Origin of the sequence: Streptomyces sp. NPDC048623 (genome assembly GCF_040650755.1) — a bacterium.
Taxonomy (GTDB): domain Bacteria; phylum Actinomycetota; class Actinomycetes; order Streptomycetales; family Streptomycetaceae; genus Streptomyces.
Genome location: NZ_JBEZHV010000014.1, coordinates 1 through 57671, shown reverse-complemented (window position 1 = coordinate 57671; position 57671 = coordinate 1). Strand labels below are relative to the sequence as shown.

44 protein-coding genes, 1 pseudogene and 1 riboswitch (1 of these 46 running past the window's edge) are annotated in these 57671 nt (G+C 72.1%); of the genes and pseudogenes, 34 read left to right on the top strand and 11 right to left on the bottom strand.

Annotation, left to right across the window (positions count from 1 at the left end; translation table 11 throughout):
* On the top strand, positions 1-580 hold the 3' end of the coding sequence (locus tag AB0C73_RS21025) for a primosomal protein N' (protein ID WP_362532172.1). It extends 1574 nt beyond the left edge of the window; 580 of the gene's 2154 nt are visible here — the last part of the coding sequence; its start codon lies beyond the left edge, outside the window; it ends in the stop codon at positions 578-580.
* Positions 581-737: 157 nt separating this feature from the next.
* On the opposite strand, the gene AB0C73_RS21020 is transcribed toward AB0C73_RS21025, so the two are convergent.
* The gene (locus AB0C73_RS21020) at positions 738-1256 is read right to left on the bottom strand and encodes a hypothetical protein (RefSeq protein WP_362532170.1); all 519 of its coding nucleotides are present in this window, start codon (positions 1254-1256) and stop codon (positions 738-740) included.
* Positions 1257-1533: 277 nt separating this feature from the next.
* Between AB0C73_RS21020 and fmt the strand changes: the two genes are divergently transcribed.
* From fmt to AB0C73_RS20985, 7 genes are all read left to right on the top strand, one after another.
* Positions 1534-2466 (top strand): methionyl-tRNA formyltransferase, encoded by a 933-nt coding sequence (gene fmt, locus AB0C73_RS21015; RefSeq protein ID WP_362532167.1) that lies wholly within the window; start codon positions 1534-1536, stop codon positions 2464-2466.
* A gap of 94 nt (positions 2467-2560) precedes the next feature.
* Positions 2561-4006 (top strand): transcription antitermination factor NusB, encoded by a 1446-nt coding sequence (locus AB0C73_RS21010; RefSeq protein ID WP_362532164.1) that lies wholly within the window; start codon positions 2561-2563, stop codon positions 4004-4006.
* A 129-nt stretch (positions 4007-4135) separates the two neighbouring features.
* On the top strand, positions 4136-4819 hold the full coding sequence (gene rpe / locus AB0C73_RS21005; RefSeq protein WP_362532162.1) for a ribulose-phosphate 3-epimerase: 684 nt from the start codon (positions 4136-4138) through the stop codon (positions 4817-4819).
* Positions 4820-4993: 174 nt separating this feature from the next.
* Entirely contained in the window at positions 4994-6043 is a 1050-nt protein-coding gene (locus AB0C73_RS21000; protein WP_362532160.1) for a sugar-binding domain-containing protein, read from the top strand.
* 110 nt (positions 6044-6153) lie between these two features.
* On the top strand, positions 6154-6609 hold the full coding sequence (locus AB0C73_RS20995) for a ribonuclease domain-containing protein (protein WP_362532157.1): 456 nt from the start codon (positions 6154-6156) through the stop codon (positions 6607-6609).
* A complete protein-coding gene (locus tag AB0C73_RS20990) occupies positions 6606-7010 on the top strand; it encodes a barstar family protein (protein ID WP_362532154.1) in 405 nt (134 codons plus the stop codon). Before AB0C73_RS20995 ends, AB0C73_RS20990 begins: the two co-directional genes overlap by 4 nt.
* A 105-nt stretch (positions 7011-7115) precedes the next feature.
* Positions 7116-8558: a GuaB1 family IMP dehydrogenase-related protein gene (locus AB0C73_RS20985; protein WP_362532151.1), complete on the top strand. Its 1443-nt coding sequence runs from the start codon at positions 7116-7118 to the stop codon at positions 8556-8558.
* A gap of 185 nt (positions 8559-8743) precedes the next feature.
* Here AB0C73_RS20985 and AB0C73_RS20980 read toward each other — a convergent pair whose 3' ends face one another.
* Positions 8744-9736 (bottom strand): GDSL-type esterase/lipase family protein, encoded by a 993-nt coding sequence (locus tag AB0C73_RS20980; RefSeq protein ID WP_362532149.1) that lies wholly within the window; start codon positions 9734-9736, stop codon positions 8744-8746.
* A gap of 332 nt (positions 9737-10068) precedes the next feature.
* Here AB0C73_RS20980 and AB0C73_RS20975 point away from each other — a divergent pair, with 332 nt between their 5' ends.
* Positions 10069-11577 (top strand): amino acid permease, encoded by a 1509-nt coding sequence (locus AB0C73_RS20975; RefSeq protein ID WP_362532147.1) that lies wholly within the window; start codon positions 10069-10071, stop codon positions 11575-11577.
* Between the two features lie 10 nt (positions 11578-11587).
* Positions 11588-12043 (top strand): Lrp/AsnC family transcriptional regulator, encoded by a 456-nt coding sequence (locus tag AB0C73_RS20970; RefSeq protein ID WP_362532144.1) that lies wholly within the window; start codon positions 11588-11590, stop codon positions 12041-12043.
* Between the two features lie 75 nt (positions 12044-12118).
* On the opposite strand, the gene AB0C73_RS20965 is transcribed toward AB0C73_RS20970, so the two are convergent.
* Complete coding sequence (locus AB0C73_RS20965) at positions 12119-12664, bottom strand: Repetin (protein ID WP_362532143.1); 546 nt, start codon at positions 12662-12664, stop codon at positions 12119-12121.
* Between the two features lie 298 nt (positions 12665-12962).
* Here AB0C73_RS20965 and AB0C73_RS20960 point away from each other — a divergent pair, with 298 nt between their 5' ends.
* Together AB0C73_RS20960 and AB0C73_RS20955 are read left to right on the top strand one after the other, a co-directional pair.
* Positions 12963-13778, top strand: coding sequence for a carbon-nitrogen hydrolase family protein (locus AB0C73_RS20960; protein WP_362532140.1), 816 nt, complete (start codon positions 12963-12965; stop codon positions 13776-13778).
* Between the two features lie 73 nt (positions 13779-13851).
* Positions 13852-15552 (top strand): NAD(P)/FAD-dependent oxidoreductase, encoded by a 1701-nt coding sequence (locus AB0C73_RS20955; RefSeq protein WP_362532137.1) that lies wholly within the window; start codon positions 13852-13854, stop codon positions 15550-15552.
* A 12-nt stretch (positions 15553-15564) separates the two neighbouring features.
* On the opposite strand, the gene AB0C73_RS20950 is transcribed toward AB0C73_RS20955, so the two are convergent.
* From AB0C73_RS20950 to AB0C73_RS20940, 3 genes are all read right to left on the bottom strand, one after another.
* The gene (locus AB0C73_RS20950) at positions 15565-16266 is read right to left on the bottom strand and encodes a DUF5995 family protein (protein WP_362532134.1); all 702 of its coding nucleotides are present in this window, start codon (positions 16264-16266) and stop codon (positions 15565-15567) included.
* Positions 16267-16342: 76 nt separating this feature from the next.
* On the bottom strand, positions 16343-17749 hold the full coding sequence (locus AB0C73_RS20945; protein WP_362532489.1) for a solute carrier family 23 protein: 1407 nt from the start codon (positions 17747-17749) through the stop codon (positions 16343-16345).
* Positions 17750-17805: 56 nt separating this feature from the next.
* Positions 17806-19017, bottom strand: a complete 1212-nt coding sequence (locus AB0C73_RS20940) for an MFS transporter (protein WP_362532132.1) — start codon at positions 19015-19017, stop codon at positions 17806-17808.
* Positions 19018-19123: 106 nt separating this feature from the next.
* On the opposite strand from AB0C73_RS20940, the gene AB0C73_RS20935 reads away from it, so the two are divergent.
* Complete coding sequence (locus AB0C73_RS20935; protein ID WP_362532130.1) at positions 19124-20248, top strand: ROK family transcriptional regulator; 1125 nt, start codon at positions 19124-19126, stop codon at positions 20246-20248.
* A gap of 130 nt (positions 20249-20378) precedes the next feature.
* Here the strand turns inward: AB0C73_RS20935 and AB0C73_RS20930 are convergent, their stop codons facing one another.
* Positions 20379-22757 (bottom strand): chitinase C-terminal domain-containing protein, encoded by a 2379-nt coding sequence (locus AB0C73_RS20930; protein ID WP_362532128.1) that lies wholly within the window; start codon positions 22755-22757, stop codon positions 20379-20381.
* 251 nt (positions 22758-23008) lie between these two features.
* A riboswitch (FMN riboswitch) is annotated at positions 23009-23138 on the top strand.
* Between the two features lie 178 nt (positions 23139-23316).
* On the opposite strand from AB0C73_RS20930, the gene ribD reads away from it, so the two are divergent.
* The 10 genes from ribD to AB0C73_RS20880 all read left to right on the top strand — a co-directional run bounded on the left by ribD (position 23317) and on the right by AB0C73_RS20880 (position 31936).
* Positions 23317-24393 (top strand): bifunctional diaminohydroxyphosphoribosylaminopyrimidine deaminase/5-amino-6-(5-phosphoribosylamino)uracil reductase RibD, encoded by a 1077-nt coding sequence (gene ribD / locus AB0C73_RS20925; protein WP_362532125.1) that lies wholly within the window; start codon positions 23317-23319, stop codon positions 24391-24393.
* A gap of 2 nt (positions 24394-24395) precedes the next feature.
* Positions 24396-25028 carry a riboflavin synthase gene (locus AB0C73_RS20920; protein ID WP_362532122.1) on the top strand — a complete coding sequence of 211 codons (633 nt, stop codon included), beginning with the start codon at positions 24396-24398 and terminating at the stop codon, positions 25026-25028.
* On the top strand, positions 25025-25663 hold the full coding sequence (locus AB0C73_RS20915) for a nicotinamide mononucleotide transporter family protein (protein WP_362532120.1): 639 nt from the start codon (positions 25025-25027) through the stop codon (positions 25661-25663). The genes AB0C73_RS20920 and AB0C73_RS20915 overlap by 4 nt, the downstream gene beginning before the upstream one ends.
* On the top strand, positions 25660-26937 hold the full coding sequence (locus AB0C73_RS20910; RefSeq protein ID WP_362532118.1) for a bifunctional 3,4-dihydroxy-2-butanone-4-phosphate synthase/GTP cyclohydrolase II: 1278 nt from the start codon (positions 25660-25662) through the stop codon (positions 26935-26937). The genes AB0C73_RS20915 and AB0C73_RS20910 overlap by 4 nt, the downstream gene beginning before the upstream one ends.
* Positions 26938-26991: 54 nt before the next feature.
* Positions 26992-27477 carry a 6,7-dimethyl-8-ribityllumazine synthase gene (gene ribH, locus AB0C73_RS20905; protein ID WP_356072063.1) on the top strand — a complete coding sequence of 162 codons (486 nt, stop codon included), beginning with the start codon at positions 26992-26994 and terminating at the stop codon, positions 27475-27477.
* A gap of 48 nt (positions 27478-27525) precedes the next feature.
* Positions 27526-27798, top strand: coding sequence for a phosphoribosyl-ATP diphosphatase (locus AB0C73_RS20900; protein ID WP_362532116.1), 273 nt, complete (start codon positions 27526-27528; stop codon positions 27796-27798).
* Between the two features lie 91 nt (positions 27799-27889).
* Positions 27890-28738 (top strand): ATP phosphoribosyltransferase, encoded by an 849-nt coding sequence (gene hisG, locus AB0C73_RS20895; protein WP_362532113.1) that lies wholly within the window; start codon positions 27890-27892, stop codon positions 28736-28738.
* A gap of 23 nt (positions 28739-28761) precedes the next feature.
* A complete protein-coding gene (locus tag AB0C73_RS20890; protein ID WP_362532110.1) occupies positions 28762-29214 on the top strand; it encodes a PH domain-containing protein in 453 nt (150 codons plus the stop codon).
* Positions 29215-29492: 278 nt separating this feature from the next.
* Positions 29493-30833, top strand: coding sequence for a hemolysin family protein (locus AB0C73_RS20885; protein WP_362532107.1), 1341 nt, complete (start codon positions 29493-29495; stop codon positions 30831-30833).
* Positions 30830-31936 carry a hemolysin family protein gene (locus AB0C73_RS20880; protein WP_362532104.1) on the top strand — a complete coding sequence of 369 codons (1107 nt, stop codon included), beginning with the start codon at positions 30830-30832 and terminating at the stop codon, positions 31934-31936. The genes AB0C73_RS20885 and AB0C73_RS20880 overlap by 4 nt, the downstream gene beginning before the upstream one ends.
* 36 nt (positions 31937-31972) lie before the next feature.
* Here AB0C73_RS20880 and AB0C73_RS20875 read toward each other — a convergent pair whose 3' ends face one another.
* Positions 31973-33862, bottom strand: coding sequence for an AAA family ATPase (locus tag AB0C73_RS20875; protein ID WP_362532101.1), 1890 nt, complete (start codon positions 33860-33862; stop codon positions 31973-31975).
* A gap of 306 nt (positions 33863-34168) precedes the next feature.
* Complete coding sequence (locus AB0C73_RS20870; protein ID WP_362532099.1) at positions 34169-34819, bottom strand: hypothetical protein; 651 nt, start codon at positions 34817-34819, stop codon at positions 34169-34171.
* A 168-nt stretch (positions 34820-34987) separates the two neighbouring features.
* Here AB0C73_RS20870 and AB0C73_RS20865 point away from each other — a divergent pair, with 168 nt between their 5' ends.
* From AB0C73_RS20865 to AB0C73_RS20855, 3 genes and pseudogenes are all read left to right on the top strand, one after another.
* Complete coding sequence (locus AB0C73_RS20865) at positions 34988-36337, top strand: peptidase C39 family protein (RefSeq protein ID WP_362532097.1); 1350 nt, start codon at positions 34988-34990, stop codon at positions 36335-36337.
* Positions 36338-36565: 228 nt separating this feature from the next.
* Entirely contained in the window at positions 36566-45361 is an 8796-nt protein-coding gene (locus tag AB0C73_RS20860; RefSeq protein WP_362532094.1) for a SpvB/TcaC N-terminal domain-containing protein, read from the top strand.
* A gap of 885 nt (positions 45362-46246) precedes the next feature.
* Positions 46247-46381: pseudogene (locus tag AB0C73_RS20855) on the top strand (peptidase C39 family protein); the annotation flags it as partial.
* 19 nt (positions 46382-46400) lie between these two features.
* Here AB0C73_RS20855 and AB0C73_RS20850 read toward each other — a convergent pair.
* Positions 46401-47630: an erythromycin esterase family protein gene (locus tag AB0C73_RS20850; protein WP_362532091.1), complete on the bottom strand. Its 1230-nt coding sequence runs from the start codon at positions 47628-47630 to the stop codon at positions 46401-46403.
* Between the two features lie 69 nt (positions 47631-47699).
* On the opposite strand from AB0C73_RS20850, the gene AB0C73_RS20845 reads away from it, so the two are divergent.
* From AB0C73_RS20845 to AB0C73_RS20830, 4 genes are all read left to right on the top strand, one after another.
* Entirely contained in the window at positions 47700-48434 is a 735-nt protein-coding gene (locus AB0C73_RS20845) for a TioE family transcriptional regulator (protein ID WP_362532088.1), read from the top strand.
* A gap of 178 nt (positions 48435-48612) precedes the next feature.
* Entirely contained in the window at positions 48613-49767 is a 1155-nt protein-coding gene (locus AB0C73_RS20840) for an acyl-CoA dehydrogenase family protein (protein ID WP_362532085.1), read from the top strand.
* A gap of 599 nt (positions 49768-50366) precedes the next feature.
* On the top strand, positions 50367-51488 hold the full coding sequence (locus AB0C73_RS20835) for a hypothetical protein (RefSeq protein WP_362532082.1): 1122 nt from the start codon (positions 50367-50369) through the stop codon (positions 51486-51488).
* 11 nt (positions 51489-51499) lie between these two features.
* Positions 51500-52603: a phosphotransferase family protein gene (locus AB0C73_RS20830; protein ID WP_362532079.1), complete on the top strand. Its 1104-nt coding sequence runs from the start codon at positions 51500-51502 to the stop codon at positions 52601-52603.
* Positions 52604-52679: 76 nt separating this feature from the next.
* On the opposite strand, the gene AB0C73_RS20825 is transcribed toward AB0C73_RS20830, so the two are convergent.
* On the bottom strand, positions 52680-53048 hold the full coding sequence (locus tag AB0C73_RS20825) for a hypothetical protein (RefSeq protein ID WP_362532077.1): 369 nt from the start codon (positions 53046-53048) through the stop codon (positions 52680-52682).
* Between the two features lie 245 nt (positions 53049-53293).
* Between AB0C73_RS20825 and AB0C73_RS20820 the strand changes: the two genes are divergently transcribed.
* The 4 genes from AB0C73_RS20820 to fxsA all read left to right on the top strand — a co-directional run bounded on the left by AB0C73_RS20820 (position 53294) and on the right by fxsA (position 57529).
* Positions 53294-53734 (top strand): Lrp/AsnC family transcriptional regulator, encoded by a 441-nt coding sequence (locus AB0C73_RS20820; RefSeq protein ID WP_189976755.1) that lies wholly within the window; start codon positions 53294-53296, stop codon positions 53732-53734.
* Positions 53735-53804: 70 nt separating this feature from the next.
* Complete coding sequence (locus AB0C73_RS20815) at positions 53805-55472, top strand: amidohydrolase (protein WP_362532075.1); 1668 nt, start codon at positions 53805-53807, stop codon at positions 55470-55472.
* Positions 55473-55873: 401 nt separating this feature from the next.
* Positions 55874-56650 (top strand): polyprenol monophosphomannose synthase, encoded by a 777-nt coding sequence (locus tag AB0C73_RS20810; protein ID WP_362532073.1) that lies wholly within the window; start codon positions 55874-55876, stop codon positions 56648-56650.
* 285 nt (positions 56651-56935) lie between these two features.
* Positions 56936-57529, top strand: a complete 594-nt coding sequence (gene fxsA / locus AB0C73_RS20805) for an FxsA family membrane protein (RefSeq protein WP_362532071.1) — start codon at positions 56936-56938, stop codon at positions 57527-57529.
* Positions 57530-57671: the final 142 nt, after the last annotated feature.

The window sequence follows — 57671 nt, the reverse complement described above, 5'->3', positions numbered from 1 at the left end:
CACCCCCGGCGCCGAACCCGTCGCCGACGGCGGCTACGCGGCCGCGCTGCTTCTCGACGGCTGGGCCATGCTCGGCCGCCCCGACCTGCGGGCCGGCGAGGAGGCGCTGCGCCGCTGGATCGACGCGGCCTCGCTGGTGCGCGGCCAGGGCGACGGCGGTACCGTCGTGGTCGTCGCCGAGCCCACTCTGCGGCCGGTCCAGGCGCTGGTCCGCTGGGACCCCGTCGGCCACGCCCAGCGCGAGCTCGCCGAGCGGGCCGAGCTCGGCTTCCCGCCGGTCTCCCGGATGGCCGCCGTGTCCGGCCCGCCGGACGCCCTCGCCGCCTTCCTGCACGGTGCCGAACTGCCCCCCGACGCCGAGATCCTGGGCCCCGTCCCGCTGCCGGTCACCCGCCCCGGCGGCCCGCGCCGCCCCGGCGACACCCCGCCCGGCGAGCAGTGGGAGCGCGCGCTGATCCGGGTACCGCCCGGCAGCGGGGCCGCGCTCGCCACCGCCCTGAAACGGGCCCAGGCCGCGCGGCTCGCGCGCGGGGGCGGCGAGCCCGTACGGGTCCGGGTGGACCCGCCCGACATCGGCTGACGCCCGGTGTGTTCCCGGCGCGGGCCCGGGCCGGGCGCACGCGAAGGGCCGCCCGCGGCACTGCGGGCGGCCCTTTCGCCGTGACGGTGGCGGGACGGCGACGCGACCGTGATGCGGCGGCGACGCGGCGGCGACGCGACGGTGATGCCGCGGCGCGTCAGCCGTTGCGCGGGGCCGGGAAGACCGGCGGGCGCTGCTCCTCGCGCAGCGCCTGGCTGCCCGAGGTCGGCTGCGGCGGCATCGGGCGGGCCGACGGCACCACCGGCATGGTGCGGGTCGCGCCCGGCTCGGCGGCCCGCTCCTGCTCCAGGGCGCCGCCCGGCTGCGGGGCGCGGCGGGACCCGTAACGGCGGTGGACCGCCTGCTTGGTGACTCCGAGCGCGGAGCCCACCGCGTCCCACGAGAACCCGAGCGAGCGGTCGAAGTCCACCGCGGCGGTCACCAGGGTCTCGACGCTGTCGCGCAGTTCCTGGGCGAGGCGGACGGTGGGGGCGGGGGCGCGTCCGTAGACGACGAAGCCCGTCGAAGGGGCGGAGCGGCGCGGGCGGTAGACATTGCCCAGCTGGGCCGTGAGCGTGCGCAGTGCGTCCACCTGCCGCCGGACCCGCTCGATGTCCCGCACGAGCAGGTGCAGACTTGCCCGGGCCTGGGCGTCGTGGGTTGCGTGGTCGGCCATGGATGAGCCTCTCGAACCGGCGTGAAAAGGGGCGGGTCGCTGGGGGAGGGCGACCCGATTTCGGTCAATCTCTCTTGACCAACGCGCCACTTGGGGTTGGGTCACGCTGCGGGGGCGTATCCGCATATGCGCAGGGCGCCCGCCCGCCCGTACGCCCCCACCGGGCCCACGGGAAGCGCCCGGCCGCCCCGGGCCCGCCCACGGGGAGCCCCCCGCGCTGACGGCCCGTAGACTGGTGCGCCGCCTGACACCGCCCCGAGATGCGAGGTTTTCCCGCGTGAAGCTCGTCTTCGCCGGCACCCCCGAGGTCGCCGTACCCGCCCTGGACGCCCTGCTCGCCTCCGGGCGGCACGAGGTGGCCGCCGTCGTCACCCGGCCCGACGCGCCCGCCGGACGCGGGCGCCGGCTCGTCGCGAGCCCCGTCGCCGAGCGGGCCGAGGAGGCCGGGATCGAGGTGCTCAAGCCGGAGCGGCCGCGCGACGAGGCCTTCCTCGCCCGGCTGCGGGAGATCGCGCCCGACTGCTGCCCCGTCGTGGCGTACGGCGCGCTGCTGCCGCGCGTGGCGCTCGACATCCCCGCCAACGGCTGGGTCAACCTGCACTTCTCGCTGCTGCCCGCGTGGCGCGGCGCGGCGCCGGTGCAGCACGCGGTGATGGCCGGCGACGAGGTGACCGGCGCGACGACCTTCCAGATCGAGGAGGGGCTCGACGCGGGGCCGGTGTACGGCGTCGTCACCGAGGACGTGCGGCCCACCGACACCAGCGGCGACCTGCTCACCCGGCTCGCGTTCGCGGGCGCCGGGCTGCTCGCCGCGACCATGGACGGCATCGAGGACGGCACCCTGAAGGCCGTGCCGCAGCCGCTCGACGGCATCACCCTCGCGCCGAAGATCCAGGTCGAGGACGCGCACGTCGACTTCTCCGCCCCGGCCCTGCGCGTCGACCGCGTCATCCGGGCCTGCACCCCGGCCCCCGGCGCCTGGACCCTCTTCCGCGGCGAGCGCCTGAAGCTGATCCAGGCCGCCCTCCTCCCCGACCGCGCGGACCTCGCCCCCGGCGAGCTCGCCGCCGCCAAGAACAACGTCTACGTCGGCACCGGCTCCCACGCGGTCGAGCTCCTCTGGGTCCAGCCGCAGGGCAAGAAGCCGATGAAGGCGGCGGACTGGGCCCGCGGCGTGCGCATCGCCCCGGGGGAGCGGGTCGGGGCCTGACGGGCCCCGGCCCTCGCGGCCCGTTTTCCCCGGTGCGGGCCCGCGGACGTAGGCTGAGGAGGTTCGACCTCTTCTTTCGTCACGCGGAGCACCTTTGAGCGAGCAGGCACGTCGCCGCACCCCCACGTCCCCCAAGGGCACGTCCCCCAAGGCCCCCCGGCCGCACCGGCGGCCCAAGAAGGACCCGGTCCGGATCCTGGCCTTCGAGGTGCTGCGGGCGGTGGACGAGCGGGACGCGTACGCGAACCTGGTGCTGCCGGCGCTCCTCAAGAAGGCACGGGAGAAGAACGAGGGCTTCGACGGGCGGGACGCGGCGCTCGCGACCGAGCTCGTGTACGGGACGCTGCGCCGGCAGGGCACGTACGACGCGATCATCGCCGCCTGTGTCGACCGGCCGCTGCGCGAGGTCGACCCGCCCGTGCTCGACGTGCTCGCCCTCGGCGCGCACCAGCTGCTCGGCACCCGGATCCCCAGCCACGCCGCCGTGTCGGCCACCGTCGAGCTCGCCCGCGTGGTGCTCGGCGACGGGCGGGCCAAGTTCGTGAACGCCGTGCTCCGCAAGATCGCGCGGGACGACTTCGACACCTGGGTCGCGCGGGTCGCGCCGCCGTACGAGGAGGACGCCGAGGACCACCTCGCCGTCGTCCACTCGCATCCCCGCTGGGTGGTCTCCGCGCTCTGGGACGCGCTCGGCGGCGGCCGGGCGGGCATCGAGGAGCTGCTCGCGGCCGACAACGAGCGGCCCGAGGTCACCCTGGTCGCCCGGCCGGGCCGCGCCACCACCGCCGAGCTCACCGGCGAGGACACCGAGCCCGGCCGCTGGTCGCCGTACGCCGTGCGGCTCGCCGAGGGCGGCGAGCCCGGCGCCATCGAGGCCGTACGGGAGGGCCGGGCCGGCGTGCAGGACGAGGGCAGCCAGCTGGTCGCCATCGCCCTGGCGAACGCGCCGCTCGACGGCCCCGACACCCGCTGGCTCGACGGCTGCGCGGGACCCGGCGGCAAGGCGGCCCTCCTCGGCGCCCTCGCCGCCGAGCGCGGCGCCGCGCTGCTCGCCTCCGAGAAGCAGCCGCACCGCGCCCGCCTGGTCGAGCGCGCGCTCGCCGGCAACCCCGGCCCGTACCAGGTCATCGCCGCCGACGGCACCCGCCCGCCGTGGCGCGAGGGCTCCTTCGACCGGGTCCTGATGGACGTGCCCTGCTCGGGCCTCGGCGCGCTGCGCCGCCGGCCCGAGGCCCGCTGGCGCCGCCGCCCCGGCGACCTCGACGGCTTCGCCCCGCTCCAGCGCGGACTGCTCACCGAGGCGCTGCGGGCGGTCCGGGTCGGCGGCGTGGTCGGTTACGCGACCTGCTCGCCGCACCTGGCCGAGACCCGGGTGGTCGTGGACGACGTCCTCAAGAAGACCCCCGGCGCCGAGCTGATCGACGCCCGCCCGCTGCTGCCCGGAGTCCCGGCGCTCGGCGACGGCCCCGACGTACAGCTGTGGCCGCATCTGCACGGCACCGACGCGATGTATCTGGCCCTCGTCCGCCGCACGGCCTGAGGCCGGGGACACCCCGGCCCGGCGGAATCGACTGGTCTGTACCATTACGTCCCCGGCGTGAGCCGACCCCCGCACAATCCGCACCGCTTCGCGGCAAAGAAGTCCTCAAGAACATGGCAGGCTTGGCACATGGCGCAGATCAATCCCAGCATCCTGTCCGCGGACTTCGCCCGGCTCGCCGATGAGGCGAAGGCGGTCGACGGGGCCGACTGGCTGCACGTCGACGTGATGGACAACCACTTCGTGCCCAATCTGACGCTGGGCGTGCCGATCGTCGAGTCGCTGAGCCGGGCCACCGGCACCCCGCTCGACTGTCACCTGATGATCGAGGACCCCGACCGCTGGGCCCCGCAGTACGTGGAGGCCGGCGCCGGTTCCGTCACCTTCCACGTGGAGGCGGCGGCCGCGCCGGTGCGGCTCGCCCGGGAGATCCGCGCCAAGGGCGCCCGGGCCTCCATGGCGCTCAAGCCGGCCACCCCGATCGAGCCGTTCGAGGACCTGCTGCCGGAGCTCGACATGCTCCTGATCATGACCGTCGAGCCCGGCTTCGGCGGCCAGGCCTTCCTCGACATCATGCTGCCGAAGATCCGCCGCACCCGTGAGCTGATCTCCAAGCACGGTCTGGAGCTGTGGCTCCAGGTCGACGGCGGCGTCTCCGAATCCACCATCGAGCGGTGCGCCGAGGCCGGCGCCGACGTCTTCGTGGCCGGCTCCGCCGTCTACGGGGCGGCCGACCCGGCCGAGGCCGTCCGCTCGCTCCGTGCCAAGGCCGCGTCCGCGACCGCCTCGGCGGCGTGGGCGTGTGGCCACTGAGCCTCCGCTGACCCACCGGTACGTGAACGCGGCCCGTCGGGCCGCCGACACGGCCGTTCAGTACTCGCCGGATCTGACAGGATGAACGGTGAGTCAGAGTGTGAACAGAAACACCTTGAAAAAGCCGCGGCGGCGCCCCGAACCGGCGCCCCGGCGGCACGTGAGCAGCCGTACGTGAACAGCAGTGAGGAGATCGCGGTGGCGGGTATGTCGGCGGGACGGTCAGCCCTGCGGATGGGCCCCGCGGAGCTCGTGCAGGCGGCGGCCATGGCCCGCCGCTTCTACCTCGAGGGCAAGTCCAAGATCCAGATCGCCGAGGAGTTCGGCGTCAGCCGCTTCAAGGTGGCGCGGGTCCTGGAGACCGCCCTGGAGCGCGACCTCGTGCGTATCGAGATCCGTGTGCCGGCCGAGCTGGACGCCGAGCGCTCCGACGCGTTGCGCGCCCGTTACGGGCTGCGCCACGCCGTGGTCGTCGAGTCCCCGGCGGAGGGCGAGGACGAGTCGCCCGACCCCGAGAACCTCGGCGAGGTCGCGGCCGACCTGCTCGGCGAGCTGGTCACCGAGGGCGACGTGCTGGGCCTGGCCTGGGGTCGGTCCACCATTCACATGGCGGCCGCCCTCGACCGGCTGCCGCCCTGCACGGTCGTCCAGCTCACCGGGGTGTACGACGCGGGCACGGCCGAGCGCGGCTCGGTCGAGGCGGTACGCCGGGCCGCCCAGGTCTCCGGCGGCGAGGCGCACCCCATCTACGCGCCGATGCTGCTGCCCGACCCGGCCACCGCCGCCGCGCTGCGCAGCCAGACCGGTATCGCCCGGGCCTTCGAGTACTTCGACAAGGTCACGGTCGCCTGTGTCTCCATCGGCTCCTGGGAGCCGGGCATCTCCACCGTCCACGACATGCTGTCCGAGGAGGAGCGCGCCCACTACGCCTCGCTCGGCGTCGCCGCCGAGATGTCCGCGCACCTCTTCGACGCCGAGGGCCGCCGGGTCGGCCGGGACCTCGGCGAGCGCTGCATCACCGTCGAGGCGGACCGGCTGCGCCGGATCCCCGAGGTGGTCGCCATCGCCGGCGGCCAGCGCAAGGCGGCGGCGATCGGCGCGGTGCTCCGCTCCGGCCTGGTCACCAGCCTGGTGACCGACCGCTCGGCCGCCGACTTCCTGCTCACCGAGTTCACCCCCGGCCCGCGCCCGGCCCTCGACCGCGCCGACCCGGACACCCTCTAGGACCTGGCCGGGGCCCCTCCGGGCCCGCCCAGGGCCGACCTGCCCCATGCCGACACGCCGCCCCGTCCCGCGCACCCCGCGCCGGGGCGGGGCGGTGGCAGCATCGGGGCATGTTCACGCGCTGCACCCGGCTCGGCCTGGCCCTCTTCGCCGGGCTCACGCTGCTGCTCCTCACCGGCTGCTCCGGCGGCACCGGTACCGCGACCGGCACCGCGACCGGTACCGGCGGCACCGCGAGCGCCGCGGCGGCCCCGTCCCGTACCCCCGGCGCCACCGCCGTCTCCGGCCTGCCCACCGTCCGCGAGTCCGCGCTGCCGCCCGAGGCCCGTACGACCCTCGCCCTCATCCGCAGCGGCGGGCCCTTCCCGTACGCCAAGGACGGCGCCGTGTTCTCGAACTTCGAGAAGGTGCTGCCGCAGCGCAAGCGCGGCTACTACCACGAGTACACCGTGAAGACCCCCGGCGAGCGGGACCGCGGCGCCCGGCGCATCGTCACCGGCCGGGACGGGGAGATCTACTACACCGACGACCATTACGAGAGCTTCAGGGAAGTGGTCCCCGAATGAGACGTGACGATCCAGGCGACACCGAGAGCACCGACGGCACCGACGACACCGACGGCACCGACGGCACCGACGGCACCGAAGGCGTCGTCGTCCTCGATCTGTACGGGGTCACCGACAAGGCCGCCTTCATGGACCGCTGCGCCGCCGCGCTCGCCCTGCCCGACTGGTTCGGGCGCAACTGGGACGCGCTCGCCGACTGCCTGACCGATCTGCCCGAGCCGGTCGCCCTGGTCGTCACCGGCTGGCAGGCCTACGCGCGGACGCACCCGCGCGAGTGGCAGGTGGCCCAGGACGTCTTCGCCACGGCGGTCGAGGAGCGTCCCACCCGCATCACCGTGCTCCTCTCCCTGGGCGAGGTCTTCGGAGGATCCGACGAAAGGCCCTCCGCAAGGCTCGGATGATTCGCCCTGGACTGGTATTCGTACCCCCGTGGGACAATGAACTACGTGCTTTTTCCCCTGGCTGAAATGCCTAGGGGCCGATCCGAACGACTGGGATGTCAGCACGTGCGTTTCCTCAACGACGTCAAGCCGCCGTACGATCTCACCTACGACGATGTGTTCATGGTGCCGAGCCGTTCGGCCGTCGGCTCCCGCCAGGCCGTGGACCTCTCCGCCCCCGACGGCTCCGGCACGACGATCCCGCTGGTCGTGGCCAACATGACCGCCATCGCCGGCCGCCGGATGGCCGAGACCGTCGCCCGCCGCGGCGGCCTGGTCGTCATCCCGCAGGACATCCCGATCGAGGTCGTCACCGACGTCATCGGCTGGGTGAAGTCCCGCCACCTCGTGCTCGACACCCCGATCGTCCTGGAGCCGCACCAGACCGTCGCCGACGCGCTCGCCCTGCTGCCCAAGCGGGCGCACGACGCCGGGGTCGTCGTGGACGAGGAGCGCCGCCCGATCGGTGTCGTCACCGACGCCGACCTGGCCGGTGTGGACCGCTTCACCCAGCTGTCCGAGGTCATGTCCAAGGACCTGCTGCTGCTCGACGCGGCCATCGAGCCGCGCGAGGCCTTCACCGTCCTCGACAACGCCAACCGGCGCTACGCCCCGGCCGTCGACGGGAACGGCAAGCTCGTCGGCATCCTCACCCGCAAGGGCGCGCTGCGCGCGACCCTCTACAGCCCGGCCGTCGACAAGAACGGCGCGCTGCGCATCGCGGCCGCCGTCGGCATCAACGGCGACGTGGCGGGCAAGGCCAAGCAGCTGCTCGACGCGGGCGTGGACACGCTCGTCATCGACACCGCGCACGGCCACCAGGAGTCGATGATCAGCGCGATCAGGACCGTCCGGGCGCTCGACCCGCAGGTCCCGATCGTGGCCGGGAACATCGTCGCCGCCGAGGGCGTCAAGGACCTCATCGAGGCCGGCGCGGACATCATCAAGGTCGGTGTGGGCCCCGGCGCCATGTGCACCACCCGGATGATGACCGGCGTGGGCCGCCCGCAGTTCTCCGCCGTCCTGGAGTGCGCCGCCGAGGCGCGGAAGTACGGCAAGCACGTCTGGGCCGACGGTGGCGTCCGGCACCCGCGCGACGTCGCCATGGCGCTGGCCGCCGGTGCGTCCAACGTGATGATCGGCTCCTGGTTCGCCGGGACCCACGAGTCCCCGGGCGACCTCCAGCACGACGCCCAGGGCCGCGCCTACAAGGAGTCCTTCGGCATGGCCTCCGCCCGTGCCGTCAAGAACCGGACCTCCGACGAGTCCTCGTACGACCGGGCCCGCAAGGCGCTGTTCGAGGAGGGCATCTCCACCTCGCGCATGTTCCTCGACCCGCAGCGTCCGGGCGTCGAGGACCTGATCGACTCGATCATCGCCGGTGTCCGCTCCTCCTGCACCTACGCGGGCGCGAGCAACCTCGCCGAGTTCGAGGAGCGGGCCGTCGTCGGCATCCAGTCCGCCGCCGGTTACGCGGAGGGCAAGCCGCTGCACGCCAGCTGGAGCTGACGCTCCTCTTTCCGGTGCGAAGCCCGTGCGAACGCCGGCGGGGCCGAGTCCTTCGGCCCCGCCGGCGTTCGGCGTGTCCGGGACCCGGTTGACGCCCGCCGCCGGTGGCGTTCTGGACCGGCTTCGCGCTGCCCTGGGGCTTCGTCCTGGCCGCCGCGCGTCGCTCACGGGACTGGCCCACGGGCCTACGGGACGAAGCGCGCCCCGCGCAGCGCCCCCGCCACCGCCGCCGCGATCCGCGCATGACCCAGGTCGTTCGGGTGGAGGCCGTCCGCGAGGTGCTCGGGGGCGAGCAGCGGGCCGCCGGGCAGCAGGGCGAGGCGCCCGTCGCCGGCCGCCATCAGACCGCGTACCGCCTCCTCCATCGCCGTGCGCAGTTCGGCGAGCGTGGCGCCCAGGGCGTTGCCGGTGTGCTCGGCCGCCGGGCGCAGGACGGGGGAGAGGAGCAGCAGCGGGGTGTCCGGGTGGCCGCGGCGCAGCAGGGTGACGAACGCCCGGGTGGTCTCGTGCAGCAGCGGCGCCGAACAGGGCACGGCGGCCCAGCAGTTGGTGCCGAAGGCGAGGGTGATCAGCTCGCCGGGGAGCCGGGCGAGCTGCTCGGCGAGCGGGAGTTCGCCGCGTGCGCCGCCCGCGTAACCGAGGTTGACCGGGTCGAGGCCGAGCAGCCGGCCGGCCGCGGCGGGCCAGGAGCGGGCCGGGCGGGTCGCCCACCAGCCCTCGGTGATGGAGTCGCCGTGGACCAGCCAGCGCGGGCGGCGCGGGGCGGGCGCCAGGGTGCCGCCGACGGCCCGCAGGCCCCGTACGACGGGTGCCTGGCCCTCCGGCAGATGGATGGTGAACTCGCCGCCGCCGGGCGGGAGTTCGATCCGCACCGTGCCCTCCTCCGCGGGCTCCGCGAACACCTCCGCCAGACACCGGGAGCCCTGCCAGAGCGCGAAGCCGTGCCGCAGCGCCCGCAGTGTGTCGCCGGCCGCCGGGAGCGCCGCCCGGTAGCGCAGCCGTACCGCCCGGGTGCCCGGCGCGGCCGTGAATTCGAGCCGCACCCCGATCGGCAGCGCGGCCCGCTGGGCGATGTCCCAGGGCAGCCGTGCCAGGTCGGCCGGGTCGGCGCGGACCGGACGGTCGCCGTCCCGCCAGGCCGTGCCGCGCAGAAAGGGATCGGGTTCCAGCCAGCTCACCGATGACCTCCGTTCGGGCGGGTGCAGCGTGGGTCAAACGCCCCGAGGAGTCAAGGGACACGGGAGGCCGCGGGATGCCCCCGATATGTCGATTCATGCGGGGGAGCGCAATGTTTCCCCGTCTGCGCGGCAAGCGCGCAATGATCATCCGGCAGTGCGCAACAACCCTGCATTACGAGTGCGAAGCGCTACCCCTTAGGCTCGTGCCCCGTACCAGGAGTGGCGGCGACCGCCTGCTCGGCGGTTCCCCTTCCCCCGTGGGCCTGATTTCGCATGCCCGCGCACCGCCGCGGTCCCGCCTCGCCGACAGGCAGCGATAAGGAGCCCCCGCAGTGCTGGACCACGGCGCAGCCCCACCGGTCGCGGACACGACCGTCCCGACCGCCCGCAAGAGCTCCGGGCTCTCCGCCCTGACCCGTCTCAAGCCGGTAGAAAGCCTGGTCGCCGAGGGTGGCCACGGTGAGGGCGGCACGCTCCGCCGCTCGCTCGGCATGTGGCAGCTCACCATGATCAGCATCGGTGCGACGCTCGGCACCGGCATCTTCGTCGTGCTCGGCGACGCGGTCCCCAAGGCCGGCCCCGCCGTCACGCTGTCCTTCGTGATCGCCGGTCTCACGGCGCTCTTCTCGGCCCTCTCGTACGCCGAGCTGGCCGGCTCCATACCGGTCGCCGGCTCCTCGTACTCGTACGCGTACGCAACGATGGGCGAACTCGTCGCCTGGGTGTGCGGCTGGTGTCTGGTCCTGGAGTACGGCGTCTCCGTGGCCGCGGTGGCGGTCGGCTGGGGCGAGTACCTCAACGAACTGCTCGACGGCACCATCGGCGTCACCATCCCCGACGCGCTGTCCTCCGCCCCGGGCGAGGGCGGCATCATCAACCTGCCCGGCCTCATCGTCGTGCTGCTCGCCATGGTGTTCCTGCTCGGCGGCGCCCGTGAGTCCGCCGTGGCCAACACGATCATGGTCGCGGTGAAGATCGCCGCGCTCGTGCTCTTCTGCGCCATCGGCTTCATGGGCTTCAAGTCCGGCAACTACAAGGACTTCATGCCGCTCGGCATCACGGGAGTCGGCGCCGCCAGCGCCACCCTCTTCTTCTCGTACATCGGCTTCGACGCCGCCTCCACGGCCGGCGAGGAGGCCAAGAACCCCAAGCGCGACCTGCCGCGGGCGATCATGCTCTCGCTGATCATCGTCACGGTGTTCTACGTCCTCGTCGCCGCCGTCGCGGTCGGCGCCTGGAACTGGAAGGACTTCGCGGGCTCCGAGGCCACCCTGGCCGCGATCATGAACGACGTCACCGGCCAGACCTTCTGGGGCACCCTGCTCGCCGCCGGCGCCGTCATCTCCATCGCCAGCGTCGTCCTGACCGTGCTCTACGGCCAGACCCGCATCCTCTTCGCGATGTCCCGCGACGGCCTGGTCCCGAAGGCCTTCGGCAGGGTCAGCGCCAAGACCGGCACCCCGCGCGTCAACACGGTGATCGTCTCCCTGTTCTGCGCCGTCCTCGCCTCGGTCATCCCGCTGGGCAAGCTCGTCGACGCCACCAGCATCGGCACGCTCTTCGCCTTCGGCCTGGTGAACATCGCGGTGATCGTGCTCCGCTTCACCCGCCCCGACATGCCGCGCACCTTCAAGGTGATGTTCGGCCCGGTCTTCCCGGTGCTCGGCTTCCTCTTCTGCGCGTACAACATGTTCAGCCTCGACACCGTGACCTGGGTGGTCTTCGGTTGCTGGATGGCCGCGGGACTCGTGTTCTACTTCCTGTACGGCATGCGCCGCTCCCGACTGGCCACGGCCCCGGCCCTGGCGGGGACCCCCGCAGAGACCCTCGCAGAGAAGTGATCCACCCGTAGTGCGACTCAACGACCTCGACGAACGCATCGTCCACGCCCTCGCGGAGGACGCCCGCCGCAGCTTTGCCGACATCGGCGCGCTGGTCGGACTCTCCGCGCCCGCCGTGAAGCGGCGCGTGGACCGGCTCCGGGCCGAGGGTGCCATCACCGGTTTCACCGTACGGGTGGACCCGGCGGCGCTCGGCTGGGAGACGGAGGGGTTCGTCGAGATCTTCTGCCGCCACAACACCTCGCCGGACGACATCCGGCGCGGGTTGGAGCGGTATCCGGAGGTGGTGTCCGCGTCGACCGTGACCGGTGACGCGGACGCCGTCGTGCAGGTCTTCGCCTCCGACATGCGTCACTTCGAGCGCGTCCTGGAGCGGATCGCGGGCGAGCCCTTCGTGGAGCGCACCAAGTCCGTGCTCGTGCTCTCGCCGCTGCTGCGGCGCTTCTCCTCGGGCTCGCCCGCGTAGCGACACCCGAGCGGCATTCCGGAAGGGCGGACCGCCCACCCCCGTGGGGCGGCCCGCCCTTCCGCGTCCCCGGCCCTACTCGGTCGGGTAGTCGGGCTGCCAGGGCAGCACCTGGAAGTCGCCGGTGCCGGCCTTCACCTTCTCGAACGGGGCGGAGCCCATGCACTTCGGCAGCTTCGCCTCCGTGTCCTCGCCGATCCAGCTGTAGCCCAGCCGGTCGTGCTTCCCGAGGTCGTGCACGGAGATGCCGACGCGCTTGCCCCGGAAGGCGTCCACGTCGGTCTCCGTGACCACGCCCGTCACCACGGCGACCTTGCCGCCGGTGACCAGGCAGTCGACCTTCGCCACCGCGTGGCCGCCCCGGTCGCCCTTGTAGTGGCTGAACCGGAACGTGCCGGTCGCCGCCTCCGGGTCCATGTTGTCCTTCGCCGCCAGATGCACGTCGAAGCTGAACGTGATGTCGTCGCCGGCCGGCCGGTACAGCTTGGCCGTGCCGGTCAGCGCCGCCGCCTCGCGCGGCCCCCTGCCCGCCCAGTCGGTGTCGGCGGTGGCGGCACCGCCCGCGGCCAGGGTGAGCAGCAGCGCGGCGGACACGGCGGCGATCTTCGTACCGCGATTCATGTCGGTCCTTTCGGCAGGTCAACCGGACGCCCACCACTCTTCCGGCCCACGCCCGCCGGGACATCGAGCCCGGGAACGGTCCCCGCTTCCGCCGCGCGGCGGGGGAGGCGTACGACCTGCGGACGATCACGCGCGTGAGGGGTGCGCAACGAATCGCCGCGGAGGCGGGAGAGCACGCAACGGTTCGACGGTCGGTCCGCAACGGTCCAGCCTTGTCCCGGCCGAGCGCGAAACCGTACCGTTTTTGACGTCTTCCCCCTCAACTTCCCCGTCACCTCCGACCTCCGAGGAACCGCACATGCCCGCGCTGCGCACCGCCCTCCTCCAGAGCTCCGGCGAGCTCGGTGACGTGGCCGCCAACCTCAAGGTCCTCGACGAGGCCGCGGGCCGCGCGGCCGCCGCCGGCGCCGCCGTGCTGCTCGCCCCCGAGCTGTTCCTGACCGGCTACGCCATCGGCGACGCCATGGCCCGCCTGGCCGAGCCCGCCGACGGCCCCTCGGCCGAGGCGGTCGCCGCCATCGCCGCCCGCCACGGCCTGGCCGTCGGCTACGGCTACCCGGAGCGCGACCCCGAGCGGCACGGCGTGATCTACAACTCCGCCCAGCTCTTCGGCCCCGACGGCAGCCGGCTCGCCCGCTACCGCAAGACCCACCTCTTCGGCGACTTCGAGCTGAAGTGGTTCACACCCGGCGACGACGCCGTGGTCCAGGCGCGGCTCGGCGGCCTCACCGTCGGCCTGATGATCTGCTACGACGTCGAGTTCCCCGAGAACGTCCGGGCGCACGCCCTGGCCGGCACCGACCTCCTCCTGGTGCCGACCGCGCTGATGCACCCGGCCGAGATCGTCCCGCTGTCCGTCGTCCCCGTGCGCGCCTTCGAGAACCAGCTCTACATCGCGTACGCCAACCGGACCGGCCCCGAGGGCGACTTCGAGTTCGTCGGCCTGTCCACCCTGGCCGGCCCCGACGGCACCGCCCGGGCCCGCGCCGGGCGCGGCGAGGACCTGGTCCTCGGCGACGCCGACCCCGAGTTCCTCGCGGCCTCCCGCGCGGAGAACCCCTATCTCCGCGACCGCCGCCCGGGCCTGTACGGCTCTCTCGTCCACGACGCCTGAGCCCGTCCCCGCCCAGCGAGTCACCCCCGCCCATCCCCTGCGATCACCCGCTTCGCGCAAGGAGTCCGACCTCATGACGTCCACCGTGCCCAACGCCGTCGAGCACGCCGACGAGCAGCAGCCGCCGATCACCATGTTCGGGCCGGACTTCCCGTACGCCTACGACGACTTCCTGGCCCACCCGGCCGGTCTCGGGCAGGTCCCGGCGACCGAGCACGGCACCGAGGTCGCGATCATCGGCGGCGGCCTGTCCGGTCTGGTCTCCGCCTACGAGCTGATGAAGATGGGCCTCAAGCCCGTCGTCTACGAGGCCGACCAGCTCGGCGGCCGGCTGCGCACCGTCGGCTTCGAGGGCACCGGCACCGAGGGGCTGAGCTGCGAGTACGGCGCGATGCGCTTCCCGCCCTCCTCCACGGCCCTGCAGCACTACATCGACCTGGTCGGCCTGACCACCAAGCCGTTCCCCAACCCGCTGGCCGAGGCCACCCCGTCGACCGTCGTCGACCTCAAGGGCGAGTCGCACTACGCCGAGACCATCGACGACCTGCCGCAGGTCTACCGGGACGTCGCCGACGCCTGGAACAAGTGCCTCGACGAGGGCGCCGACTTCTCCGACATGAACCGCGCCATGCGCGAGCGCGACGTCCCGAAGATCCGCGAGATCTGGGCGAAGCTGGTCGAGAAGCTCGACAACCAGACCTTCTACGGCTTCCTCTGCGAGTCGGAGTCCTTCAAGTCCTTCCGGCACCGCGAGATCTTCGGCCAGGTCGGCTTCGGCACCGGCGGCTGGGACACCGACTTCCCGAACTCCATCCTGGAGATCCTGCGGGTCGTCTACACCGAGGCCGACGACCACCACCGCGGCATCGTCGAGGGCTCGCAGGCCCTCCCGCTGCGCCTGTGGGAGCGTGAGCCGGAGAAGATCGTGCACTGGGGGCAGGGCACGTCCCTGAAGTCCCTGCACGCCGAGGGCGAGCCGCGCCCGGCCGTGACCCGGCTGCAGCGCACCGCGGGCAACCGGATCACCGTCACCGACGCGAACGGCGACATCCGCACGTACCGGACGGCGATCTTCACCGCCCAGTCCTGGATGCTGCTCTCCAAGATCGAGTGCGACGAGTCCCTCTTCCCGGCCGACCACTGGACGGCCATCGAGCGCACCCACTACATGGAGTCCTCCAAGCTCTTCGTCCCGGTCGACCGGCCGTTCTGGCTGGACAAGGACGAGGAGACCGGGCGTGACGTCATGTCGATGACGCTGACGGACCGCATGACCCGCGGCACGTACCTGCTCGACAACGGCCCGGACAAGCCGGCCGTGATCTGCCTGTCGTACACGTGGTGCGACGACAGCCTGAAGTGGCTGCCGCTGTCCCCGAACGAGCGCATGGAGGTCATGCTCAAGTCGCTGTCGGAGATCTACCCGAAGGTCGACATCCGCAGCCACATCATCGGCAACCCGTCGACCGTCTCCTGGGAGAACGAGCCCTACTTCATGGGCGCGTTCAAGGCCAACCTGCCCGGCCACTACCGCTACCAGCGGCGCCTGTACACGCACTTCATGCAGGACCGGCTGCCGGAGGACAAGCGGGGTGTCTTCCTCGCCGGTGACGACATCTCCTGGACGGCCGGCTGGGCCGAGGGCGCCGTCACGACCGCGCTCAACGCGGTGTGGGGTGTCATGAACCACCTCGGCGGTGCCACCGACGGCACCAACCCGGGCCCGGGCGACGTGTACGACGAGATCGCCCCGGTCGAGCTGCCGGAGGACTGAGCGTCCCGGTGATCAGGGCCTGGCGAGGGGCGTGAGCAGCATCCGCCCCACCAGGCCCACCGACCGGTCGAGGCGTTCGGTGAACTCCTCGGCCAGGTCGGGCAGCCGCCGCAGCTGCCACAGCGAGCGGGCGGCGAGCCAGGCCCCGTCGCGGGCCCGGTCCAGGCTCCAGCAGCCGAGCAGATGCGTCAGCGGGTCCGCGATCTCCAGGAGGTCCGGGCCCGGCATCAGTTCGTCCCGGATCCGCTCCTCCAGGAGCACGAGGACGTCGCCGACCCGGTCGAACTCGTCCTCCAGGTCCGTGGGCGCGCACTCCAGGGTGCGGCAGGTGTCGACGACGGCGAGGGCCAGGTCGTGCCCGATGTGGGCGTTGATCCCGGCGAGCGCGAACTGCAGCGGGGAGACGCCGGGATGGCGCCGGTAGCGGAAGAGCGGCCGCCAGCAGGCGGGGGCCGGTCCGCCGGCGGCGACCGTGTCGACGACCGCGAGATAGCGCTGGGCGAACCGTACGTCGAGGGTGGCGGCGGCCCGCCGGTCGGTGAAGGTGCCGGCCTCGATGGCCCGGCCGATCTCCTCGGTGACGGTCAGATAGACCCGGTTGAACACCGCGACCCCGTCGGCCGGGTGGGCGGCGGCGCGGATGGCCCGCATCCGGGCCACCACGGGGTCGACGGCCGTGAAGGGCCCGAGCTCGATGTCCTGCGTCTGCGCCATGGGTGCAGGGTGGCAGCCGGAGGACCGGACGGCGTGGTTCCGCCGCCCGGCTTCCCCAGAACGGGCGAACAGCCCGCTACTTCCGCGCGGGCTCCTCGTCGGAGGTGCTGTCGACGCCCTCGTACGAGCTGGTGCCGGAGTCGAGCAGGGGCTCCTGCTGCTTCATGTGGGCCGGGGCGAAGGCGCGGAGCACGTGGTAGCCGGTGATGACCACGATCGTGCCGAGCGCGATGCCGTCGAGCTCGAAGGTGTCGGTGAAGGTGAGCTTCACGCCGCCGACGCCGATGATGATGCCGGCCGCGGCGGGCACCAGGTTGAGCGGGTTGCGCAGGTCGACCTTGGCGTTGATCCAGATCTGGGCGCCGAGCAGACCGATCATGCCGTACAGGATCACGGTGATGCCGCCGAGCACCCCGCCGGGGATGGCGGCGACGATCGCGCCGAACTTGGGGCAGAGACCGAAGAGCAGCGCGAAGCCGGCCGCGGCCCAGTAGGCGGCGGTGGAGTAGACGCGGGTGGCCGCCATGACGCCGATGTTCTCGGAGTACGTGGTGTTCGGCGGGCCGCCCAGGCCGGTGGAGAGCATCGACGCGACGCCGTCGGCGGCGATCGCGGTGCCCAGCCTGTCGTCCAGCGGGTCGCCGGTCATCTCGCCGACCGCCTTGACGTGACCGGCGTTCTCGGCGATCAGGGCGATGACGACGGGCAGCGCGACGAGGAATGCGGACCACTCGAAGCTCGGGCCGTGCAGGGAGGGCAGGCCGATCCAGTCGGCCTTGGAGACGCCGGAGAGGTCGAGCCGCCAGTGGTCGGTGACCTGGCCGCTCGGGGACATCGAGTGGATCTTGCCGAAGACCAGGTCGAAGACCCAGGAGATGCCGTAGCCGAAGATCAGGCCGAGGAAGATCGCGACACGCGACCAGAAGCCGCGCAGACAGACCACGGCCAGCCCGGTGAACAGCATGACCAGGAGCGCGGTCCACTGGTCCTGAGGCCAGTACGTGGCGGCCGTGACCGGCGCCAGGTTGAAGCCGATCAGCATGACCACGGCGCCCGTGACGATCGGCGGCATCGCCGCGTGGATGATCCGCGCGCCGAACTTCCGCACCGCGAGACCGGCGAGGAACAGCACCGCGCCGACCACGAAGACCGCGCCGGTCACGGTGGCGCTGGTGCCGCCGGACGCCCGGATGGCGGCGGCGACGCCGACGAAGGAGAGCGAGCAGCCGAGGTACGAGGGGATCGTGCCGCGGGTCGCGAGCAGGAAGATCACGGTGGCGACACCGGACATCATGATCGCGAGGTTGGGGTCGAGGCCCATGAGGACCGGGGCCACGAACGAGGCGCCGAACATCGCCACCACGTGCTGGGCGCCGAGGCCGACCGTACGGGGCCAGGAGAGGCGCTCGTCCGGCCGGACGACGGCTCCCGGAGCGGGCGTCCTCCCGTCGCCGTGCAGGGTCCAGCGCACGCCGAGGTTCATGTGCTCGCTCCAGTTCTCCGGGGGTAAAGAATCAGCCATATGGTAGGCGGTGCAGGTCAGCCGACCTTTTCCGGTGCCTCCGCCGCGGCCGCCCCGGCCGTCCGGCGCCCGCCCGCCGACCGCAGCACCCCGGCCCCGAGCACCAGCCCGAGGGCGAGCAGGGTCACCAGGCCGAAGGAGAGGACCAGCGAGGTCGCGTCGGCGATGCCGCCGATCGCGGAGGGGGCGATGAGCCCCGAGGTGTACGTGATGGTGGCGACGCCCGCGATGGCCTGGCTCGGGTTCGGGCCGCTGCGCCCGGCCGCCGCGAAGGCGAGCGGGACGACCACGGCGACGCCCAGGCCGATGAGACCGAAACCGGCCATCGCGACGGCCGCCTGCGGGGCGGTCACCACGAGCAGCCCGCCCAGGGTCGCGGCGGCGCCCCCCGCCCGGACCGTACGCACCGCGCCGAAGCGGTCCACCGCACGGTCGCCGAGCAGCCGCGCCACCGCCATGGTGAGCGTGAAGGCGGTGGTGCAGGCGGCGGCGAGCCCGGCCGAGGTGCCCAGCTCCTGCTTCAGATAGACCGCCGACCAGTCCAGGCTGGCGCCCTCGGCGAACACCGCGCAGAACCCGATCGCGCCGATGACCAGGGCGGACTTCGGCGGCAGCGCGAAGCGCGGCGGGGCGTCCTCCTCGGGTGCGCTGCGCAGGTCGAGCACGCCCTGGCAGGCGGCGAGCCCGAGCGCGGTGAGGACGAGCGCGGCGGTCAGATGGTGCAGCCGCGCGTCGCCGCCGAGGTGGGCGGCGACGGTGCCGGCCGCCGAGCCGAGCAGCGCCCCCAGGCTCCACATGCCGTGCAGGCTCGACATGATCGAGCGGCCGAGCCGGTTCTCGGTCTCCACGCCGAGCGCGTTCATGGCGACGTCGGACATGCCGGCGGTGGCGCCGAAGACGAGCAGCGCCGCGCACAGGCCGTAGACGTTCGGCGCGAGCGAGGGCAGGGTCAGCGCCAGCGTCCACAGCACGAGCAGACCGCGCAGCGCGGTGCGGGCGCCGAAGCGATGGCTGATCGCCCCGGCGAGCGGCATCGCGAGCGAGGCGCCGATCGCCGGGAAGGCCAGGGCGAGGCCGAGCTGCCCGGCGCCGACGTCCGCGTGCTCCTGGATCCACGGGATGCGGGTGGCGAAGCTGCCGGTGACCGCGCCGTGCACGCAGAAGACCGCGGCGACCGCGAACCGGGCCCGCCGCAGTCGATCGGTGGTGAAGACGGTTCCGTCCGCCATGGGTCCCTCCCTCGTCCTGGTGTCGTCGCGTAAACTATCAGGAACCCTGCCTGATAAATAGTGGTCCGGCACCGGGACGTCCGTGATCGTCTGAGAGGATCCCAGCATGGCCGCATCCCCGAGTACCGCACGGGCCATCAACGACCGGCTCGCCCTGCGACTGCTCCAGGACGAGGGCCCGTTGACGGCGACCCAGCTGAAGACACTCACCGGACTGTCCCGCCCCACCGTCGCCGACCTCGTCGAACGGCTCAGCGGCTCCGGACTCGTGCATGTCGTCGGCGAGGCCGGCGCCGAGCGCCGCGGCCCCAACGCCAAGCTGTACGGGATCGTCGCCGACCGGGCCCATCTCGCCGCGCTCGACGTGCGCACCCGGTCCGTCTCCGTCGTGGTCTCCGACCTCCTCGGCACCACCCTCGCCGAGACGGCCGCGCCCGTCAGCGAGACCGGCGGCACCGGCGCCGCCGTGGAGCAGGCCGTCACCCTCCTCCAGCAGGCCGTACGGGAGGCCGGCGCCGACCGGCTGCACACCGTCGCCGTCGGCGCGCCCGGCCTCATCGACCCGGCCACCGGCGAACTGCGCGACTCCACCGGACTGCCCGCCTGGCACCGCCGGCTCATCGGCGTCCTCCAGGAACGGCTCCCCGCCCCTGTCCTGGTCGAGAACGAGACCAACCTCGCCGCCGTCGCCGAACTGCGCGAGGGCGCGGCCCGCGACCGGGCCGACTTCGTCCTGCTCTGGCTCGGCCAGGGCATCGGCGCGTCCGTCGTCCTCGACGGGCGCGTGCGCCGCGGGGCCTCCGGCGGCGCCGGCGAGATCGGCTTCCTGCCGGTGCCCGGCACCTCCGGGCCGCCCTCGGCCACCGGCTGCGACGGCGGCTTCCACGAGCTGGCCTGCGGCGCCGCCGTCGAGGCCCTGGCCGTGACCCACGGCCTGGACCCGGCCACGGCGCTCACCTCCGGCCACGGCCCCTTCCTCGACGCCCTCGCCCAGCGCCTCGCGATCGGCGCGGCCGCGGTGGCCGCCGTCCTGGACCCGGGCTGCGTGGTCCTGGCCGGCGAGACCGGCCACCAGGGCGGTCCGGAGCTCGCCGCCCGCGTCGAGACCGCGCTTGCCGGGCTGTCCCCGCTGCGCACCGAGGTGCGGGCCACGGCACTCGGTGACGCGGCGGTGCTGCGGGGCGCCCTGCTGCGGGCCCGCGACGAGGCGCAGGACCAGCTTTTCCCGTAGCACCTGGGGGGAACGCGGCCGCGCCGCGCCCCGGACAGGGGGACGCGGCGCGGTGGGAGGCCCGGCGGCGGCAAGGGCCGTGAGAACCGCCGCCGGGGGTTTCGGGTGGTACGGGCCGGTGTGGAACGGGTCAGCAGGCGCCGAGGTCCTGCCAGACGCCCCATTCACCGGTCGTGCCCGGCTCCTCGTTCTGCGTCCACCACTTGGCCTTCCAGTTGTGGCCCTTGTGGGAGACGGTCTGGCCACCCGTGTAGACCTGGCCGGCGACGTACGCCGGGTTGGTGCAGGTGCCCCCGGTCGGCGTCGGGGTGGGGGTCGGCGAGGTGGTGGTCGGGGTCGGCGTGGGCGAGGTGGTGGTCGGCGTCGGCGTCGGGGTGGCGGTCAAGCCCCCCGGCTCCACCGTCGTCGTACCGCGCGTCAGGTCACCGGCGAGCGCGTACGTCGTGCCGTTGATGTTCACCGTCCAGTTCGACGGGGTCGAGACCGGCAGGTAGTAGTTGAACGCCAGGTCGACCGTGGCGCCCGGGGCGAGCGACTGCCAGGACGGGAGCTTCAGGGAGACCCGGTGGAAGTCGCCCTTCAGACCGCCCACGTTGTTGCCCGTGTGGTCGCTGCTGATCACCGTGGTGCCGAAACCGGACTGGTCGGAGGCGTTGCCCGGCGCCGAGGTGGCGTAGTCGAACTGGAACTCCGTGCCGCCCGGCAGCGTGGTGGCGGTGTTGTTGGTGATCTTCAGCTTCGGGGTGATCGGGTAGTTGGAGTCGCCGAGCTTGAACTCGGTGAACTCCACGCCCACGTTCACGGCCTGCGCCGGCAGCGCCTTGTTCGACTTCTTCGCGCCGTACGGGGTGGCGGCCTTGAACTTGTCGTACATCAGCGAGGTGAGCGTGTCGCCCATCTCGTACTGGCCCTTGGCCGCGTTCCAGCCGTAGTCGCCGGCCAGCTCCCAGATCATCGTGCCGCCGATGCCGCGGTCGACCACGTAGTCGGCCTTGGCGGCCACGGACTGCTCGTCCTCGGTGGAGAGGAAGACCTTCTTCTCGGCGTTCCACAGCCACGGCGCGACCAGCGTCGCGTCGTACTTCCGGGCGTAGGTGCCGGTCAGCGTCGTGCCCGACGGGAAGCCGTACGTCGTGACGTAGTCGCCGACGATCCCCTTCTCGAGGTTCTTGGCGTGCCACATCGGGTTGGAACCGGCGGGCGACTCCTGCCCGTTGGTGTCCTTGTCGTGCCACAGGTTGTCGATGCCGACGGCACCGTCACCGCACTTGGTCAGGCCGGAGCCGGCCGGGCAGGTGGTCGTGGCGGCCTTGCCCCACAGGCCGTCGGTGCCGCCCTGCACGTTCTTGAAACCGCGGGTGTAGTACGGCAGCCCGATGTTGATCCGGCCGGACGGCATCGAGCCGCGGAAGTAGTGGTACGCCCAGTCGGTGTTGAGGTAGCCGATGCCGCCGTACTGCGAGGTGGAGTACACGCTCGCGGCGGCGAGCTCGGCGTCCTTGCCGTCGTCGAACAGCGAGGCGTTCGGGCCGACGTACTCGTTCCAGGCGCCGTGCAGGTCGTAGGACATGATGTTGACGTAGTCCAGATACTTCTGCATCTGGAAGGTCTCCATGCCGCGCAGCAGATAGCCGGAGGAGGGCGCGGCGACGGTCAGCATGTAGTGCTTTCCGTCGGTGGCGCCGGCCCGGTCGAGCTTCTCGCGCAGCGACTTCATCAGGGCCGCGTAGCCCTGGACGAGGCCCGCGCGGCGCGCGTTGGAGAGCTGCCAGTCGAGCGGGTTGCCCGAGTCCTTCATCGTGGTCGGGTACTCGTAGTCGATGTCGACGCCGTTGAACCCGTACGTCCGGATGAAGTCGACGGCGGAGTTCGCGAACGTGTCGATCCCGGCCTGGTTGACCGAACCGTCGGCGTTGGTCGCCATCGAGTAGAAGCCGCCGGAGGCGACCCGGTTGCCGTTGTCGTCGAAGTAGCCGCCGGTCTCCGCCCAGCCGCCGACCGAGATCAGCGTCTTCACGTTCGGGTGCTGCTTCTTGAACTTGTTGAGCAGGTTGAAATGGCCCTTGTAGGGGAGTTCCGGGTCCATCTCGGCGCCGGCGACACCGGGCCAGGTCATCCCGGTGGCCGCGTTGTTCGGTCCGTCCGTGCCCACGGACAGCTTGTTGTCGCCGCCGACGTGCCCGAAGGCGTAGTTGATGTGGGTGACCTTGTCCCACGGGATGTCGGAGGCGAGATAGGCGGGCTCGCCGTTCTTGCCGGTGCGCCAGCCGGTGAAGTAGCCGATGACCCGGCGCTGGTGGTCCGCGCCCATCTTCTCGCGGCCCTCGGTGTCGTAGACCGAGCAGTACGGGACGTCGACGCCGGGCGTCTTGTAGAGGCCGTCGGGGCGGCAGGCCTCGTTGTCGGCCGCGTACGAGACGCCGCCGGCGGCGAGGGAGCTGATCAGCAGCCCGGCGACGGCGGCACCGGACGCGAGCAGCGAGGCCCTCTTCTGGGTGGGGGACAACACGATCTTCCTCCATAGGAGGTCAGGATTGCTCAACGAACAAGGGGGTGGGTCGTGTTGGGCCCGTGGAGTGCGCACCCGGCGGGCCGTGCCTCGGAGGTGACACGGACATTAAGAGGACTAGACCAGTGCGTCAATAGGTCTGGACCAACGAAGGGTTTCGTGGCAGGGTCATGACCGATTGTGAGTGAGCCCACAGGGCCTCACCCGTATGGCCGGTCGCGGTCCGTGGCACACTGGGCCTGTATCAGCAGCAGCGCACTCCGGGGTCGGTGTAATTCCGAACCGGCGGTATAGTCCGCGACCCGTCCGCAGCCAGCGGCCGGTTGACCAGGTGGGATTCCTGGACCGACGGTGAAAGTCCGGATGGGAGGCAGTGCGCGGCGGGCGACCCCTGTCAGGGGTGAGCCGGCCGTACGTCCGCTGGTCGCCGTACCCGTACGCGGGGGAGGCGCACCGGAGGACCCTCGGCCTCGGCGCACCCTGCGCGAGGCCCTCGTACCCGCTCTCTGTCGTCATCGACAGGCCCCGGAGTCCGTGCCCGAAGAGGCAGGAGGACCCGGTGGCCACCCAGGCCGACATCACCGCCATGCGACGCGCGATCGCGCTCGCAGCCCGCGGTCTCGGCTCCACCAGCCCCAATCCGGTCGTCGGCTGTGTCATCACCGACGCCTCCGGCCACCAGGTCGGCGAGGGGTACCACGAGCGCGCCGGCGGCCCGCACGCCGAGGTCCACGCCCTGCGCGCGGCCGGTGTCCTGGCCCGCGGCGGCACCGCGTACGTCACCCTCGAACCCTGCAACCACACCGGCCGCACCGGCCCCTGCGCCCAGGCCCTGACCGAGGCCGGGATCGCCCGCGTCGTGTACGCGGTCGGCGACCCGAACCCGCAGGCCATGGGCGGTGCGGACACCCTGCGCGCGGCCGGGATCGAGGTCGAGCAGGGGCTCCTGGAGGCCGAGGCCGAGGCCGGCAACCTGGCCTGGCTCACCTCCGTGCGCACCGGCCGCCCCTTCGTCCGCTGGAAGTACGCCGCCACCCTCGACGGCCGGATCGCGGCCGCCGACGGCACCTCCCGCTGGATCACCTCCGCCGAGTCCCGCGCCGACGTGCACCGGCTGCGCGCCGAGGCCGACGCGGTCGTGGTCGGCTCCGGGACCGCCCGCGCCGACGACCCCCACCTGGCCGTACGCGGCATCGAGGGCGCCGTCCAGCCGCTCCGCGTGGTCGTCGACACCGAGGCCACCGCCGTCAAGCCCGGCGCCCGGGTCCTCGACGACGCCGCACCCACCCTGATCGCGGTCGCCGAGGACGCCGAGACCGCCCTCGAACCCGTCGTACGGCTGCCCCGCGCCGCCGCCGGCGGGCTCTCCGTCCCCGCCCTCCTGGACGCCCTGTACGCGCGTGGCGTCCGCTCCGTCCTCCTCGAAGGCGGCCCCACCCTGGCGGGCGCCTTCGTCGCCGCGGGCGCCGTCGACCAGGTGGTCGGCTACCTCGCCCCGGTCCTCCTCGGCGCGGGCCCGAACGCCCTCGCCGCCGCCGGAATCACCACCATCGCGGAAGCGTTGCGCCTCGACGTCACCGAGACCGTGCGCATCGGATCCGACCTCCGCATCACTGCGACCCTCAAGGGAGCCTGACCGTGTTCACCGGAATCGTCGAAGAGCTGGGCGAGGTCGTCGCCGTCGAGCAGCTTGAGGATGCCTCCCGCTTCCGTCTGCGCGGCCCCGTGGTCACGGAAGGCGCCCGGCACGGCGACTCGATCGCCGTCAACGGCGTCTGTCTCACGGTGGTCGAGTTCGGCGACGGCGAGTTCACCGCCGACGTGATGGCCGAGACCCTCAAGCGCTCCTCGCTCGGCGCCCTGGAGGTCGGCTCCCGGGTCAACCTGGAGCGGCCCATGGCCGTCGGCGGGCGCCTCGGCGGGCACATCGTCCAGGGTCACGTGGACGGCACCGGCACGATCCTCGACCGCGAGCCCTCCGAGCACTGGGAGATCGTCAGGGTCGGCCTGCCCGCGCAGCTCGCCCGTTACGTCGTCGAGAAGGGCTCGATCACGGTCGACGGCGTCAGCCTCACCGTCGTCGAGGTCGGCGACGACTGGTTCACCATCAGCCTCATCCCCACCACCCTCGCGCTGACCACGCTCGGCATCAAGCAGAGCGGCGACCCGGTCAACCTCGAAGTGGACGTCATCGCCAAGTACGTCGAGCGGCTGCTCGGCCCGAACGGACCGTCGACCGGACCCACGGACGGACAGGAGAACGTCAAGTGAACTGGCTCAACTCCGAGGCGTTCACCCTCCTCGACCAGCACATCATCTGGTCGGACATGATCGGGAACATCTTCGGCCTGGTCGCCCTCACCCTGGGCTGGCGCCGCTCGGTGTGGACCTGGCCCGTCCAGTTCCTGGCCGGCCTCGTCCTCTTCGGCGCCTTCTACGGCCACCTCACCGGCAGCGCCGGCAAGCAGGCCGTCGTCATGCTGGTCGCCCTCTTCGGCTGGTGGCAGTGGAGCCGCGGCAAGGGCCAGGGCACGGACGGCCACATCTCCGTGCGCTTCGCCACCTGGCGCGAGCGCGGCGCGATGATCGCCGCCGCCGCGGCGGGCACCGTCGCCGTGGCCCTCCTCTTCAAGGCCTACCCGGACCTGTCCTGGGACCCCTGGCCCGACGCGTACATCTTCGTCGGCACCATCGTCGCCATGTACGCCCAGGCCCGCGGCATGGTCGAGTTCTGGTTCGCCTGGCTGCTCGTCGACCTCGTCGGCGTCCCGCTGAACTTCGCCAACGGCTACGCCTTCTCCGGCTTCGTCTACGTCATCTACGGAGCGCTCGTCCTGTGGGGCATGCGCGACTGGTGGCTCCGCTCCCGCACGACCGCCCCCACCCTGGAAGGAGCCCACGCATGAGCGCGCTGCCGATGTGGGACGCCACCGACCTGACCCTCGACCCCGTCGAGCAGGCCATCGCGGACATCGCCGCCGGCCGCCCCGTGGTCGTCGTGGACGACGAGGACCGCGAGAACGAGGGCGACCTCGTCCTCGCCGCCGAGAAGGCCACCCCCGAGGTCGTCGCCTTCATGATGAGCGAGTGCCGCGGCCTGATCTGCGCCCCCATGGAGGGGGACGAGCTGGAGCGCCTCCGGCTGCCGCAGATGGTCGACCACAACACCGAGTCGATGAAGACGGCCTTCACCGTCTCCGTCGACGCGAGCTCCGCCCACGGCGTCAGCACCGGCATCTCCGCCGCCGACCGCGCCACCACCCTGCGGATGCTCGCGAGCGGCGACTACGAGCCCGGCGACTTCGTCCGCCCCGGCCATGTCTTCCCGCTGCGCGCCAAGCCCGGCGGCGTCCTGGTCCGCAACGGGCACACCGAGGCCGCCGTCGACCTCGCCCGGCTCGCCGGACTCCGCCCGGCCGGCGCCATCGTGGAGATCGCCGGCGAGGACGGCGTCATGCTGCGGCTGCCCGAGCTGATCCCCTTCGCCCGCAAGCACGGTCTGACGATCATCTCCATCGAGGACCTGATCGCCTACCGGCGCTCCGCCGAACCGACCGTGCGCCGCGAGGCCGAGGTCCACCTGCCCACCCGGCACGGCGACTTCACCGCGTACGGCTACCGCTCCACCGTCGACGGCGTCGAGCACGTCGCGCTCGTCCACGGCGAGCTCGGCGACGGCGAGGACGTCCTGGTCCGGGTCCACTCCGAGTGCCTCACCGGCGACGTCTTCCACTCGCTGCGCTGCGACTGCGGCCCGCAGCTGGAGGCCTCCATGGACCGCGTCACCGAGGCGGGCCGCGGGGTCGTCGTCTATCTGCGCGGCCACGAGGGCCGCGGCATCGGACTGCTCTCCAAGCTGCGCGCGTACGAGCTCCAGGAGCGCGGCCGCGACACCCTCGACGCCAACCTGGAGCTGGGCCTGCCCGCCGACGCCCGCGACTACGCGGCCGGCGCGCAGATCCTCGCCGACCTCGGCGTGCGCAGCCTGCGCCTGATGACCAACAACCCCGACAAGGTCGTCGCCCTCACCCGGCACGGCCTCACCGTCCAGGGCCGCGAGCCCATGCCGGTCCAGGCGGGCGAGCACAACCTGCGGTACCTGCGCACCAAGCGGGACCGGATGGGCCACGACCTTCCGTGGCTGGACGGCGCCGCCGCCCCCACCTGCGGCAACCAGTAGGCACGCCAGCACATCAGCACATCAGCACGTACGTACGAACCGGCTAGGAGAGACATGAGCGGCAAGGGCGCACCCGTCCTCAGCGTGAAGAACTGCGGCGACCTGCGGGTGGCCGTGATCGCGGCCCAGTGGCACGAGAAGATCATGGACGGCCTCGTCGACGGCGCCCTGCGCGCCCTCGCCGAGCTCGGCATCGAGGAGCCCACCCTGCTGCGCGTCCCGGGCAGCTTCGAGCTCCCGGTCGTGGCCAAGGTGCTCGCCCAGCGCGGCTACGATGCGGTGGTGGCGCTCGGTGTCGTCATCCGCGGCGGAACGCCGCACTTCGAGTACGTGTGCCAGGGCGTCACCCAGGGCCTCACCCAGGTCTCGATCGACACCGGCGTACCCGTCGGATTCGGCGTCCTCACCTGCGACAACGAGGAGCAGGCGCTGGACCGGGCCGGCCTGGAGGGCTCGTCCGAGGACAAGGGCCACGAGGCCGTCACCGCGGCCGTCGCCACCGCCACCATCCTGCGGACGGTCAGCGAGCCCTGGCGCTGAAACCCTGACGCCGGGCCGGACCTCCCCACCCCGTACTCTTAGGACATCATGGCGAACAAAACCTTCGAAGAGCTCTTCGCCGAGCTCAAGCTCAAGGCCGAGACCGGCGACCCTGCGACCTCCCGCACCGCGGAACTGGTCGGCAAGGGCGTCCATGCCATCGGCAAGAAGGTCGTCGAGGAGGCCGCCGAGGTCTGGATGGCCGCCGAGTACGAGGGCAACGAGGCCGCCGCCGAGGAGATCTCGCAGCTGCTGTACCACGTCCAGGTGATGATGGTGGCCCGCGGGATCTCGCTCGACGACGTCTACGCCCATCTCTGAGCATCCCCGCTTCGAGAACCCCCTCTGAGCACCGAGCACGCGAAACCCCGAACACCCCTGAAAACCTCCTGAGGCAAAGGAAGCCCGTCCCATGCTGCGCATCGCCGTCCCCAACAAGGGTTCTCTCTCCGGACCTGCGATGGAGATGCTCCATGAGGCGGGCTACCGGCAGCGCAAGGAGTCCAAGGAACTCGTCACCGTCGACCCGGAGAACGAGGTGGAGTTCTTCTACCTCCGCCCCAAGGACATCGCGATCTACGTGGCGTCCGGCCGGCTCGACATCGGCATCACCGGCCGCGACCTGCTCCTGGACTCCGGCGCCAACGCCGAGGAGATCCTGCCGCTGAACTTCGGCCGCTCCACCTTCCGTTACGCCACCCGCCCCGGCACCGCCGAGGGCCCCGCGGACTTCCACGGGATGACGATCGCCACCTCCTACGAGGGCATCGTCGCCAAGCACCTGGCCGAGCAGGGTGTCGACGCCTCCGTCGTGCACCTCGACGGCGCCGTCGAGACCGCGATCCAGCTGGGCGTCGCCCAGATCATCGCGGACGTCGTCGAGACCGGCACCAGCCTGCGCAACGCGGGCCTGGAGGTCATCGGCGAGCCGATCCTCACCTCCGAGGCCGTCGTCGTGCGCCGGGCCGGCGCCACCGCCGAGGACCCCAAGGTGCAGCAGTTCCTGCGCCGCCTCCAGGGCGTCCTCGTCGCGCGCTCCTACGTGATGATGGACTACGACTGCCGCGCCGAGCACCTGGAGCAGGCCGTCGCCCTCACCCCGGGCCTGGAGTCGCCCACCGTCTCGCCGCTGCACAACGAGGGCTGGGTCGCCGTGCGCGCCATGGTCCCCGCGAAGGAGGCGCAGAAGGTCATGGACGACCTGTACGAGCTGGGCGCCCGCGCCATCCTCACCACGGCCATCCACGCCTGCCGCCTCTGAGACCCAAGGAAACCGGCACTCCCATGTCCGACTCCGCCGTTCCCGCCCTCCCGGTCACCTTCCGGCCGGGCCGCACCCGGGCCGTGCTGCTGACCCTCGGGGCGACGATATTCGTCGTCGTCTCGGCCCTCGGGCTGATCCTGGACCCGATGCACCCGGGGGAGCGGGCCAGCTTCGTCCTCACCGCCACGCTCTTCCTGGGCGTCATGGTGCTGCTCAGCCGGCCCAAGGTGGTCGCCGACGACGAGGGCGTGACGGTCGTCAACATCACCCGGAAGCGCCGGCTGGCCTGGGCCGAGGTGCTCCGGGTCAACCTGCGCCCCGGTGACGCCTGGGTCTTCCTCGACCTGAGCGACGGCACCAGCCTGCCGGCCCTCGGCATCCAGCCGGGCATCGCCAAGGAGCAGGCCATCCGCGACGCCCGCGCGCTGCGCGCGCTCGCCGAGGCCCACGGCACCGGGACCGAGTCCCGCTGACCCGGCCCCCGGCCCTGACCCTCGACCCGGTTCCGACCCCGGCCGGACCGGGGGACGGACCCTGATCCGTCCCCCATACGGGGCCGACCCCCTGCCCGCGACGGCGCGGGCGTGACTAATCTGGTGGCGGTGGTGCCGAGCGGCACCACCGCCTCGCTTGTGCAGGGCCGCCCGCCGGCGGCCCGCGAGGCCACCCTTCGACCCGAGGAGTGACTCCCTCCGGCAATGGACGGATCGTCCGGTAGTACCTGCGCCGCCCCCTCACCCGAGGCGGCGGCATGATCGTCTCGCTCCTGCTGCTCGCCGCAGCCCTCCTGCTGATCCTCGCCAACGGCTTCTTCGTGGCCGCCGAGTTCGGCCTCGTGACCGTCGAACGCGCCGAGGCCGAGCGCGCCGCCGCCGAAGGCGACCGCCGCGCCCGCGGTGTCGTCCGGGCCCTGCGCGAGCTGTCCTTCCAGCTCTCCGGCACCCAGCTCGGCATCACCATCACCTCGCTCGTCACCGGCATGCTCGCCGAGCCCGCGCTCGCCGGACTGCTCCACGCGCCGCTGACCGCCACCGGCCTGCCCGAAGGCGCCGTCTCCGGCATCTCCGTGCTCGTCGGCATGCTGCTCGCCTCGGCCGTGCAGATGGTCGTCGGCGAACTCGTCCCGAAGAACTGGGCGGTCTCCCGGCCGCTCCAGGTGGCCCGCTTCGTGGCTGGACCGCAGCATGTCTTCGCGAGCCTGTTCCGGCCCGTGATCGCCCTTCTCAACACCGTCGCCAACCGGCTCGTCCGGCTGTTCGGCGTGGAGCCGGCCGACGAGCTCGACTCCGTCCGCACCCCCGGCGAGCTGGTCTCCCTGGCCCGCCACTCGGCCCTGGCCGGCGCCCTCGAACAGGACACCGCCGACCTCTTCGTACGGACCCTCACGCTCGGCGGGCTCACCACCGAGCAGGTCATGACCCCGCGGGTGAAGATGAGCGCCCTCCAGTCGGACGCCACCGCGGCCGACGTCCTCAACCTGACCCGGGCCACCGGCCTGTCCCGCTTCCCGGTCTACCGCGAGCGGATCGACGAGGTCGTCGGCATGGTCCACCTCAAGGACGCGCTCGCCGTCGTCCCCCACGAGCGGCACCGCACCCCGGTGGGCCGCATCGCCGTCCCGCCGCTGCTCGTCCCCGAGTCGCTGCCGGCCCAGGCCCTCCTGGAACGGCTGCGCCGCGAGCAGCCCATCGCGGTCGTCGTCGACGAGTACGGCGGCACCGCCGGTGTCGTCACCCTGGAGGACATCGTCGAGGAGCTCGTCGGCGAGGTCCGCGACGAGCACGACAGGGCCGCCGACGAGCGGCCGGAGCTGGCCGCGGTGCCGTCCGAGGACGGCACCCAGGTCTGGGAGGCCGACGGCTCCTGCCGGGTGCACACCCTGCACCGGATAGGACTCGACGTGCCCGACGGACCGTACGAGACGGTCGCCGGGCTCGTCGCCGATCTGCTCGGGCGCATCCCCGCCCCGGGCGACCGGGCCGAACTCCCCGGCTGGCGGCTCTCGGTCCGCCAGGTCGACCGCTACCGCGCCGAGCGGGTGCGCATCGTGCGCACCGCCCCGGTACCCGTCGGAGCGGAGACGGCCCGATGAGCCTGCTTCCCCTCCTCTTCGCTGCGCTCCTGGTGCTCGCCAACGGCTTCTTCGTCGGCGCCGAGTTCGCGCTCGTCTCCGTGCGCCGCAGCCAGATCGAGCAGCGCAGCGGCAAGCGGGCCCGCCAGGTCCTGTACGGCCTGGAGAACCTGCCGCAGATGATGGCCGCCGCCCAGTTCGGCATCACGGTCGCCTCGCTGACCCTCGGCGCCGTCGCCGAGCCGACCGTGGCCCGGCTGCTCGAACCGGTCTTCCACGCCGTGGGCGTGCCGGAGGGCCTGATCCACCCGCTCGGGTACGTGATCGCGCTCGCCGCGGTGGTCTTCCTCCACCTGGTGATCGGCGAGATGGTCCCGAAGAACCTCGCCATGGCCGACCCCGAGCGCACCGCGCTCGCGCTCGGCCCGGGCCTGGTCGGCTTCGCGCGCCTCTGCCGACCGGTCACCAGCGCGCTCGGCGCCTGCGCCCACCTGGTCCTGAGGGCCTTCAAGGTCGAGCCCAAGGACGAGGTGGAGGCGGTCTTCACCAGCGCCCAGCTCGGCCGGCTCGTCGAGGACGCCGGTCAGGCCGGACTGCTCGACCCGGCGGAGCAGGAGCGCCTGGAGGACGCCCTGGAGCTCGGCACCCGCCCGGTGACGGACGTCCTCATCCCCTCCGCCTCCCTGGTCACCGTGCCCCCGTCGGTCACTCCCCGGGACATCGAGGAACTGACCGTGCGGACCGGCTTCTCCCGCTTCCCGGTCCGCGCCCAGGGCGTACGGGCCGAGGGCCGCGGCGCCTTCATGGGCTTCGTGCACGTGAAGGACATCCTGGACCTGGAGGACCGGGAACGGGCGGTGCCCCAGCAGGTGTGGCGCCCGATGGCCACGCTGCGGGCGGAACTGCCGCTGGACGACGCGCTCACCGTGATGCGCCGGGCCGCGACCCATCTGGCCCAGGTGTCCGACGCCTCCGGCCGGGTGCTCGGCCTGGTCGCCCTGGAGGACGTCCTGGAGATGCTGGTGGGCGAGGTCCGCGACCCCGCGCACCGGGTCGGGTCCGTGGTGCGGCACCCCTCGGGGCCGGGGCCGTCGCAGCCGCCCGCGCGGGCGCTCGCCGGCTGATCCCGGCCGGTTCGCGTCTCCCGTCGGAGCCGCCGGTCAGATGCCCGGCGGCTCCTGCGGTCCGCGGTCCATCGGCCCGCGCCCCGAGAGCACCTCGCCGTACGCCTGCATCAGGTCCGGAAGCCGCAGCGTGGCCAGGTCCTCGCGGCCCGGTGTGCCGGCGTAGCCGGACAGCCGCAGATCGCGGTACGCGCAGGACTTCTCGTACAGGGTGCGCAGGAAGCGCCCGTTGCCGAGCTCGTCGATCCAGCCCTGCTCGACGACATGCCCGCTGATGGAGCGCAGCTCGTCCAGCGACTCCTCGTCCCAGCCGTCGCCGTTCGCGGCGGCGAGCACCTTGCCGATCTCGGTCAGTTCGAGCGGGCGGTACGAGGGGAAGTCGACGCGGGTGGTGAAACGGGAGGACAGGCCGGGGTTGGCGGCCAGCAGCCGGTCCATGCCCTCCGGGTAGCCGGCCAGGATCACCACCAGATGGTCCCGGTTGTCCTCGGCCCGCTTGAGCAGCACCTGAAGGGCCTCGTCGCCGTAGGCGTCGCCCTTGCTGTAGCCGGTGTTGGAGAGCGAGTAGGCCTCGTCGACGAAGAGCACCCCGCCGATCGCCGAGTCGATCAGCTCATTGGCCTTGACCGCGGTCTGGCCCAGGTACTCGCCGACCAGATCGGCCCGCTGGGCCTCCACCAGATGGTCGCCGCCGAGCAGCCCGAGCGCGTAGAACACCCGGCCGAGAATGCGGGCCACCGTGGTCTTCCCGGTGCCCGAGGGGCCGGAGAAGACGAAGTGCCGTTTCGGCGGCTGGACGGGCAGGCCCTGTCCGGCCCGGAGCCGGGCCATCTCCAGCTGCGCCGACAGCGCCTTCACCTGCCGCTTCACCGGCTCCATCCCGACCATCCGCTCCAGCTCCGCCAGCGCCTCGGCGAGCAGCGCCGGGTCGGTGGGGCTGGCCGGGAAGCGGGGCGGCGCCGGCTGCGCCGGGACCGCCGCCTTCTGCCGTACGAAGTCGGGCGGCTCCGGCGGTGCCGGCGGCGGCCCGGCCTCCGGCCGGAGCAGCAGCCCGTCGCCGCCCGGGACCTCCGGACCGTCCCGCTCGCCGTCCACGGTGTCCTGGCCGAGCCCGCCGTACAGCGCCGGGGCATAGCCCACCGGGTCGTCCGGGCCCTCGAAGCCGTCGTACTCGGCGATGGCCGCGAGCCGCGCCGCGGTGTCCATGAACGCCGGGTCGATCCGGTGCACCGCCCGGTAGAGCGGCAGCGCGGCCGCGGACCGGCCGGTGCCCTCGTGCGCCCGGGCCAGCCAGTAGCGCAGCTCCTTGCGCTGCGGCTGCTCGCTGCGGCAGCGCATCAGCGCCGCCGCGAGCAGCGGCTCGGCCTGCCCGTACATCTCCAGGCGCACCCGGGCCATGCCGCCGAAAAGACCCGCCTCGATGCCGAGCAGCGGATCGTCGACCAGCGGCTCGGTGTGCCGTACGAGCTGGTCCCAGTCCTTGACCAGATAGGCGCGGCAGGCGTGCAGGAAGCGCACCTGCGGGTCGGCGTCTACCGGCGGGAGCCCGGCGAGCGCCCGGTCGAGCTCGGGCACATGCCGTCCGTCGAGCCAGTGGGAGGCGTGCGCGAGCAGCAGATCGCGCGGGGTCTCGAGCACCGGCTGCACCCACCAGCCCAGCCAGTACCAGGAGTTGAGGGTGCGGCGGTGCCGGGTCCGCTGTTCGCCGAAGCGCTCCCGGTTGCGGTACATCCGCAGCAGCGCGGTCGTGGTGTCCACCCGCAGCGCGTGCAGCCCGAGCCAGCCGTCGGCCATGCCGGGGTCGATGCGCACCGCCGTCCGGAACTCCTCCTCGGCCTGCGGATAGGCGCCCATCGTGTAGGCGTCGACTCCGCGCAGCCAGGCGAGCTCGGCGGGGGCATGCGTGCCCTGTGTGCCGAAGTCCATCGGGTCCCCCACAACCGTCTACACGTGGACGGGAATTGACCGCACCGAGGGGCATCGTACCTGCGCAGGGGGTGCGTGAAGAGGGAGAAGGAGCCGATCGGCCGCGATCGACGCGATCCGCGGCCCGCTCACCGGCCGTGACCCACGGTGATGGTGAGGGCGGAACGAAGCCCCCGATCACGGGGGAACAACCGGGGGCTTCGCGTCCGCGGCGGCTTCGAAGAGCCGCACATTGAGAACGTAAGACCTGTACGCCCCTTGGGTCAAGCCGAGTTGAGGCACTTGCGGAAGCGGAGTCGAGGCCACTCAGTTTGCGGCCGGGGAGTCGTCACGTTCGGTGATGATCTGGTTCGGGCCCGCTGTCACAGCAGGCCCTGGCAGCCACTCGTAACCCTCCCCGCGCTCCCGTACCAGGGTGTCGGCGAAGGGCCGCGAGGGGTCCTCGGCGAAATGGCGAGTCTCCGCCATCGTCCAGCCGTCCCAGAACGCGTCCTGCGCCGGTCCGTCCCGGCGCCGGCCGCGCCGCCACGACTCCTCGGGACCGCGCTCCATCCACAGCAGCCGCGCCAGGAACGGCCGCAGCACCCGCCGCCCGGCCCCCACGCCCTCCATCAGGACCACGGGCGCCGCGGGCAGTGGCCTCGGCGGACCGAAGGCGCGCAGATTCCAGTCGTACGGGTGATAGTGCGCGGTCCGGCCCTCGGACAGCGGCTCGACGACCTGGCCCAGGAGCCGTCCGGTCCACTCGAAGAGCTCCTCATGGCTCGCGAGGTCGTCGAGATGCAGCACCGGCGCGCCGTCCAGGGCGGCGGACAGCCGGGCGGCGAGCGTGGACTTGCCGGATCCGGCATGCCCGTCGACCGCGACGAGCCGCACCGGGCCGCAGGACGGCGGCAGCCGGCGCAGCGCGGCGGCGGCGCGGTCGAGGTCGGGGTCGGGGCCGGGGTCGGCGGTCATGGCTTCAGGGTAGGGGAGCCCCAGGTCAGCGGGGCTCGCCCTGCCACTGGTGGAGACCAATATTGCTCGGGCGGCACGCGTCGAATCGCTGGCGGGAGGCGTCCGCGAGCCGCGATAGTGGGCCCGCAGCCCATCCGTTCGCCACCACCGACTGGAGGGTCACCGCCCATGCCCCCTGCCACCCCGCGCCGCACCGTCCTCGCCGCCGCCCTCGCCGCGGCGGCCGGAACGGCGGCGTCCGTCGCGCCGGCCGCGGCCCTTGCCGACGAGGCCCCGAGTCGTGCCCCTGGCCTCGTGGACAACCACTTCTGGTCCACGTACACCGATTGGCGCTGCGGCACCGCCTCCGGCACCCGGGCCGTCGCCGGCCACCGCCCCGGCCTGGTCATCGACACCCCGGCCGGCCGCACCGACTACGCCGACCCGCACACCGGCCGGACCAGCACCTGGGAGTACGCGACCTGGACCTCGCCCGTCCACACCTCCGCGGTCCCCGCGACCGAGGTCATCGCCTCCTGGAACGCCCACACCCCGCCCGGCACCTGGATCCAGGTCGACCTGCGCGGCAGCTACGGCGACGGCACCGACACCCCCTGGTTCGTGATGGGCCGCTGGGCCAGCGGCGACGCCGACATCCGCCGCACCTCGGTGGACGACCAGAGCGACGGCAAGGCCTCCATCTGGACCGACACCTTCTCGGTCGACGACCCGGCGAGCGGCCTCCGCCTCCTCTCCTACCAGCTGCGCCTCACCCTCCACCGCACCCCCGGCACGAACCTCACCCCTGTGGTCCGGCGCCTCGGCGCGATGGCCTCCGACATCCCGGACCGTTTCACCGTCCCCGCGTCGCTGCCCGGCCTCGCCCACGAGCTGACCGTGCCCCGCTACTCGCAGAACACCCACGTCGGCCAGTACCCCGAGTACGACAACGGCGGCGAGGCCTGGTGCAGCCCCACCTCCTCGCAGATGATCATCGAGTACTGGGACCGCCGCCCGTCCTCCGCCGACCTGGCCTGGGTGAACCCGGCCTTCGCCGACCCCCAGGTCTGCCACGCGGCCCGCTCCACCTACGACTACCAGTACGCCGGCTGCGGCAACTGGCCCTTCAACGCCGCCTACGCCGCCTCCTACCCCGACCTGAACGCGGTCGTCACCCGCCTGCACTCGCTCACCGACCTGGAGACCCTGATCCGCGCCGGCATCCCGGCCATCACGTCCCAGTCCTTCCTCAAGGACGAACTCACCGGCGCCGGCTACGGCACCTCGGGCCACCTGATGACCGTCATCGGCTTCACCGAGGACGGCGACGTGATCGCCAACGACCCCGCCTCCCCGGACAACGAGGCCGTCCGCCGGGTCTACCGGCGGCGCGAGTGGGAGAACATCTGGCTGCGGACCAAGCGCTACGACGCGAACGGCAAGGTCAGAAGCGGTACGGGCGGTGTGTGCTACATCTTCTGGCCGGTCAAGTCAGCACCAAGTCAGCACCGCGCGCTGCGGTCGCTCGGCCTGCTGTGAGCGTGCACAGCCCGACGGCCGTCTCGCCGACCTGACGGCAGCGCGGCGAGGACGATCGCCCTCTCGCACCGGTCGGAACTCCGTTGCCGGATCGTGACCACACGGGCTGGTCTTGGCCAGAAAGCCTGTACGAACGACCCGGCTCGCGAACTACCGTCCGGTGGTACAGGGGGCGGGGGTCGCCGGATGACTCGTGCTCTGGGACGTCCGGCGGTAGGGGGCTCTCTGATGACTGTCCAGCGCGTGGTCCGCGGCCGGACGGGCGTGACCATCATCCTGGCCATGGTGCTCACCATGTCCGGGCTGACCTCGCCCGAACTGTTACGCAGCGCCGCCGCGACGGTGCCGGACGCCGGGTCGGCGGTCACCGGGCCGGAGGGGCCGGAGGGCACGTCGTTCAACCCGAACCAGATCAAGGACATCAAGGCGGCCGATCCCGGCTCCGGGGTGAACCTGGTAGAGGCGCCCACGGCGAACAACAGCGGTGACGCGCGGTTGTCGTACCCGCTGGAGGTGCCGAAGGGCCGCGCGGGCCTGGAGCCGAAGCTGGCCGTCACGTACAACTCGTCGGGGGCGAACGGGTGGCTCGGCGTCGGGTGGGATCTCACCACCCCGATGGTCACGGTCGACACACGGTGGGGTGTGCCGCGCTACGACGCCGGGCTGGAGACCGAGACCTACCTGCTCAACGGCGAGCAGCTGACCCCGGTGGCGCACCGGAGCGAGTTACAGGCGCGCACTGCGGAGAAGGTGTTCCACTCCCGGGTGGAGGGCTCGTTCGACCGGATCGTGCGCCACGGCGACAGCCCTGCGAACTACTGGTGGGAGGTCACCGACAAGCAGGGTGTCCGCACGGTCTTCGGCGGCACGGCCGACAGCACGCTGGCCGACGGCGCGGGTCACGTCGCCACCTGGGCGGCGCGGGAGGTCCGCGACGGCAACGACAACGTCCTGCGCTACCGGTACGCCAAGGTGGCCGACGGCGGCACGACGGACTCCACAGTGCCGGGCAGCGACCTGTACCCGCAGAAGATCACCTACACCGGCCGCGGCGACACCGATGGCAGATACTCGGTGACGTTCGTCCGGGACCGCGAGCGCGGCGAGCCCCGTCGGCCGGACGTGCGGATCGACGCCAAGTACGGGTTCAAGAAGGTCACCGCCGACCTGCTGCGGCGCGTCGAGGTCAAGCTGGACGACCAGCTGATCCGCGCATACGAGCTGAACTACCGGACCGGCGCGTTCGCCAAGACGCTGCTCACCTCGGTGTCGCAGTTCAGCGAGACCAACCAGCTGTTCCACACCCACACGTTCGACTACTTCGACGACGTGCGCGATCAGGCGGGGAACTACAACGCCTTCGCCGACGCCGCGGGTTGGTCGGTGCCGGACGACGACCTCGGGGTGAACATCCGCGAAGGCGAGGCCAGCGCGATCTCGGCCAACACCTCGGTCGGCTTCGGCGCGCACCTGTTCGCGGGCTACAACGTGCAGGGGCTGACCACCAAGGAGGGTTCCGTCGGGCTGAAGGTCGGGTTCAGCGCGGGCCAGTCCGACGGCCTGTCGACACTGACCGATGTGAACGGCGACAACCTGCCGGACAAGGTGTTCCGCAAGAACAACGACGTGTTCTACCGGCCCAATCTGGCCAGACCAGGTGGTGAACCGAAGTTCGGCGACACGCCGGTCAAGCTCACCGGCCTCCCGGGAATCTCGACCGAGCGCACGCTGTCCGGCACCATCGGCGTCGAGTCGTACGTCCTCACCACCTCCGCCCAGCTGGACTTCGTGGGCACCACGACCACCTCGGACCGGTTCTTCAGCGACGTCAACGGCGACGGCATAGCCGACCTGGTGAACAACGGCGGCGTGCTGTTCGGCTACCTGGACGCCAACGGGCAACCCGCCTACAGCGCGGACTCCAGCCGCACCCCGGTGCCGATCGGGGGCGGCAAGGTGACCGGCGAGATCGTCGGCGACCAGACCGCGCAGTTCAACCAGCAGGTGGACAACTCACCTCTCCTCGACACCGTGCGCCGCTGGGTCGCGCCGTTCGACGGCACCGTCCGCGTGGACGGCAGCGTGCAGCTGACCCAGGACCCCTCCCCGGCGCGGGCCGCGTACACCAAGGCCGACGGCGTGCGGGTCACCATCCAGCACAAGGACGCCGAACTCTGGGCGCAACGGATCGGCCCCGACGACCACACCGAGTTCACCCCGGGCAACGTGGCGTCGATCCCGGTGAAGAAGGGCGACGCGCTCTACTTCCGTACCCAGTCCATTCTGGACGGCAAGTACGACACCGTGGCGTGGGACCCGGCGATCACCTACACCGACCTGCCGGCCGGCACGGACGCGAACGGGCTGGCGAACACCGTGTTCCGTGCGTCGACCGACTTCACCTACGGCGGCCGGCCGTCCCTGGTGACCGTGCCGGTGAACGGCACGCTGCGGCTGACCGGTGACGTGGTCAAGTCCAAGGCGACCTCGGACGACGTGACCGTCGTGATCGAGAAGGGCAACGGCGTCCACACCCCCGCGGAGGTGTACCGCAAGGTCCTGCCCGCCGCGTCGACCGGCACCACCGCGATCGACCTCAGCATTCCGGTCAGCACGTTCGAGAAGATGTCGTGGAGGCTGAAGACCGACTCCCCGATCGACGCCTCGGCGGTGAGCTGGGCGCCGAAGGCGCACTACACGGCCGCGCAGGGGGTCGAGTCGGTCGTCGACGCCAAGGGCGATCCCACGCTGGTGATCAACCCGCCGTACGACATGACCATGTTCCCGGCGGACACCCTCACCGCGCCGCAGCAGTCCTACAAGGCGACCAGGACCGGCCAGTTGAAGGTGCGGCCGAAGGTGTCCTTCAACTTCAATCTCCTCGGTGACGCCAAGATCGCGTTCACGGTGAAGAAGCGCGGCGGGCAGCTGCTCGGCAAACGGATCTTCCAAGTCAAGGACACTTCCCCCTTCGGTGGCCCGAACCTGGACCTGACCGTGCCGGTCACCGCCGGCGACGAGCTCTACATCGACTACTCCACGGCGGAGACCGGACTGCTCGGACTGCTCGTCGAGCAGTCCGCGTCGGTCACCTACGACGTGACGTCGAGCTGGCCGACCTTCACCCCGGCGCCCAGCGCCATGCACGGTTCCGTCGGACAGGGCGCCTTCGCCCAGCCCTACCGCGGCTGGGGTGTGATCGGCTACCAGGGCAACCGCGACCGTGCCACCCAACCGCTCAAGCAGGCCGAACTCACGCTGGACCAGAGCTTCAAGGACGCGCTTCCCAAGGAGCCCAAGGAAGCGGACGTCGCGCCTTTCGCCGCGAATCCCCGGCTCACCATGCCGCGGCTCGCGGTGTTCGCCCCCGTCCCCGCCAAGGGAGGCTGGGCCGCTCAGGACGAGTCCTCCTGGGTCACCGCCGCGATGGCGACCAGTTCCCGCCTCGGCGCGGACACCATCGACATCGTCACCGACGCCGACGTGGCGGGCGACCGGGCGGTGATGCGCCGCGGTGTCACCGGCCAGGTGTCGGCCACCCTCGCGGCCGGCCCGTTCGGCGGCACCGTGGTCGGCGGGATCACCGCGGGTTCGGTCGACTACCTCGACCTCAACGGCGACGGCTACCCCGACGTCGTGGGCGCCAAGGAGATCCAGTTCTCCGACATGACCGGCGCGCTCGGCACCACGCGCGGCACCCTCGGCGGCAACGTCCGCGAGGCGGACAACGTCTCCGGCAACGTGGCGCTCTCCGCGGGCAGCGAGACCGCCACCATCGCCAGCGCCCTGGGCATGGCCGCGCCCGACGCGGGCACCAGCGCCAACACCGCCACCACCGGCGCGGTCCAGCCGTCGCTCGGCATCGGCGGAAGCCTCGGCGGCGGCGAGTCCGACGTCCGCGTCGACCTGATCGACATCAACGGGGACGGGTTGCCGGACAAGGTGTTCGGCAACGGCGACGTCCAGTTGAACCTCGGCTACTCCTTCGCCGCCCGAGAACCCTGGTCGGCCGGACCGATCAACGACGCGTCCACCCGCAACGTCGGCGTCAACCTCGGGTTCAACGTCGACCGCTACGGCTTCGCGGGCGGTGTGTCCGCCGAGCTGGGAACCTCGTACACCAGCGCGAGCATGACGGACGTCAACGGCGACGGCCTCACCGACCGGGTGTTCACCGACGGGGCCAATCCGATCAAGGTCGCGGTCAACACCGGCACCGGCTTCACCGCGCCCGCCCCCTTCCGCGGCAGCTTCCCCGACATCGCCGTCGACAAGAACGCCAGTCTCGGCGGGGGCGTCTACTTCACCGTCGGCCTGCCCACTCCCGTCGGCGTCTTCGTCTTCAACCCCGGCGTCAACGCGTCCACCGGCATCAGCCGGGCCGAGACCAGCCTGCGGGACGTCAACGGCGACGGCCTGGCCGACCACGTCAAGTCCACCCGGGACGACGAACTCCTCGTCGCGGTCAACAAGACCGGCCGCACCAACCTGCTGCGCTCGGTCAGCCGGCCGATGGGAGCCCGTATCGACCTGGACTACACCCGGTCGGGCAACACCGCCGACATGCAGGAGAGCCGCTGGGTGCTCTCCCGCACCTCGGTCTTCGACGGGCTCGCGGGTGACGGTGCCGACACGCGTCTGACCACCTTCCGCTACGAACAGGGCCGCCACGACCGGCTGGAGCGCGAGTTCCTCGGCTTCGGCCGCGTGGTGACCGAGGACCGCGATCCCGCCGCGGACGACGCCGTTCGCCGCACGGTGACCGACGAGTACCGCACCGACGGATACGTGAGCCGCGGCCTGCTCACCCGCACGCTGACCGAGGACGGCGCCGGCCACCCGTACCGCGAGACACTCAACACCTACCGGCTGCTCGACACCTCCACAGGCGAGGAAGCAGACCCGAAGAGCCGGACCGCCACCGTCTTCCCGCAGCTCACCCGCGTCGAGGAAAAGCACTACGAAGGCGCGGCCGCCGCGGGGAAGTCCACCTCCACCGACCTTTCCTACGACGAGTACGGCAACGTCACCCGCACCTTCGACGCGGGTGACGAGGGCACCGCGGACGACCTGGAGACCGTCTACGCGTACAGCGGCGCCGACGCGCAGTGCCGCGACCGGCACCTCGTCGGCACCGCCAACGCGATACGGCAGAAGGCCGCGGCCACCGGCGCGCTCCTGCGCCACCGCGAATCCACCGTCGACTGCGCGACCGGCGCCGTGAGCCAGGTACGCGAGTACCTCGACGACGACACCGCGGCCGTCTCCGACCTGACGTACCACCCGGACGGGAACCTGAAATCGGTGACCGGTCCGGCCAACGCCAAGGGACAGCGCTACAAGCTGGAGTACGGATACGACACCACCGTCGGCGTACACGTCGAGTCCGTCGAGGACAGCTTCGGCTACCGCTCGTCCACGGCGTACAACCTCAAATACGGGCAGCCCGAGCGGAACACCGACCAGAACGGCCAGCCGCTCCGGATGTCCTACGACAGCGTCGGCCGACTCGACAAGGTGACCGGGCCGTACGAGAAGGACGGCGACCAGGCCACGATCACCTTCGGCTACCACCCCGAGGCGACCGTCCCGTACGCCACGACCCAGCACCTCGACCGTGCCGCCTCGGGCGTACGCGACGACACCATCGACACCGTCACCTTCACCGACGGCCTCAAGCGTGTCCTGCAGACGAAGAAGGACGCCTCGGTGTCCGCCTCGCCCGGGGCCACGCCCACCCAGGTGATGACGGTCTCCGGCCGGCTGACGTTCGACCACCTCGGCCGCGCCGTGGAGAAGTACTACCCGGTGACCGAGGACAAGGGAGCCGCGAACACCACGTTCAACGCCTCCTTCGACACCGTGGCACCCACGAAGGAGACCTTCGACGTCCTGGACCGCTCGGTCAGGACCGTGCAACCGGACGGCGTCACCACCAGCACCGGATACGGCTTCGGCGAGGACCGGGCGGGCACCACCCGCTTCTTGCGGACCGTGACCGACGGGAACGGCAAGGAGCGCCGCACCTACACCGACGTCCGGGGTGCCACCACCTCGGTGAAGGAGTTCAACGGCTCCTCGGAGATCTGGACCAGCTACGCGTACGACCCCACAGGCCAGGTCACGACGATCACCGACGACAAGAACAACGTCACGCGCGCCGGCTACGACGCACTGGGACGCCGCATTTCGTTCGACAGCCCGGACGCCGGGCGCTCCGAGACCCGCTATGACCTCGCCGGGAACGTCACGTCGAAGATCACCGCGAACCTGCGGGCAGCGGACAAGGCCGTCGAGTACGACTACGAGTACTCGCGGCTGAAGGCCATCCGCTACCCGACGTTCCCGGAGAACAACGTCTCCTACGAGTACGGAGCCCCCGGCGCGCCGGACAACGCGGCCTCGCGCGTCACCGAGGTCCACGACGCGGCGGGAACCGTGCAGCGCGCCTACGGGGCGCTGGGCGAGGTGATCAAGGAGACCCGCACGATCACCGCGGTCCGCGACGCCCCGCGCACCTACACCACCGCCTGGCGCTACGACGCCTTCAACCGTGTGCTGGAGATGACCTATCCCGACGGCGAGGTGCTGACCTACGACTACGACTCGGGCGGCCAGGTCGGCCGGGCCACCGGATCCAAGAACGGTACCGGCTACACGTACCTGGACCGGGTCGACTACGACAAGTTCGGGCAGAAGATCCTCCAGCAGACCGGCAACGGGGTCCGCACCACCTACACCTACGACACCGAGGACCGCCGACTCGGAGCACTGAAGTCCGTGGAGCCGGGCGGAACCGCGTTCCAGGACCTGGGCTACACGTACGACAAGATCGGCAACATCACCTCGCTGGCGAACAGCGCGCCGCAGGGCGGGGACATCGGCGGTCCGAGCAGCCAGACCTACGGATACGACGACCAGTACCGGCTCACCTCCGCGTCCGGCCGGTACACGGACAAGAACAACGCGGTCAACACGTACACCCTGAGCCTGGGCTACGACTCGATCCACAACACCACGAGCAAGTCGCAGACCCACGCGGTGACCGGAGGCACCCCGGCCTTCCCGGTGGGAGGCGGCGGAGCCGGGCCGATCGAACCCGTCGAGGACCCGTCCAACCCGGACGACGTCCAGGACCGGACCACCTACGCCTACACGTACGCCTACGACGGCGCCAAGCCGCATGCCCCGACCAAGGTCGGCCCGATCAGCCACGCCTACGACGCCAACGGCAACCTGACGAGCACGGTCAACACGGCCGTCGCCGACAAGCGCCGGCAGTATGTGTGGGACGAGGAGAACCGCCTCGTCTGCAACCAGGACACGGCGACCGGCACCCTCACGCAGGACCCGAGCGGCTGCGCCGGAGCCACCGTCTCCTACGTCTACGACGACAAGGGCGACCGTGTCGTCAAGCGAAGTGACGACGGGCTCTCGCTGTACCCGAACCGGTACTACAGCGAACGCGACACCACCGGCTACAAGCACGTCTTCGTCGGCGACAGCCGCTTGACGACCAAGACCGTCGCGACCACCGGTCCCGAGGACGCCCAGCAGTTCTTCCACGCCGACCACATCGGCTCCTCCGGCTACGTCACCGACAAGCAGGGCAAGGTCACCGAGCACCTGGAGTACTTCCCGTACGGGGAGACCTGGGTGGAGGAACGCACCGGACAGGCGGACACGCCCTACCAGTTCACCGGCAAGGAACTCGACGCGGAGACCGGGCTCTACTACTACGGAGCCCGCTACTACAACCCACGGACCCAGCTGTGGGCGAGCCCCGACCCGGCCCTGCCCGACTACCTCGACGGGGACATGGCGGGCGGCATCGCCGAGCCGCGCAACCTCGCCGCCTACACGTACGCCCACAACAACCCGGTCAAGCTGACCGACCCGACCGGCAAGTGGCCGAAGATGCCGTCCTGGAAGACGATCGGCCACACCACCCTGGACGTCGTCGGCATGGTCCCGGTCGTCGGCGAGGTCGGCGACCTGGCCAACGCGGGCTGGTACGCCGCGGAAGGCGACTACGTCAACGCCGGCCTCTCCGCCGCCTCGGCCATCCCGGGCGCGGGCTACGCGGCGAACGCCGCCAAGTACGGCAACAGGGCACTCGACGCCGCACAGGCGGCCAAGAACGCCAACAACGCGGCTGACGCGGCGACTACGGCCAAGGCGGCCGACAACGCACCCGTCCCGAAGGCGGCGGACAGCCCTCCCGCACCCAAACCGGCCGAGAGCGGGGCAGGGGGCTGCGGCACCGGCAACAGCTTCACCCCGGACACCATGGTCGTGATGGCCGACGGCGACAACAAGGCCATCGAACAGGTCCGAGTCGGCGACGAGGTCACCGCCACCGACCCGGTGACCGGAGAAACCGGCCCACGCACGGTCACCGCGCTCATCACCGGTGAGGGCGAGAAGAACCTGGTCGAGATCACGGTCACCAACCCCGGTGGACATCCGGGCAAGGTCGTCGCGACGGACAACCACCCGTTCTGGGCCCCCGAACTCGGCAAGTGGCTCTACGCCAAGGAAATCGTCCCCGGAACGCTACTGCAGACCGGCAACGGCTCCTACACCCAGGTGACCGCCGTGCGCGCGTGGACCCAGCACAAGCGGGTCCACAACCTCACGGTCGATGACCTGCATACGTACTATGTGCTGGCGGGCGAGGCGTCGGTACTCGTTCACAATGCAACGCCGGGTCAGAAGTGCGATCTGACGCTGGGTGCTGGTCCGCACGCCCGAGAGGGAGTAGCCCTGGAGAACGGTGACATTGAGGCACCTGGCGTTCGAGATCTCATCAATGAGTCAGGAAATGCGCACGGCTGCCACACCTGCGGTGCCAGGACGCCGGGCACCAAGGGCGGCGATTGGATTCCAGATCACCAGCCGCCGTCTGGTCTTATCGATCTCGGAACTCCTCAGACGGCGTATCCGCACTGCCTGGACTGCGCCAGGAGGCAGGGCGGGATCGTTTCGCAACTTTCACAAGGAAAGAGCAATAAGGAATGGTAGCTGGTATCCCCATTGTTTCATTCCTGGCGAAAATCGAGCACGGATGCCTGATCTTGCGGGATGCGAGAAGTCGCGATGACGTCAGCGACTGGGACCCGGCGTCGAATGGCTGGTATCAAGAGGGCAGTTCACTCATCTTCGGCGTTCAGGCCAGTGTCGATGGTCCTGTTGAATGCGAGGTATGGAAGTCGGTTCCGCCTGTGATGCTTCCGGCGAACCTCTTTGAGACGTCACTCCCATGTCCGTCCGGGTGGCTTGTATTGCACGACCCGAACGAATACGTCCGAATGCAATTCACGGGATTCCGTGACTCCGTGATCTGTTCGGTTATGGTCGATGATCTGCAATTCCCGTCAATGATCCAGATCTTGCTGAGGGGGTAAGCCGATTAGATTCTTGATGCTTGCAGGACCGGGCGAGGCCATATTCGGGGGTCTCGCCTGCTTCTCGCATACGGCGTGAGGGCGTCCTTCTGCTGGGGAAAGTCGGCCGTCGATGGTCCGTTTGATCTGGGCCCAGACGCCTTTCTGAGAGTTGAGGTCGGGTGCGTGGGAGGGCAGCTGGAAGACGGTCGGCCCAGGTCGCCGATGTCCTCCCGGTCGGCGAACGCCTGCGGGAAGTGGGGCTGCCGCCAGGCGTACATGTCGTGCCGCGAGTCCGGCACCCGAGTCGAGACCGCGAGTGGAGGTCTGCCCGGCGGCGAGGGCCCGGAGTCAGCACCGATCCAGCACGACGCACCCGAACGGGCCGGAACGGACGCCGGCGGAAGTCAGCACCACGTCAGCACCAGTACATCTGTGCTCGATTTGCCTCGTGCAGTCCGTGCCTCTGACCTGCGTGTTTGTGCGCGAGGGCGCCGCGTGGTGAGCGGCGCCCTCCCATGCGGAGAACATCTGGCTGCGCACGAAGAGGTACCACGCGAACGGCAAGGTCAGGAGCGGTGCGGGCGGGGTCTGCTATCTGTACTTTCCCGACCGCCCGACTCCCGCCCAGCGCAAGGCGCTTCAGGCCGTCGGGGTGTTCTGGCCGGCGGGATCGGTCACGGGGTCTTCGGCAGGTTCCCGACGAAGATCAGGCCGTCCGTCGTTCCCAGGTGCGCCGGGTCCAGCGGGGCGTAGCCGAACCAGGGGGAGACGCGCGTCGTCGGCAGGTCGGTGCCGAGGTGTGCGGCGAGGCGGTGGGGGTCGAGGAGGCAGGGGGGCTCGGGGAGCTGCTCGTACAGCAGGCCCTCCAGCGTGTCCGGCGGCGGCGCGTCCACGCCCTGATGGCGGATGGTGCCCAGGGCCGTGGCGACGAAGGCGTACTCCGCGCGCAGGCGCGTGCTCACCAGGGCGCCGGCGCTCCACCACTCCAGCGGGTCCCCGCCCATCCGCATCGTGCTCTTCTCCCGCTGGAGATGGGAGTTGTGGGAGTAGGCGAAGACCGGACCCCGGTCGGCGAGGGCGAGCAGGTTCTCGGCCATCATCCGGTCCCGTACGCCCAGCAGCCGGGTCAGGCGGGCGGGCGAGGTGTCCGCCATCCAGTGGTGGTACTGGAGCAGGCCGAGCGCGGTGCGCGCGTGGAGGCGGGCGAGGTCCAGCTCCTCCCGCGAGGTCGCCGCGAGCAGCAGGGGCGCCTGCTCGTCGAGCAGCGCCGCCAGGTCGTCGGCGAGCAGGCGCAGCTCGCGGGCCTCGGGCGAGCGGCCCACCGAGCGGGCCGGGTCGTACATGACGGCGGGGTCGGTCCACTGCTCGTCGGTGCCGAGCAGGCGGTCCAGGGTGTCGGCGGTACAGGACAGCAGGGCTGGGTTCACATGGGCCGCGAGCCGGCCGTGGAGCGCGGTCAGGGCCTGCCGGGGGCTCTCGGCGCCGCTGATCTCCAGCGGGCCGTCGAAGCCCGCGAAGCGGACCCGGTCGTCGGCGGGCCGGCCCTCGTTGAAGGCGCGCATCCAGCGCACCAGGGCGCGGTTGGCCGCCGAGGTGCCCCAGCCGTGGCTGATGCCGCGCTCCACGACCTCGTCGAGGCGGTCGGCGCCGTCGGTGCCGTCAGTGGCGCCGGAGGTCACGTACGCGTCCACGGCGAGCCCCCTGAGGCAGTCGCTCTCCAACGCGATCGTGCGGTAGCCCTCCTCCTCGACGAGCTGCCGGAAGAGTGCGTTGCGCAGGTCGAGGAGGGAGTCCTCGCCGTGGGTGGGCTCGCCGAGGGCGAGCAGCCGGGGCCGGTCCGGGAGCAGCTCCAGGACGGCGGCAGCAGAGACGGAACGGGCGGTGTCCTTGATGTCAGTCGCCATGCCTTCAACGCTATCGTTGAAGCCTCGGTGGAGACTTACGGCCGCCTTTCCCGCGCTATCGTCGGATGCATGGGGAGAAACCTTCAAAGCAGGAGTACGGGCGAGCGGCTGCGGCCGATCGATCTGGCCCGTGGGCACGGTCTCTCCACCCAGGCGGTTCGCAACTACGAGGAGGCCGGCATCCTCCCGCCCGCCTCCCGCACGCCCAGCGGCTACCGCGCCTACACCCCGCTCCACGCGAGCGCCCTGCGCGCCTTCCTCGCCCTGCTGCCCGGCCACGGGCACCCGGCGGCGACCGCGATCATGCGGGCCGTGAACGAGGGCGACCCCGACGAGGCCTTCCGCCTCGTCGACGAGAGCCACGCCCTCCTCCTGGAGGACCGCCGCACCCTCCGGGCGGTGGAGGGCGCCCTGCGCGATCTCGGTCCGGAACCCCCGGGTGGTGCGCACAGGTCGTCCGGCGACACCTTCATCGGTCCGCTGGCCCGCCGGCTCGGCATCCGGCCCGCCACCCTCCGCGCGTGGGAGCGTGCCGGACTGGTGCGCCCGCGCCGGGACCCCCGTACCGGATACCGGGTGTACGCGGAGGCCGACGTACGGGACGCCCGCCTCGCCCACCAGCTGCGCCGCGGCGGCTATCCGCTGGAGCGGATCGCCCCGCTGCTCGCGCAGGTACGGGCCGCCGGCGGCCTCGAACCCCTGGAAGGCGCCCTCGGCGACTGGCGCGCCCGGCTCTCGGCCCGCGCCCGCGCGATGCTGGCCGGGGCGGCGGAACTGGACGCGTACCTCCGCGAGCGCGGCTGAGCGGGCGTCCCGCGGGCAGGCGCCCGTCGGAGGGCTCCTATCGGAGGGCTCCCGTCGGAGGGCTCCCGTGCCGCCGAACCGTGAGAAGGGACCCGAACCGTGAGACGGGACGGGCGACCGGGCATAACCCTCCTTACGGGACCCGATCCCCGAGCCCCACAGGGAGGAGCGCGCCGCCATGGTCGTCGAACGCCGGCTGCCCACCGAAGAGGCCCGGGAGCTGCTCGCCCTGGTCCGGGAGATCGCCGAGCGCGAGATCGCGCCCCGCGCCGCCGAGGAGGAGGCCGCCGGGCACTTCCCCCGCGAGCTGTTCCGGCTGCTCTCCGCGTCCGGGCTGCTCGGACTGCCGTACGACTCCGCCCACGGCGGCGGCGACCAGCCGTACACCGTCTACCTCCAGGTCCTGGAGGAGCTCGCCGCCGCCCGGCTCACCGTGGCCCTCGGCGTCAGCGTGCACAGCCTGTCCTGCCACGCCCTCGCCGCCTTCGGCAGCGAGGAGCAGCGTGCCGCCCACCTCCCCGCGATGCTCGGTGGCGGGCTCCTCGGCGCGTACTGCCTGTCCGAGCCCTCCTCGGGCTCAGACGCGGCCGCGCTGCGCACCCGCGCGGTCCGGGACGGCGACGAGTGGGTGCTCGACGGCACCAAGGCATGGATCACCCACGGCGGGATCGCCGACTTCTACACGGTCATGGCCCGCACCGGAGCCGAGGGCCCGAAGGGGATCACGGCCTTCCTGGTGCCCGGCGAGGCGCCCGGCCTGAGCGCCGCCGCGCCCGAGCGGAAGATGGGCATGAAGGGCTCGCCCACCGCCCAGGTGCACCTCGACGGCGTCCGGGTCCCGGACGCCCGCCGGATCGGGGCCGAGGGCCAGGGTTTCGCCATCGCCCTCGCGGCCCTCGACTCGGGGCGGCTCGGCATCGCGGCCTGCGCGGTGGGCGTGGCGCAGGCCGCGCTCGACACGGCCGTGGCGTACGCGCGCGAGCGCCGCCAGTTCGGCCGGCCGATCGCCGACTTCCAGGGGCTGCGCTTCCTGCTCGCCGACATGGCCACCCAGGTCGAGGCGGGCCGCGCCCTCTACCTGGAGGCGGCGCGGCTGCGCGACGAGGGCCGGTCCTTCGGCAAGCAGGCGGCCATGGCGAAGCTGTTCTGCTCGGACGCGGCGATGCGGGTCACGACGGACGCGGTGCAGGTGCTCGGGGGGTACGGCTACACCGCGGACTTCCCCGTCGAGCGGCTGCTGCGGGAGGCGAAGGTGCTCCAGATCGTCGAGGGTACCAATCAGATCCAGCGTGTGGTCATCGCACGCCACCTGGCCGGACCAGAGTCCCGTTGACCCGTACCGTACGGTCCGCCCAGACGGGCCCCGCGGCCAGTCGGCTCCACTCCTGGTCGCTGTGGCCCGGCAGGGTCCTGCCGCGGCTGGCCCACAGGTCGAGCACCGCCCGGTAGATGGGCGGGTCGGCGGGGTGGCCCGGCGCGGCGGCCCGCGCAGGCGCGGGCACGGGCACGGGGACGGGGACGGGCGCCGGAACGGGAACGGACGGGGGCGGGGGTACGGGTACGGGCGCGGGCGCGGCGGGCGAGGCGGCCTGCGACTCGGGCGCCCGGGCGGGCGCGGGAACCGGCGCCGGAACCGCCTGCTGAACCGATTCTTCAGAGCGCGGCTCGGACTGTCGATGCCGGCCGTATCCGCTGGGTGTCGTATACAGCGTGGTCATGCCCGGACCAACGCTCCGGCCCGGCCCGCGGTCACCGCCGGACGCCGTCGAGCGGGAGTTCGAGCCGTCCCCGTCGGCGTCCCCGGCGGGCGGCCGCAGTGCCGGGGCTCAGGCCCGTACGCCTTCCGCCTCCCTTCCCCGCGTGCACGACTCTGGTCCCCGGCCCGCGTTCTGACGTACCGTCAGTTCTCCTTCGCCGCCGAGGAGGTCACACGTGTCAGACGACCGGCCCGTCCCGCTCGACGAATACCCCGTGCACCAGGCGCCGCTCTCCATGAAGCACCACGTCAGCGGCGACCGGAACGCCTACGACCGGTGCATCTTCCATGTCTTCGACCACCAGGGCCGCGCCCTGCTCGTCGCCGGGCTCGGCGTCTACCCCAACACCGGCGTCGTCGACGCCTACGCGACCCTGCGCACCGGCGACCGGCTGCACGCGGTCCGCGCCTCCGACGCGCTCGGCGAGGACCGGATGAACCTCTCCGTCGGGCCGCTGACCATCACCGTCGACGAGCCGCTCAAGCGCCTCTCCCTGCACTGCGCCCCCGACCCCGCCGACCCCGACGGGCTCTCCTTCGCTCTCACCTGGACCGGCGACTTCCCCGCCGTCTGGGAACCGCACCACACCCAGCGGCGCGGCGACCGCCTCACCCTGGAGGGCCGCCGCTTCGTCCAGGCCGGACACTGCGCGGGCCTGATCCGCGCGGGCGGCGAGGAGTTCACCGTCACGGCGGGGGAGTGGACCGGCACCCGCGACCGCAGCTGGGGCGTGCGCCCGCTGCCCGGCGAAGAGCCGGGCCGCGCCGAGGAGTTCCGCCCCGAGGGCTTCCACTGGCTCTGGATCCCGATGCGTTTCGAGGACCGCTTCCTCATGGTCGTCGTCCAGGAGGACGCCGACGGCTACCGCACCCTCAACGAGGCGCTGCTCGTACGGAACGGGCGGCGCGACACCCAGCTCGGCTGGCCCCGCACCGACATCGCCTACCGCCCCGGCACCCGCGACCCGGAACGTGCCGTCGTCCACCTCACCGACCCGGCCGGCAAGTCCCTGGAGATCGGCGTCGAGATCCTCGCGTCCTCCCCGCTCGCCGTCGGCGCCGGCTACCCGCCCGCCCCCGACTGGCAGCACGGCAGCTGGCAGGGCCGCGAGTGGACCGACCGCCGGGTCTACGACCTCTCCGACCCGGCCGCACACCCGCTCGCCGCGTACGGCGTCACCGACCACGCCGCCCGCTTCACCCTCGACGGACACACCGGCCACGGCATCTTCGAACACGGCTCCTTCGGCCGCCACGACCCGAGCGGCTTCGCCGACCACACCTCCACGGCCCCGTGAAGGAGCCCTTCATGACCGCGCGTGCGCCCCGCCCCCGCACCTCCACCCGCGACCCCGAGGAGCTCGGCCGACGGCTCACCGCCTGGCTCGACGGGCGGCTCCCCGGTGCGCGGGCCGTCGGTCTCGCCGTACCCGGGTCCAACGGCATGTCCAGCGAGACCCTGCTCTTCGACCTGGAGCACCCGGACGCACCGGTGCGCGGCTGCGCGCTCCGACTGGCCGCCGACCCCGCCGCGTACACCGTCTTCCCCGTCTACGACATGGCCCGGCAGCACCGGGTGATGCGGCTCGTCGGCGCGCACACCGACGTGCCGGTGCCGCGGGTGCTGTGGCTGGAGGAGGACCCGGGGCCGCTGGGTGCGCCGTTCTTCGTGATGGAACGCGCCGAGGGCCGGGTGCCGCCGGACGTCATGCCTTACACGTACGAGGGAAACTGGCTCCACGCGGCGAGCGACGCCGAACGGGCCGTCCTGGAGGCCGAGTCGGTCGCGGTCCTGGCCCGGCTCCACGACCAGTTCCCGGCGAGCCAGGCGGAGTTCCTGCTGCCGGCGGGGCCGGGTAGTCCGCTGCGGCGGCATGTCGAGGCCCAACGCGCCTACTACGCCTGGGTGGTGGACGGACTCGCGCCCTCGCCGCTCATCGAGTCGGCCTTCGACTGGCTGGAGGCGCACTGGCCGGCCGACGAGGGCCCGGCGGTGCTCACCTGGGGCGACGCCCGGATCGGGAACATCGTCTACGACGGGTTCAGGCCCGCGGCCGTGCTCGACTGGGAGATGGCGGCCTGCGCCCCGCGCGAGGTCGACCTCGGCTGGACGGTCTATCTGCACCGCTTCTTCCAGGACCTGACGGTGGGCTTCGGGCAGCGGGGACTGCCGGACCTCCTGCGCCGCGACGCGGTCGAGCGGCGGTACGCCGCACTCACCGGGCACACGCCCCGCGACATGGAGTTCCACACGCTGTACGCGGCGCTGCGGCACGCGATCGTGATGCTCAGGATCGCGTACCGGCAGGCGTACTTCGGGGAGGTGGACGTGCCGGTGAACGCCGAGTACGCCGACGGCCTGATCCTGCACCACGCCACGCTGGCGGCGATGGTGCAGGGACGCTACTGGTGAGGACCGGGAGGCTCGGGCGCCGGTCCGGGACCGTGCGGGACCAGACCGCGGATCAGACCGCGGGTCGGGCCGTGGATCAGGCCGCGCGGCGCAGCTGGGCCGGCTTGATCGGGCGCGAGCCCGGGCCGCCCACGTGCGAGAACGGCTGCATCCGCCAGTCCAGGCCCTGAGGCAGCGTCAGGAGCAGGGCGGTGTCCTGCTCCTGGGCCTCCAGGGTCTCGTCGGCGGCGCTCGCCTCGGTCGCGGCGCGGCCGGTGCCGGAGCAGACCGTGAGCACGAAGGGGTTCCACGGCGTCGGGCAGAGCGCGTGCTCCGGCAGGACGTCCTCGTCCGCGAGCAGCGCGATCGGCTGCTCGCAGTCCGGGCAGATCACCCGGTACATCTCAAAGGTGTCGTACGCGTCGAGCTCGTCGACGGTGTCGACGGAATCAACAGGCTCCTGCATGGAGAATCTCCCCCTCGGACGGGTCGGCCGGATCTGAGTGGCCTCGACCACAGCAAGCAATTCCCATACGGCCGACCGCATAACCGTGAGGTCACGCCCGAGACCCGCAGATGACTGTGGCGTTCGTCACATGCCCGTCGCAGATGCCCCAAGGATGCCCCGTACACCCCGCGAATGCCCCGGACACCGGCATGCACCCTGCCCCCGGCTGTGCCCCCGACCCGCCGGGGCAATAGGGTCGCCGCATGGAGGAGCTGGATCGTCAGATCGTCGAGTTGCTCGTCAAGGACGGGCGCATGAGCTACACCGACCTGGGCAAGGCCACCGGCCTGTCCACCTCGGCCGTGCATCAGCGCGTCCGCCGACTGGAGCAGCGCGGTGTCATCCGCGGCTATGCCGCCGTCGTCGACCCGGAGGCCGTCGGCCTGCCGCTCACCGCCTTCATCTCGGTGAAACCCTTCGACCCCAGCGCCCCCGACGACACCCCCGACCGGCTCGCCGACATCCCCGAGATCGAGGCCTGCCACAGCGTCGCCGGCGAGGAGAACTACATCCTCAAGGTGCGCGTCGCCACCCCGCTCGAACTGGAGCACCTGCTCAGCCGGATCCGCTCCCAGGCCCATGTCTCCAGCCGCACCACGGTGGTGCTCTCCACCCCGTACGAGGCACGTCCGCCCCGTATCTAGAACGCCCCGGCCGGAGCACCCCCGGGACCCGGCGGACAAACCGGGTCTCCGTAGGTCCTAGCCTGGTGGGATGAGCGCCAACGAACACCGCACCGTGCTGCTGCGCGGTGGAGAAGTCCACAGCCCCGCCGACCCCTTCGCCACCGCCATGGTGGTCGAGCGCGGGCACGTCGCCTGGGTCGGCTCGGAGGGCGCGGCCGACGCCTTCGTCGCCGGGGTGGACGAGGTGGTCGACCTGGAGGGCGCGCTCGTCACCCCCGCGTTCGTCGACGCCCATGTGCACACCACCGCCACCGGCCTGGCGCTGACCGGCCTCGACCTGTCCGCGGCCGGCTCGCTCGCCGACGCGGCCGAGCGGATCCGCGGCTACGCCGAGGCCCGCCCCGCCGACCGGATCCTCATCGGGCACGGCTGGGACGCCGCCCGCTGGCCCGAGCGCCGCCCGCTCACCCGCGCCGAGCTCGACGAGCTGACCGGCGGCCGGCCGCTCTACCTCACCCGGATCGACGTGCACTCGGCCGTCGTCACCACGGCCCTGCTCGACCTGGTGCCCGGCGTCCGCGAGCTCGACGGCTTCCACGACGGGCAGCAGCCGCTCACCGGTGCCGCCCACCACGCCGTACGGGCCGCCGCCTACGCGGCGCTCTCGCCGCGCCAGCGCACCGAGGCGCAGCGGGCCGCCCGCGAGCACGCCGCCTCGCTCGGCATCGGCACCCTGCACGAGTGCGGCGGTCCCGAGATCTCCTCCGAGGACGACTTCACCGGTCTGCTCGACCTGGCCCGCAGCGAGCCCGGTCCCCGGATCGTCGGCTACTGGGCCGACCTGGACGTCGAGCGGGCCCGCGCCCTCGGCGCCCTCGGCGCGGCCGGCGACCTGTTCGCCGACGGCTCCCTCGGCTCCCACACCGCGTGTCTGCACGAGCCGTACGCCGACCTCGCGGGTATCGGCCACTCCGGCACCGGCCACTCCGGTACCGGCCACTCCGGCGCGGGACACACCGGCACCGCCCACCTCGACGCGGCCGCGATCACCGCCCATGTCGTCGCGTGCACCGAGGCCGGCCTGCAGGCCGGATTCCACGCGATCGGCGACGCCGCCGTCGACGCGGTCGTCGAGGGCGTCCGGGCCGCCGCCGAGAAGCTGGGCCTGGCCCGCATCCGGTCCGCCCGGCACCGCGTCGAGCACGCCGAGATGGTGAGCCCCGAGGCCATCGCCGGCTTCGCCGAGCTCGGCCTGACCGCCTCCGTGCAGCCAGCCTTCGACGCGTACTGGGGCGGCGAGGAGGGCATGTACGCCGACCGCCTCGGCGTCGAGCGGGCCCGCGCCCTCAACCCGTACGCCGCGATGCTGCGCTCCGGCGTGCCCCTCGCCTTCGGCTCGGACAGCCCGGTCACCCCGCTCGACCCGTGGGGGACCGTGCGGGCCGCCGCCTTCCACCGCACGCCCGAGCACCGGATCTCGGTGCGCGCCGCCTTCACCGCGCACACCCGGGGCGGCTGGCGCGCGGTCGGCCGCGACGACGCCGGCACCCTGGTGCCGGGCGCCCCGGCCGACTACGCGATCTGGCGGGCCGGCGAGCTCGTGGTGCAGGCGCCGGACGACCGGGTGGCCCGCTGGTCGACCGATCCGCGCTCCGGGACGCCCGGTCTGCCCGATCTGACCCCCGGCGGTGACCTTCCGGTCTGCCTGGAGACGGTGGTCTCGGGGCAAACCGTGTTCGTGCGGCCGAACGAGTGACCTAAGGACATTTCGCGCCGCCGCCCGCACCCCGCCGGGTTCGCCCGCGACCTGCGGATCTTCGTGGACCATCTGCAGAGACGGTTCATCGCCGCAGGTCAAACGGGTGTTGACAGCGGACCGGGACCGGCCGGTAGGTTCGGCGCGTCCACCAAGGACGTCCGACCGGTTGCAAACCTCCACGCAGGCACCGAACGCCGCCCGCGCCTCGGGGGCGAGGGAAGGTTTTTCCGGCGGAGGGTGCGACCCGGGTGGGGCCCGGTGTTCAGTAGACAACGGCCTCGGTCGATCCGCAGCCAGCGGATCCCGGGTCGGCCCGAAGGACGCCGGGCCCCGATCCCGCACCTCGTGCGCGCGGCTCGCTATGGTGGGGGCTCGCGCATGTATCCGAAGGGGCAGTAGTGAACGACGGTGGCCAGAGGCGTTACGGCCCGCTCGGCAAGGCCTTGGTGATCATCCCGACCTACAACGAGGCGGAGAACATCAAGCCGATCGTCTCCCGTGTACGGGAGGCGGTACCCGAGGCGCATGTGCTCGTCGCCGACGACAACAGCCCCGACGGCACGGGCAAGTTCGCCGACGAGCTCGCCGCCGAGGACGACCACGTCCACGTGCTGCACCGCAAGGGCAAGGAGGGCCTCGGCGCCGCCTACCTCGCGGGCTTCCGCTGGGGCATGGACCACGGCTACGACGTCCTCGTCGAGATGGACGCCGACGGCTCCCACCAGCCCGAGGAGCTGCCCCGGCTGCTGACCGCCCTCAAGGGCGCCGACCTGGTGCTCGGCTCCCGCTGGGTGCCCGGCGGCCGGATCGTGAACTGGCCCAAGTCCCGCGAGTTCATCTCGCGCGGCGGCAGCCTCTACTCCCGGCTCATGCTCGACGTGCCGATCCGCGACGTCACCGGCGGCTACCGTGCCTTCCGCAAGGAGACCCTGCAGGGCCTCGGCCTCGACGACGTCGCCTCGGCCGGCTACTGCTTCCAGGTCGACCTGGCGCGCCGCGCGGTCGCCAAGGGCTTCCACGTGGTGGAGGTGCCCATCACCTTCGTCGAGCGGGAGATCGGCGACTCCAAGATGAGCCGGAACATCGTCGTCGAGGCGCTGTGGCGGGTCACCGGCTGGGGCCTGACGGCCCGGGCGGAGAAGGTCGGCAAGCTCCTGGGCCGCAAGCCCTCCTGAGGCCGCAAGCCCTCCTGGGGCCGCTCGCCGGCACGTCCGCCTGAGCCCGCGCGGGCCAGGGCCCGTCCGGTGGATCATGGCCGGGTCCGCGACGTCGGACGCGGCGCCCCCCTGGGCCCTGCGGGCCCGGGGGCAACCCCCGCGCTGCTTCCCCCAGCCCCTCGTGGGCCCGCCCGCGCCCGGCCGGTTGCCCACGGCGTCGTACTGATCTCCGTGGTACTGATCTCCGTCGTACTGATCTTTCCTTTACGACGTTCCCGAGGGCTCCCAGGCACACTGGGGTGCATGACGACCGGCGTATCGCCTTCCCCCGCCCCCCGGCGCTCCCGCGCGCGCACCTTCCTGCCCCTGGCCCTCGCGGCCTGGCTGGTCCTGGAGATCTGGCTGCTCACCGTCGTGGCGGACGCGGCGGGCGGGTTCACCGTGTTGCTGCTCCTGGTGGGCGGCGCCGTGCTCGGCGGCGCCGTGATCAAGCGGGCCGGCCGCCGCGCCTTCGCCAGTCTCACCGGCACCTTCCAGCGCGCCCAGGAGGCGGCGCAGCGCGGCGAGATGCCGGCGGCGCCCGACCGGGCCGCCACCGAGGACCGCAACGGCTTCCTCATGCTCGGCGGACTGCTCCTGATGATCCCCGGCCTGGTCTCCGACGCCCTCGGTCTGCTGCTGCTGATCCCGCAGGTGCGTACGGCCGTCGGGCGGTACGCGGAGCGGACGGTGGAGCGCCGGATGAGCGCCGCGCCGCCCGGGAGCCTCCAGGACGCCTTCCAGCAGGCCCGCATGCACCGGCCGGACGGGAAGGTCGTGCCGGGTGAGGTCATCCGCGAGGACACGCCCCGGGGCCCCTCGCGCCCGCAGGAGCCCCGCCCGCCCCTGATGCCCTGAGGCGGGGAGCCCAGGGCGGGAGCCCGGCTCCGGGCGCGTACGCGAACGCCGCGGCTGAGCCGCCGTTCCTCCTGGAGGTTGTAGTAGACGAGGTTGGAGGGCTGGCCCGCCTTCTCCGCGAGCATGCCCTGGCCGGCAAGGC

Excerpts from the sequence above, each read along its gene's own strand:
- AB0C73_RS20955 (WP_362532137.1), top strand. The coding sequence starts at position 13,852 with ATGACGTCCACCGTGCCCAACGCCGTCGAGCACGCCGACGAGCAGCAG.
- AB0C73_RS20830 (WP_362532079.1), top strand. The coding sequence starts at position 51,500 with ATGACCGCGCGTGCGCCCCGCCCCCGCACCTCCACCCGCGACCCCGAG.
- AB0C73_RS20860 (WP_362532094.1), top strand. The coding sequence starts at position 36,566 with ATGACTGTCCAGCGCGTGGTCCGCGGCCGGACGGGCGTGACCATCATC.
- AB0C73_RS20960 (WP_362532140.1), top strand. The coding sequence starts at position 12,963 with ATGCCCGCGCTGCGCACCGCCCTCCTCCAGAGCTCCGGCGAGCTCGGT.
- hisG (WP_362532113.1), top strand. The coding sequence starts at position 27,890 with ATGCTGCGCATCGCCGTCCCCAACAAGGGTTCTCTCTCCGGACCTGCG.
- AB0C73_RS20945 (WP_362532489.1), bottom strand. The coding sequence starts at position 17,749 with ATGAACCTCGGCGTGCGCTGGACCCTGCACGGCGACGGGAGGACGCCC.
- AB0C73_RS20935 (WP_362532130.1), top strand. The coding sequence starts at position 19,124 with ATGGCCGCATCCCCGAGTACCGCACGGGCCATCAACGACCGGCTCGCC.
- AB0C73_RS20910 (WP_362532118.1), top strand. The coding sequence starts at position 25,660 with ATGAGCGCGCTGCCGATGTGGGACGCCACCGACCTGACCCTCGACCCC.
- AB0C73_RS20950 (WP_362532134.1), bottom strand. The coding sequence starts at position 16,266 with ATGGCGCAGACGCAGGACATCGAGCTCGGGCCCTTCACGGCCGTCGAC.
- AB0C73_RS20940 (WP_362532132.1), bottom strand. The coding sequence starts at position 19,017 with ATGGCGGACGGAACCGTCTTCACCACCGATCGACTGCGGCGGGCCCGG.
- AB0C73_RS20815 (WP_362532075.1), top strand. The coding sequence starts at position 53,805 with ATGAGCGCCAACGAACACCGCACCGTGCTGCTGCGCGGTGGAGAAGTC.
- AB0C73_RS20875 (WP_362532101.1), bottom strand. The coding sequence starts at position 33,862 with ATGGACTTCGGCACACAGGGCACGCATGCCCCCGCCGAGCTCGCCTGG.
- AB0C73_RS20845 (WP_362532088.1), top strand. The coding sequence starts at position 47,700 with ATGGGGAGAAACCTTCAAAGCAGGAGTACGGGCGAGCGGCTGCGGCCG.
- AB0C73_RS20990 (WP_362532154.1), top strand. The coding sequence starts at position 6,606 with ATGAGACGTGACGATCCAGGCGACACCGAGAGCACCGACGGCACCGAC.
- rpe (WP_362532162.1), top strand. The coding sequence starts at position 4,136 with ATGGCGCAGATCAATCCCAGCATCCTGTCCGCGGACTTCGCCCGGCTC.
- AB0C73_RS20840 (WP_362532085.1), top strand. The coding sequence starts at position 48,613 with ATGGTCGTCGAACGCCGGCTGCCCACCGAAGAGGCCCGGGAGCTGCTC.
- AB0C73_RS20885 (WP_362532107.1), top strand. The coding sequence starts at position 29,493 with ATGATCGTCTCGCTCCTGCTGCTCGCCGCAGCCCTCCTGCTGATCCTC.
- AB0C73_RS20900 (WP_362532116.1), top strand. The coding sequence starts at position 27,526 with ATGGCGAACAAAACCTTCGAAGAGCTCTTCGCCGAGCTCAAGCTCAAG.
- AB0C73_RS20820 (WP_189976755.1), top strand. The coding sequence starts at position 53,294 with ATGGAGGAGCTGGATCGTCAGATCGTCGAGTTGCTCGTCAAGGACGGG.
- AB0C73_RS20850 (WP_362532091.1), bottom strand. The coding sequence starts at position 47,630 with ATGGCGACTGACATCAAGGACACCGCCCGTTCCGTCTCTGCTGCCGCC.
- AB0C73_RS21020 (WP_362532170.1), bottom strand. The coding sequence starts at position 1,256 with ATGGCCGACCACGCAACCCACGACGCCCAGGCCCGGGCAAGTCTGCAC.
- AB0C73_RS20825 (WP_362532077.1), bottom strand. The coding sequence starts at position 53,048 with ATGCAGGAGCCTGTTGATTCCGTCGACACCGTCGACGAGCTCGACGCG.
- AB0C73_RS20890 (WP_362532110.1), top strand. The coding sequence starts at position 28,762 with ATGTCCGACTCCGCCGTTCCCGCCCTCCCGGTCACCTTCCGGCCGGGC.
- AB0C73_RS20965 (WP_362532143.1), bottom strand. The coding sequence starts at position 12,664 with ATGAATCGCGGTACGAAGATCGCCGCCGTGTCCGCCGCGCTGCTGCTC.
- fxsA (WP_362532071.1), top strand. The coding sequence starts at position 56,936 with ATGACGACCGGCGTATCGCCTTCCCCCGCCCCCCGGCGCTCCCGCGCG.
- AB0C73_RS20870 (WP_362532099.1), bottom strand. The coding sequence starts at position 34,819 with ATGACCGCCGACCCCGGCCCCGACCCCGACCTCGACCGCGCCGCCGCC.
- AB0C73_RS20995 (WP_362532157.1), top strand. The coding sequence starts at position 6,154 with ATGTTCACGCGCTGCACCCGGCTCGGCCTGGCCCTCTTCGCCGGGCTC.
- AB0C73_RS20880 (WP_362532104.1), top strand. The coding sequence starts at position 30,830 with ATGAGCCTGCTTCCCCTCCTCTTCGCTGCGCTCCTGGTGCTCGCCAAC.
- ribH (WP_356072063.1), top strand. The coding sequence starts at position 26,992 with ATGAGCGGCAAGGGCGCACCCGTCCTCAGCGTGAAGAACTGCGGCGAC.
- AB0C73_RS20865 (WP_362532097.1), top strand. The coding sequence starts at position 34,988 with ATGCCCCCTGCCACCCCGCGCCGCACCGTCCTCGCCGCCGCCCTCGCC.